Source organism: Pseudomonas sp. B35(2017), assembly GCF_002113645.1.
GTDB classification, from domain to species: Bacteria; Pseudomonadota; Gammaproteobacteria; order Pseudomonadales; family Pseudomonadaceae; genus Aquipseudomonas; species Aquipseudomonas ekonensis.
Window position 1 is genome coordinate 115344 of record NZ_NEIZ01000007.1, and the last position, 56016, is coordinate 171359.

Sequence of the window (56016 nt, forward strand, 5' to 3'; positions counted from 1 at the left end):
AGCGGAACAGGTTGACGAACGCCCCCAGCGCCCGGTTCAGCGCCGGGGCCTGGTAGATGCCGCCCTTGTCGCTGGTGACCAGGATCACCGCCATCGGGATTCCCGCCACCAAGGCGATCAGCGACGACACGCCGACCATCAGGAACGTGTCGATGAAACCTTGCAGCAGACGGTCAAACCACATGGCCCAGCACCTCCACCCGTTGCGCCCATTGCCCGGCGCGCGCCTGCAACCGGGCGGCGTCCAGGGACGAGCCGCTCACCGCCAGCAGCAGTTGCCCCAACGCATGGCCCTGGATCCGCTCCACGCCGCCCTGCAGCAGCTTGACCCGCCCGCCGAGGGCGGCGAACAGCGCGGCCAGGTCCGGCTCGTCGGCGTCGCTGCCGGTGAACTGCAGACGCAGCACCACGGCGGCCTCCGGTGATGGCGGCTGGGCGTGCAGACGGCTTTGCAGCTCCTGGGGCAGGGTGTGCTGCAAGGGCGCGAGCAGGGTCTGGCTGACTTCGTGCTGCGGGTCGCCGAACACTTCCCACACCGGGCCCTGCTCGACGATGTGCCCGCGTTCCAGCACCACGACGCGGTCGCAGATGTCGCGGATCACCGCCATTTCGTGGGTGATCAGGACGATGGTCAGGCCCAGGCGGGCGTTGATCTCGCGCAGCAGGCCGAGGATCGACTGGGTGGTTTCCGGGTCGAGCGCCGAGGTGGCCTCGTCGCACAGCAGGATGTCCGGGTCGTGCACCAGGGCCCGGGCGATGCCCACGCGCTGTTTCTGCCCGCCGGACAACTGCGCCGGATAAGCCGCGTGCTTGCCTTGCAGACCCACCAGATCCAGCAGTTCGCGCACCTTCGCTTCGCGCTGCGCCTTCGGCACGCCGGCGACCTTGAGCGGCAGCTCGACGTTCTGCCACACGGTCTTGGCCGACATCAGGTTGAAGTGCTGGAAGATCATGCCGATCCGCCGGCGCAGGGCGACGAGGCGGTCCTCGTCGAATTCGCCGATGTCCACCTGATCGATCAGCACCCGTCCTGCGGTCGGTTGCTCCAGACGGTTGATGGTGCGGATCAGCGACGACTTGCCGGCGCCGCTGCGGCCGATGATGCCGAACACTTCGCCGCGCCGGATCGACAGGTCGATGCCTTGCAGCGCCGCGACCGGGCCCTGGCGGCCTTCGTAGGTCTTGCCGACGCCGATGAAGCGCACATGGGCGCGGGTCAGTTCGGGGTGCAATTCTGTGCGTTCGGCACTGTGACGGGGCTCTGGAGTCTCCAGTCGCCGTTGGAGGGCGGCCGTCATGTCAGCTTTCCCAGCCGGCCTGGTACAGCTTGCCGTGGGCCTTGTCGAGCGCGGCGCGCACGGCGGGCGAGTGCTGGTAGATGTCGACGAACTTGATCAGGCGCGGATCGTCCTTGCTCTTGGGCCGGATCACGAACTGGATCACGTATTCCTTGTGGTCGAGGCCGTCGAACAGCAGCGCGGAGCCGGCATCGAAGGTCTTGGCCAGGCGGATATAGGCCGGATAGCCCTGCACCAGGTCGGCGTCGTCATAGGCGCGCACCAGTTGCACGGCCTCGACCTGAAGGATCTTGATCTTCTTCGGGTTGGCGACGATGTCGTCCTCGGTGGCCTTGTAGCCGACGCCGGGCTTGAGGGTGATCAGGCCGGCCTTGGCCAGCAGTTGCAGGCCGCGTCCGCTGTTGATCGGGTCGTTGGCGATGGCGACGCTGGCGCCCTCGGGCAGCTCGGCGAAGCTCTTGTACTTCTTCGAGTAGAGGCCGACGTTGTTGATGATCCCCGGCGCGAACGGCACCAGGTCGAAGCCTGAGGCGGCCTTGGCGTTCTCCAGGAACGGGATGTGCTGGAAGTAGTTCGCGTCGATGTCGCCGGCGGCGAGGCTGACGTTCGGCGCGATCCAGTCGGTGAACTCCACCAGCTCGACCTTCAGGCCTTGCTTGGAGGCCTCCTCGACGGCGGCCTCCAGGGGAATGGCGAAGGCGGCGGTGGTGCCGATCTTCAGCGGCGCCTCGGCGGCGAACGCCGCCGAGCTGAACAGGCCGAGGGCCAGGGCCAGTGCCTTGACCGGGTTGGGCAGGAGAGTCTTGGTCATGAGGGTTTTCCAGTCAGTGCATGGGTTATGGGGTGTCTGGTCGGGCCTCTTCGCGGGCAAGCCCGCTCCCACAGGTTCTTGTGTACACCGCACACCCCTGTGGGAGCTGGCTTGCCCGCGAAGCTTTTCAGCGGCGAAACGATGATCCGGTGTGCTGTCGCGGTAACTGCGCCCCGGCATGGAACAGCTTTTCCCGCAGGCTGCCGTCGTCGTAGGCGGTCTTGTACGATCCGCGCCGCTGCAGTTCCGGAATCACCAGGTCGATGAAGTCCACATAGCTTTCCGGGGTGACGATGCGCGTCAGGTTGAAGCCGTCGAGGCCGGTTTCGGCGATCCACGATTCCAGCTCGTCCGCCACCTGCTGCGGCGAACCGACCACGGTGATGTAGCGCCCGCCGAGGGCGTGCTGCTCCAGCAGCTTGCGCCGGGTCCAGTCGTTGTTCTGCAGGTTCTTGGTCGCGGACTGGATGGCGTTGCTCTTCACGTACTGGATCGGTTCGTCGAGGGCGTACTCGGAGAAGTCGATGCCGGTGGACGCCGAGAAATGCGCCACACCGGCCTCGGCGCTGGCGTAGCTCAGGTACTCGGCGTGCTTGGCCCAGGCCGCTTCTTCGGTCTCGCCGACGATCACGTTCAGGCCCATGAACACCTTGATGTCCTCGGGGTTGCGCCCGGCCTTCACGGCGCTGGCGCGCACCTTGTCCACCTGGGCCTTGGTCGACGGCTTGTTCTGGCCGCTGATGAACACGCACTCGGCATGGCGCCCGGCGAACAGCAGGCCGCGATCCGAACTGCCGGCCTGGAACAGCACCGGCGTGCGCTGCGGCGACGGCTCGCACAGGTGATAACCCTCGACGTGGTAGAACTCGCCCTGGTGTTCGACCTTGTGCACTTTGTCCGGGCGGGCGTAGATCCGCTGCTGCGGGTCGTTGACCACGGCGCTGTCTTCCCAACTGCCTTCCCAGAGTTTGTAGAGGACTTCGAGGTACTCGTCGGCCTGGTCGTAGCGGCGGTCGTGTTCGGCCTGTTCGCGCAGGCCCATGGCCTTGGCGGCGCTGTCCAGGTAGCCGGTGACGATGTTCCAGCCCACCCGCCCGCGGCTCAGGTGGTCGAGGGTCGACAGGCGCCGGGCGAACAGGTACGGCGGCTCGTAGGTGAGGTTGGCGGTGAGGCCGAAGCCCAGGTGTTTGGTCACCGCGGCCATGGCCGAGACCAGCAGCAGCGGATCGTTGACCGGCAGTTGGATCGACTCCTTGAGCGTGACGTCCACCGACTGCTGGTAGACGTCGTACACGCCGACGATGTCGGCGATGAACAGGCCGTCGAACAACCCGCGCTCAAGCAACTGCGCAAGCTCGGTCCAGTACTCAAGGGTGCTGTAGCGGGTCGAGGTGTCGCGCGGGTGCGTCCACAGGCCGTGGTTGATGTGGCCGATGCAGTTCATGTTGAACGCGTTGAGCAGAATCTTCTTTTTCCCGGCGGCCATCAGATCGTCCCCCGCAGCGGAGGCTTTTCGTCGTTGAGGTAATAGTTGCCCACCGCGTGGTACTTCCAGCGCACCGGGTCGTGCAGGGTGTGCACGCGGGCGTTGCGCCAGTGGCGGTCGAGGCCGTGTTCGCTGAGGGTGGCCTGGCTGCCGGCCAGCTCGAACAGGGTGCTGCCGGCGGCCAGGGAAATGTCGGTGCTGATCGCCCGGGCCTCGGCGACGGCGATCGACGCGGCGGCGACGGTGTCGGCGTTGCTGTCGGCCTGGGCGGCGTCGAGGAACTCACCCGCGCGCTCCAGCAGCGCCTCGGTGGCGTGCAGGCGAATGCTCAGGTGGCCGAAGCTCTTGAGGGTCAGCGGGTCTTCCGTGGCCTTATCGTTGCCCGAATCGATCCACGGACGGGTCTTGCTGCGCACGAAATGCAGCGCGTCCTCGAAGGCGGCGCGGGCGATGCCGGTGTCGATGGCCGCATGGAGGATCTGAGCCAGCGGGCCGACCGTGGTCGGGCGCTCGAAGGCGGCCTGGAACGGCACCACGTCTTCGGCGGCGACGTACACATCTTCGAACACCACCGAACCGCTGCCGGTGGTGCGCTGGCCGAAGCCGCTCCAGTCGTCGATCACGGTCAGGCCCTGGCTGTCGCGGTGGACGAACGCCAGTTGCTGCACACCGTTTTCGTCCACCACCAGGGTCGGGATGCGCTGGGCATAGATCGCGCCGGTGGCGTAGAACTTGCGGCCGTTGATGCGAAAGCCGTCGCCTTCGCGGGTCAGGCGAGTGACGCGGTCATGGGCGGTCTTGGTGCCCAGTTCCGCCAGGGCGTTGCCGAAGCGGCGGCCGGCCAGCGCCTCGGCGTACAGGCGTCGCTTCTGCGCAGGGCTGCCGTTCACCCGCAGCACTTCGAGGGCGTAGAAATGGTTCTGCGGTATCTGCCCCAGGGAGCCGTCGGCCTGGGCGATCAGGGCGATGACCCTGGCCAGGGTGACGTTGGAGACGCCGGCGCCGCCGTATTCCTTCGGCACGCTGATGCCCCACAGGCCGGAGCGGGAAAACACGTCCAGCTCCGCCAGCGGCAGGCGGCGTTCACGGTCGCGCAGGTGGCTGTCGCGCTTGAAGTCTTCGGCCAGGTCGCTGGCGACGATCAGGGCCTGTTCGTCGCTGGCGATGACCGCGACGGGATGGGAAAGGGTCATGTGCTTCTCCAGAGATCTGGTCAAAAGTGTTCTGGTCGTCAGATCCAGGAATGGCGGGCCGGCAGCTTGCCGTTGAGGCGGTAGGCGCCGACCGCGTGGTACTTCCAGCGCACCGGGTCGTGCAGGGTGTGCACCCGTGCGTTGCGCCAGTGGCGGTCGAGGTTGAACTCGGCGAGGGTCGCGCGGCTGCCGGCCAGCTCGAACAGCTTCTCGCTGGCCAGCAGCGATATTTCGGTGGTCAGCACCTTGGCTTCGGCCACGGCGATCGAGGCGCGGGCGGCGGACTCGGCGGTGACCGGCGCGGCATGCACCTGGTCCAGGACTTGCCCGGCCTTGCGCAGCAGCGCTTCGGCGGCGTGCAGTTCGATCTTCAGCCTGCCGATGTCGGCGATGACGTAAAGGTCATCGCTGGCGCGCTCGACCTTGGCCTCGATCCACGGACGGGCGCGGGTCTTGACGAAGTCGATGGCGTCGTCGAGGGCGCCGCGGGCGATGCCGGCGTCGATCGCGGCCTGGATCAGCTGCGACACCGCACCTTGGGTGTTGGGCTTCTCGTTGATCTTCCAGTTGTCCACCACCAGGCCAGCCTCGACCCGCACGTTGTTCAACAGGATCGTGCCGCTGGCGGTGGTGCGCTGGCCGAAGCCCGACCAGTCGTCGACGATGCGCAGGCCCGGCGTGCCGCGCCGAACGAAAGCCAGCACCTGCCGGCCGTCATCGTTGAGCGCCTTGACCGCGACCCAATGGGCGAAGAGGGCACCGGTGGAATAGAACTTCTGGCCGTTGATGACGAAATCGTCGCCGTCGGCGGTGATCCGCGCCTTCAGCTCCAGGGTGTCCTTGGTGCCGCGCTCGGGGCCTGCGTTGCCGATGCGCCAGCCTTCGAGCACGCTCTGGAACAGCTGGCGCTTCTGCGCCTCGGTGGCGCAGCCGAGCACCAGGTTGAGGATGCCGAACTGGTTTTGCGGGATCTGCCCCAGCGCCGGGTCGGCGGCGGAGATGATCGCGAACACTTCGGCCAGGGTGACGAAGGACACCTGCGGCCCACCGTATTCGCGGGGGATGGCGATGCTGCCCAGGCCGCTGCGGGTGAACTGTTCGATCTGCGCCCACGGCAGCTTGCGCTGGCGGTCGCGCCGGGCGGCGTCCACACGGGCGGCCTCGGCCAGTTCATGGGCGGCCTCGATGGCCTGGGCGTCGTTGCGCAGGATCTGCGCGGGCAACAACAACGGGGCGGTGTCCAGATCGGTCTGAACGTTTGCGTCTGCCAGACTGGACATCAGTGCCACTCCTTGGCTGCACGCAATGCCCTGGCGATCCGCACTGGGGTGATTGGGTTCCGGACCATGCTACCTACCTCACATCTCAAAAAATCGCCGCGAAATGCGGCGAACGAAAGAATGTCCGGTGGTCCGGTTCATATACCCTAAACGTGTATAAATATTTTATGAACTAACTTTTAGAAATATGCATAGAAGGGGCCATGGCCTGTCCGGTTAACAGGCTGCCGCCGATCCTCAGCATGCGCGGCGGCGCCCAGCGCGAGTTGTTGCCGACCCGGTCGAGGATGCAGTAGGTCACTTCCAGGCGCAGATCCTCGCCGGCTTCGAGAATCACCGACGGCGGTATCCACACCTGGACCGGCCGTCCGACGCCCTCGGTCGCGACGGGCGGCAGGTCCATCCGCACATCGCCCCAGCGCACCGTGATCGCGTCGCCCTCGGCCATGTTCAGGTAGGGCTGGATGGTCAGCGGCACACCGCGCTTGACCTGCCCCGGGTTCACCCCCTGACGGCAGATGGTGCCGGGCAGCACGGCTTGCGCCAGGTGCTGGTTCTCGTCGTTGCACAACGGCGGCGGCTGCCCGCCGGGACAGTCCAGCTTCACCTGCGCCGACGCGCTGGCCGACAGCGCCGGGCTGCGCCCCACCTGCATGATGCGGTAGTGGGCATGGGCCGGGCCGTTGACCACGAAGCTTTCCGGCACCCGCAGCCTGACCGGTTCGCCGACACAGGCGTCCGTGAGCACATGGGAGGCGACGTAGCAGTCGTTCCAGAACAGTTCGATCAGGTCGCCGGCATCCATCCCGGGATACGGGGCGACTTCGACCAGCAAATGGGCGGCGGCGGCCAAACCGATGCCGCCGTGGCGGGCCGACGTCAGGTTCGGCGCGGCCATTTCGGGGATGTGCGAAGCGAAGGGCATGGGGTTCTCTCCTTGAGACCTTGCAGCGAAGTCCGTTTCTGAAAGTTCGGGCGGTTTGAATGCTCAGGTCATGAAACAGTGTCGGGTTGATCGATGTTTATGTCGCCTTGATGAAGTAACGGGCAACGGTGGCGACTAGATAAAAGTTCGCCGAAAGAGCTGTCAATAGAGGCAATCGGTGATTTTAAAAATTGCGGACTAATCAGAAAGCTCCTACATCAACAGCGCAATTTGCCTGGCCTGCGGAGTGAATTCGGCCACAGGACAGGGCTATTTTGGCGGTTTCAGCGCATGTCTGGCCATGCACCTGTATGGAGGGTGTTTAGCGGATGCCGGGCACGGAATATCTGTTGCAGAACATATATATGTGCCGCATCGGAACAAGTTGATTGCTGTAGGGAGAAAGGAGAGAGAGCGAAACTTCCGTCCATGGAAGTTTGCGGTTGTTGCGGATCGGTGAGGTCAGCCGTTGTTTCTGAACTTGCTGAGGAACTGTCGTGTGCGTTCTTCCTTCGGATCGGCGAACAGGGCCTTGGCCTCACCTTGCTCGACGATCACGCCCTTGTCGAAGAACACCACACGGTTGGCCACGTCACGGGCGAACGCCATTTCGTGGGTGACGATGACCATTGTGCGTTTCTCCTCGGCGAGGCCGCGGATGGTCGCCAGCACTTCGCCCACCAGTTCCGGGTCCAGGGCCGAGGTCGGCTCGTCGAACAGGATCACTTCCGGCTCCATCGCCAGCGCCCGGGCGATCGCCACGCGCTGTTGCTGGCCACCGGACAGGCGCCGCGGATAGGCGTCTTCCTTGCCCGCCAGGCCGACCTTGGCCAGCAGCTTGCGGCCCAGGGCGATGGCATCGGCGCGGGGCGTCTTCTTGACCACGGTCGGGCCTTCGATGACGTTCTCCAGGGCGGTGCGGTGAGGGAACAGGTTGAAGTTCTGGAACACGAAGCCCACGTGCTGGCGCAGGTTGCGCACCAGGCCTTGCTGCTGGTTCAGCGGACGGCCGGTATCGATCTCGATGTCGCCGACCTTGATCCGGCCGCTGGTGGGTTGCTCAAGGAAGTTCAGGCAGCGCAGGAACGTGGTCTTGCCCGAGCCGCTGGGACCGATGATCGCCACGACCTCGCCTTCCTTCACCTTAAGGTCGATGCCGTTGAGCACGGTCTGACCCTTGAACTGCTTTGTCAGTTTTTCCACGACAATCATGGGGTCAGGACTCCTGGTCGTGCCGATTGACCCGCTCTTCCAACTTGTTCTGCAGGTGCGACAGCACCGTGGCCAGAACCCAGTAGATCAGCGCGGCGGCAAGATACATGGTGAACACTTCGAAGGTGCGGGCAGTGATCAGCTGCGCCTGGCGGAACAGCTCCGGCACCTGGATGGTGGCGGCCAGCGCGGTGTCCTTGACCAGCGAAATGAAGCTGTTGCCCAGCGGCGGCAATGCCGTGCGCATCGCCTGCGGCAGGATGGCCCGGCGCAGGGTCTGCGCGCGGGTCATGCCGATGCTGGCCGCCGCTTCCCACTGGCCGCGCTCGATCGAGCCGATGGCGGCACGCAGGATCTCGCAGGCGTAGGCGGCCATGTTCAGCGAGAAGCCGATCAGGGCCGCCGGCAGCGGATCCAGTTCCACACCCAGTTGCGGCAAGCCGTAATAGATCACGAACAGCTGCACCAGCAACGGCGTGCCGCGAAAGAACGACACGTAGATGCGGGCCAGCCAGCTGACCGACTTGAAGCGCGACAGGCGCATCAGTGCCAGGCCGAAGCCCAGCAGCAGACCGAAGAACATGCCGCCCAGGCTAAGGATGACCGTGTAGTACGCGCCCTTGAGCAGGAAGGGCGCGGAGTCCAGCGCGAGTTGGAAAGCTGCTTCCATTATTTCGTGACGTCAGCGTTGAAGTACTTTTCCGAGAGCTTCTGCAGCGTGCCGTCGGCGCGCAGTTCGTCGAGGGCCTTGTTCACCGCCGTCAGCAGTTCCGGCTCGCCCTTGCGCAGCGCGATGCCCGATTCCTGACGGGAGAACGCCTGGCCTGCGGCCACGGTCTTCGGTGCCTTCTTGGCGTATTCCAGAGCAGCCAGACGGTCGATCAGGATGGCGTCGGTGCGGCCGTTGTTCAGGTCGGCGAACTTGGTCGGATCATCGTCGTAGGTGCGCACGTCGGCGCCCGGCACGTTGGCCCGCACCCATTGCTCGTAGTTGGTGCCCAGGCCCACGCCGACCTTCTTGCCGGACAGGTCGGCGGCGGTATTGATGTTCAGCGCCGCTTCCTTGTCCTTCAGCACCAGCGCCTGGATCCCGGACACGGTGTAGGGCTCGGAGAAGTCGTATTTCTTCTTGCGCTCGTCGGAGATGGTTACCTGGTTGACCACGACGTCCAGACGCTTGGATTCCAGGGCCGCGAGGATGCCGTCCCACTTGGTCGGCTGGATCTTGGCCTTCACGTCCAGCTTTTTCGCCAGGGCTTCGGAGAGTTCGACCTCGAAGCCGGCCAGCTTGCCGTCGGGATCGACGAAGGAGAACGGTGGGTAGGTGCCTTCCAGGCCGACGTTGATGACGCCTTTGTCCTTGATCTGCTTCAGTTGCTCACCGGCGGCTGCGTGGCCGATCAGGCCGGCGCTCAGCGCCAGGCCCAGCGAACCCACCAGCAGGTTGCGACGTAGTGCGGAAAAATTCATGACATGCCCCTGTGTTTTCTTATGGAAGACGCTTAAGGAAAGTTGGCGAATCCGGGAATTGGACGACTGCGCTATCGTGCCCTAAAGCAGCTTATGCGTCTCCCGCGAAATTCGCCTGCGGGGAGACTATATGATTGCTCGCTTAGAATTGAAAATAATGGTTTTTATTTTTGTTATTTCAAATTCGAATATATGCGCAGCCTGCTGCGGCGAGGGATCCGGTTCCCTCGCCGCGGGCCTTACAGGAAGTCCTTGTAGGCGAACAGCGCCGGCGCGCCGCCGGTGTGCAGGAAGATCACCGGGCCGTCGTCGAAGCGCCCGCGGCCGATGCCGTCGAGCAGGCCGGCCATGGCCTTGCCGGTATAGACCGGGTCGAGCAGCACGCCTTCCTGGCTGGCCAAAAGCTTCACCGCCGCCAGGGTGCCGGCGTTCGGTTCGCCGTAGCGCGGGCCGAAGTACTCGTCCCACAGGCGCACCTTGAAACTGTCCGGCAGCGCCACGCCCAGCAGGTCGGCGGTACGTTCGGCCAGGCCCTGCACTTTCGGGCGCTGGTCCTCTTCGCTGCGCGAGACGGTCACGCCGATCACCGGCAGCGCCGGCAATGCTTCGTTCAAGGCCAGGGCCAGGCCGCTGTGGGTGCCGGCGCTGCCGGAGGCCAGCACCACGGCGGCGAAGTCGAGGCCGGTGTCCTTGATCTGTTCGGCCAGTTCCAGGCCGGCCCGCACGTAACCCAACGCGCCGAGGGCGTTGGAGCCGCCGATGGGCACCAGGTACGGCTTCTTGCCGTTGCTGCGCAGGCGCACGGCGAGGGCCGCCAGTTGCTCGTCGGCGTTGTCGAGGTTGTCGACCAGCTCGACCTTGGCGTCGAACAGGTCCAGCAACAGGCGGTTGCCGTTGCCGGTGTAGTCGCCGTCGTCGGTGCCCAGCGGGTTCTCCAGCAGCGCCACGCAGCCCAGGCCCAGCTTGGCGGCGATCGCGGCGGTCTGGCGCACGTGGTTCGATTGCAGGGCGCCGGCGGTGATCAAGGTGTCGGCGCCCTGGGCGAGGGCGTCGGCGGCGAGGTATTCGAGCTTGCGCAGTTTGTTGCCGCCCATGGCCAGCGGGGTCAGGTCGTCGCGCTTGAAGTAGATGTCGCGGCCCAGCCAGGCGGAAAGGCGTTCGAGTTTTTCCAGGGGAGTGGGTTGGCCGAGCAGGTCGAGACGATGGAAGCGGTCCAGTTGTTGTTTGATCATGGGCCTGTACTGGCGGAGGAAGATCACAGGACTATAGGCATGGCGTTTTGGCGGGGCAACCGTCAATCGCTTATAGCAAAACGTGCTTAGGCCAGCACTATCGGTTCTTAATTCGCGCTTGGGGCCATGCCGTAAAGTAGTCGCCGTTGAGGCGGCCCGACAGTCCGGCCGCCGGTGAGGAGTCTTTACCGTGAGCGAGCGTTCCAGCCATTGGCAACTGCAGACCATCGTCAGCCAACTGCGTACCGCGCGGGATCTGTGGCGTACCCAGAACGGCCGGGCCACCGGCGAACAGGGCGGGCGCGAACTGCCCTCCCGCGCAGCGATGGCGGAGATCCTCGAGGCCCTGTGCGGGGCGTTGTTCCCGATGCGGCTGGGGCCTGTGGACCTGCGTGAGGAAAGCGAGGACTTCTATGTCGGCCATACCCTCGACGTCGCCCTGAATGCCTTGCTCGTCCAGGCGCGGCTCGAACTGCGCTACGTCGCCCGCCACAGCGCCCAGGCCGACACCGAGGTCGAGTCCCGCGCGATCCGCATCGTCCAGGACTTCGCCCTGGCCCTGCCGGGCCTGCGCAGCCTGCTCGACACCGACGTGCTGGCGGCCTACCACGGCGATCCGGCGGCGCGCAGCGTCGACGAGGTGCTGCTGTGCTACCCGGGCATCCTGGCGGTGATCCACCATCGCCTGGCCCATCACCTGTACCGCGCGGGCCTGCCGCTGCTGGCGCGGATCAGCTCGGAGATCGCTCACTCGGCCACCGGCATCGACATCCACCCCGGCGCGCAGATCGGCCCGAGCTTCTTCATCGACCACGGCACCGGCGTGGTGATCGGCGAAACCGCGATCATCGGCGAGCGGGTGCGGATCTACCAGGCGGTGACCCTGGGCGCCAAGCGCTTCCCGGCGGACGAGGACGGCCAACTGCAGAAGGGCCATCCGCGCCACCCGATCGTCGAGGACGACGTGGTGATCTACGCCGGGGCGACCATCCTGGGGCGCATCACCATCGGCCAGGGCTCGACCATCGGCGGCAACGTGTGGCTGACCCGCAGCGTACCGGCCGGCAGCAACCTGACCCAGGCCAACCTGCAGCACGACGACGGGACGCAGAAGTGACGGCGCACTCCGCTTGAAGGCCCTGCGGCGCCTTGACCGGCGCCGTCGCGGGCCCGTCGAACGGACTCAGGCCGGCCCGGATAGTGGCATCCGGCCAATTCGCCACTGAACGAATCCCTCCGAACCTGCGTCATAACCCTCCTTGAGCCCGCAGGGGCGAGCGACCGCTCGGCCTTGCGATTAGTCCTTAGCGTGCTATCCATGTTTAACTTGAACGTTCATTCAAGTTAAACCGGCAGTCCGCTGCCCGCTCACAACAGGAGGCTTGCCTTTGCTGAGTCCGATCATTTCAGCCATGTTCCACCCCTTCGAGGTGCACCGTCCATGAGTGCATCGTCCACCCCCGCCAGCGCCCAGGTGCGCATGAACCCGCCGGTGTTCTGGTTCGCCGCGACGGTCATCCTGCTGTTCGGCCTCGTCGTGATTTCCCTGCCGGAGGCGGCCGGCGCCTGGCTGCTGAAGGCCCAGGACTGGGCGGCCAACACGGTCGGCTGGTACTACATGCTGGCGATGACCCTGTATCTGGTCTTCGTGGTGGTCACCGCGCTGTCTGGCTACGGCAAGATCAAGCTCGGTGCCGACCACGACGAACCCGAATTCAGTTACCTGTCCTGGGCCGGCATGCTGTTCGCCGCCGGGATCAGCATCACCCTGTTTTTCTTCTGCGTGTCGGAGCCGTTGACCCACATGCTCCAGCCGCCCCAGGGCGAGGCCGGCACGGCGGACGCCGCGCGCCAGGCGATGCAGATCCTGTTCCTGCACTGGGGCCTGCACGGCTGGGGCGTGTTCGCCTTCGTCGGCATGGCGCTGGCGTACTGCGCGTACCGCCACAACCTGCCGCTGGCGTTGCGCTCGGCGCTCTATCCGCTGATCGGCAAACGCATCAACGGCCCCATCGGCTACGCGGTGGACGGCTTCGGCATCATCGCCACGGTGTTCGGCCTCGGCGCGGACATGGGCTTCGGCGTGCTGCACCTCAACTCCGGCCTGGACTACCTGTTCGGCATCGCCCACACCCAGTGGATCCAGGTCGGTCTGATCGTCCTGATGATGGGCGCGGCGATCACCGTCGCCGTGTCCGGGGTCGACAAGGGCGTGCGGGTGATGTCCGACATCAACATGCTGCTGGCCTGCGCGCTGCTGCTGTTCGTGCTGTTCGCCGGGCCCACCCAGCACCTGCTCAACACCCTGATCCAGAACCTGGGCGATTACCTCGGCGCGCTGCCGACCAAGAGCTTCGACCTCTACGCCTACGACAAGCCCAGCGACTGGCTCGGCGGCTGGACCGTGTTCTACTGGGCCTGGTGGATCGCTTGGTCGCCGTTCGTGGGCCTGTTCATCGCGCGGATCTCCCGGGGCCGCACCATCCGCGAATTCGTCTTCGGCGTGCTGCTGATTCCGTTGGGCTTCACCCTGGCGTGGATGTCGATCTTCGGCAACAGCGCCATCGACCAGGTGCTCAACCACGGCATGGAGGCCCTCGGCCTGTCGGCCATCGACGACCCGTCGATGACCCTCTACCTGCTGCTGGAGACCTACCCGTGGAGCAAGACCGTCATCGCGGTGACGGTGTTCATCAGCTTCGTGTTCTTCGTCACCTCCGCCGACTCCGGCACCGTGGTGCTCTCGACCCTGTCGGCCAAGGGCGGCGGCCCGGACGAGGACGGGCCGAAATGGCTGCGGGTGTTCTGGGGCGCGATGACGGCGCTGATCACCAGCGCGCTGCTGTTCTCCGGCAGCATCGATGCGCTGAAGTCGGCGGTGGTGCTGACCTCACTGCCGTTCTCGTTGATCCTGCTGCTGATGATGTGGGGGCTGCACAAGGCGTTCTACCTGGAGTCGCAGAAGCAGATCGCGCAATTGCATTCGCTGGCGCCGGTGTCCGGTTCGCGGCGCGGCAAGGGTGGCTGGCGGCAGCGCCTGAGCCAGGCGGTGCATTTCCCGTCGCGGGACGAGGTGTACCGGTTCATGGACAGCACCGTGAAGCCGGCCATCGAAGAGGTGACGGCGGTGTTCGTCGAGAAGGGTCTGCATGTGGTCACGCAGCCGGATCCGGCCCACGACAGCGTCAGCCTGGAGATCGGCCACGGCGAACTGCACCCGTTCATCTACCAGGTGCAGATGCGCGGCTATTTCACGCCGTCGTTCGCCCGGGGCGGCATGGGTTCCAAGCAGCTCAACAACCGCCGCTACTACCGCGCCGAAGTGCACTTGAGCGAGGGCAGCCAGGACTACGACCTGGTGGGCTACACCAAGGAGCAGATCATCAACGACATCCTCGACCAGTACGAACGGCACATGCAGTTCCTGCACCTGGTGCGTTGAGCCCGGCGGGCGCCGGGGCGGTCTCAGGCCTCGGCGCTCAGCACCATGAACAGCACCATCGCCGCCACCGGCACGCCGAACACGGCGCTGCCGACCATCAGTTCGGTGCTCAGCGTCTGCTTGCCGTGCACCATGCCGACCGCGCCGTTGATCACCGTCAGCGCCAGCCACAGGGCGGCGAAGCCGTAGGCCAGGGTCTGGCGGGAAAAGCCGATGCGTTCGCCGATGTACAGCATCAGCGCCAGCAGGATCAGGCCGAAGGTGATGATGATGGTGGTGTGCATGAGAGGCTGCCTGTCGGTGTCGTTTCGCCTGGGCGGATCCCATCGCCAGCCAGCCGGCGACGGGGCCGCTGCGGGCCTGTTCAGAGCATAGTCAAACCAGCCCGCCGTTGGCCCGCAGGATCTGTCCGTTGACCCAGTCCGCCGCCGGGCTCGCCAGGAACGACACCACCCGGGCAATGTCCTCCGGCTGCCCCAGGCGTTCCAGCGGCGGCATCTTCGCGTAGGTCTGGATCTGCTCCTCGCTCTTGCCGTGCAGGAACAGCTCGGTGGCCACCGGCCCCGGCGCCACGGCGTTGACCGTGACGTTGCGCCCGCGCATTTCCTTGGCGAACACCTGGGTCAGCGATTCCACCGCCGCCTTGCTGGCGATGTACACCGCGTAGCCCGGCAGGTTGAGGCCGACGGTGCTGCTGGAGAAGTTGATGATCCGTCCGCCGTCGTTCAGCCGAGCCGCCGCCTCGCGCATCGTGTTGAAGGTGCCGCGGGCGTGGATGTTGAAGGTCTGCTCGAACAACTCGTCGCTGTGCTGGGCCAGCGGCAGCACCTTGAGGATGCCGGCGTTGTTCACCAGCACGTCGACCTTGCCCAGGTGCGCTTCGGTCTCGTCGAACAGGCGCCGCACGTCGGCGGCGTCGGCCACGTCGCCCTGGATGGCCATGGCCCGGTGGCCGGCCTGGCGCAGTTCGACGACAAGCCGGGAAGCTTCGTCGGCGCTGTTGGCGTAATTGACGGCGACGGCGAAACCGTCCTCGGCCAATTGCTTGGCGATCACCGCGCCGATGCCGCGGGAGGCGCCGGTCACGAGGGCGACTTTCGAAGTGTGCTGGGTCATGGCTGTGTTCCTGTGTGCGGGGGAAGTGGGAGTCATTTCACCTGTTTGCCTGTGCTGGATAAATGCCGCAAAGTTGCCTTGACTGTTCAACATCCGCCAACAATCGAAGGCCGGGAGCCCGCCGTGGATCAAGTCAAAGCGATGAAGGCGTTCGTGCGGATCTACGAGCGCAGCAGCTTCACCCAGGCCGCCGCCGACCTGAACCTGCCCCGGGCCACCCTGACCCACACCCTCAACCAGTTCGAAGCCTGGCTCGGCACGCGCCTGCTGGAGCGCAGCACGCGCAAGGTGCGTCCGACCCTGGACGGCGAGGCTTATTACCGGCGTTGCGTGCAGTTGCTTGCGGAGCTGGAGGACGCCGAACTGGCGTTCCGCAGCGTGGTGCCGAAGGGGCGGCTGCGGGTCGATATGCAAGGTACGTTGGCCCGGCATTTCGTGATCCCGGCGTTGCCGCAGTTCATGGCGCGCTACCCGGACATCGAACTGTCGATCAGCGAGGCCGACCGCTTCGTCGACCTGATCGCCGAAGGCGTCGATTGCGTGCTGCGCGCCGGCACCCTCGGCGACTCGACGCTGATCGGCAAGCGCGTGGCCAGCCTGCGGCAGATCACCTGCGCCAGCCCCGCCTACCTGCGCAGGTTCGGCGAGCCCCGCAGCCTGGCCGACCTGAAAGACCATCGCGCGGTGAACTACGTCTCGCGCAGCACCACCCGGGTGTTTCCCTTCGAATTCATGGTCGACGGCGAACGCACGGAGGTCGCCATCGACGGGGCGGTCTCGGTGTCCGGCGCCGAGATCTACGCGGCCTCCGCCATCGCCGGCCTGGGCCTGATCCAGTGCCCGCACTACCGCATGCAGAGCCAGATCGACCAGGGCCTGATACGGGAAGTCCTGCCCGACACGCCGCCGCCACCGATGCCGGTGTCGGTGCTGTACCCGCACAACCGGCACCTGTCGCCGCGGGTACGGGTGTTCGTGGACTGGTTGAGCGAGGTCTTTGCACAGGTTTCCCGTTAGGCCGAAGGTCTTGAGGCGTTTTGGCTGGCGCCATCGTCAGCAGGTCGACAAGGATCTGTGAAGACGGGGTGGCGGCGTCTTTTCCCTTCCTGATGTGAAACGATTCAGCCATAGGTCGAATCCGAGGTGGGCAGGGGCCCGCTTGGGCGTATGCTGAGCAGCTTCGGTCTGTCAAAGCACCGCTGCACCGGCGGTCGCTGCGCAACCGAGCGGGAGCCAGCTCCCTCGCCACAGGAAATGTCCGACCGACGATGGCTGAAACTCAATCTAGAGAGGATTCGATGACTTACACCGCTGCCGAAAACCGCTACGACACCCTCCCTTACCGCCGCGTGGGCCGCAGCGGCCTGGTGTTGCCGGCGCTGTCCCTGGGCCTGTGGCACAACTTCGGCGACAGCACGCCGATCGACACCCAGCGCGCCTTGCTGCGCACGGCGTTCGACCTGGGGATCAACCACTTCGACCTGGCCAACAACTACGGCCCGCCCTACGGCAGCGCCGAGATCAACTTCGGCCGCCTGCTGCGCGAGGACTTCAAGGGCTACCGCGACGAGCTGATCATCTCCAGCAAGGCCGGCTGGGACATGTGGCCGGGCCCTTACGGCCAGGGCGGCGGTTCGCGCAAGTACGTGCTGGCCAGCCTCGACCAGAGCCTGCAACGGCTGGGCGTGGACTACGTGGACATCTTCTATTCCCACCGCTTCGACCCGGACACCCCGCTGGAGGAGACCGCCGGCGCCCTCGCCACTGCCGTGCAGCAGGGCAAGGCGCTGTACGTCGGCATCTCTTCGTATTCCGGGGTGAAGACCCGCGAAATCGCCGCGCTGCTCAAGGAGTGGAAAGTGCCGCTGCTGATCCACCAGCCGGCCTACAACCTGCTCAACCGCTGGGTGGAAAAGGACCTGCTCGACACCACCGACGAACTCGGCACCGGGGTGATTGCCTTCACCCCGCTGGCGCAGGGCCTGTTGACCGACAAGTACCTCAATGGCGTGCCGGCGGATGCGCGGGTCAACCGTCCGGGCGGCGGTTCGCTGCAGGCGTCGCACCTGTCCGAGGCCAACATCGCCCATGTGCGGGCGCTGAACGAGATCGCCAAGCGTCGTGGCCAGAGCCTGGCGCAACTGGCGCTGGCCTGGACGCTGCGCGATCCGCGGGTGACCTCGGCGCTGATCGGCGCGAGCCGGCCGGAGCAGATCATCGAGAACGTCGGGGCGCTGAAGAACCTGAGCTTCAGCGCTGAAGAGCTGGCTGAAATCGATCGGTTCGCCCAGGAGGGCGGGATCAATCTGTGGGAGAAGCCGTCGACGGCCGAGTAAGCGTCAGGCGCCGGATCCTGCGGCGCCTGTCACACCGTCATCGCCAGCAGGCTGGCGATGGGGCCGGAACCGGCGACGCAGCCGTCAGCGAAAGAACGGCACATCCCCCAACACCGTCGCCCGCTGCATCACCCGCCGGGCGGGGCGGTAGTCGTCCACTGCGTAATGCTGGGTCACGCGGTTGTCCCAGAACGCGATGTCGTCCTTCTGCCAGCGCCAGCGGATGGTGAATTCCGGCCGGGTGGCGTGGGCGAACAGGAACTTGAGGATCGCCTCGCTTTCGGTCTCCGACAGTTCATTGATCTTCGAGGTGAAGCCTTCGTTGACGAACAGCGAGCGGCGCCCGCTCACCGGGTGGGTGCGGATCACCGGGTGCGACAGCGGCGGGTTCTTGCGCCGTGCCTCTTCCCACTGCGCCAGCGCTTCGGGCGTGTTGCCGTAGCGCTCCAGCGGAAACGAGCGGGTGAAGTCATGGGTGGCGGTCAGCCCTTCGAGCAGGGCCTTCACCGGCGCCGACAGCGCTTCATAGGCCGCGATGCCGCTGGCCCACAGGGTGTCGCCGCCGTACTCCGGCAGGAGCTTGGCGCTGAGCACCGCGCCCATCGCCGGGGTCGGCAGGAAGGTCACGTCGGTGTGCCAGATTGCGTTGTCGCGCACGTCGGTGACGGCGGTGTCGAGGATCAGCACTTCGGGCTGTTCCGGCACGTTGGGGTAGATCGGGTGGATGTGCAGGTCGCCGAAGTACGCGGCGAAGCGCGCCTGCTGCGCAGGCTCGATGGGCTGGTTGCGGAAGAACAGCACCTGGTGCTTGAGCAGCGCCTGGCCGATGGCGTCGCGCTGCTCCTGGCTCAATGGCTGGCTGATGTCGACGCCGCTGATCTGCGCGCCGAGGGCCGGGCTTAAGGGAACGATGTTCAGGTCGCTCATGGTGTTCTCATCAATATTCGGTGGAGGGCTGTTCAAGCGGTGGGAGCGACTGTCTGCGGTGCCCGGGCTGGCGCCATCGCCAGCAGGCCGGCTCCCGCAAGGGAAAAAGTCAGTGGGCCTGGCCGTGCCACGGCACCAGTCTGCGTTGCAGGGCGCGCAGGCCCATTTCCATGGCGAAGGCGATCAGGGCGATGACCAGGATCCCCAGCACCACCACGTCGGTCACCAGGAACTGCGCCGCCGACTGCACCATGAAACCCAGCCCGCTGGTGGCGGCGATCAGTTCGGCGGCGACCAGGGTCGACCAGCCAACGCCAAGGCCGATGCGGATGCCGGTGAGGATGTCCGGCAGGGCGCTGGGCAGGATCACATGGCGGATCAGTTGCCCGCGGGTGGCGCCCAACGACTGGGCGGCCCGCAGCTTGGCCGGGTCGACCGTGCGCACGCCGGTGGCGGTGGCGATCGCGATCGGCGCGAAGATCGCCAGGTAGATCAGCAGCACTTTCGACACCTCGCCGATGCCGCACCAGATCACGATCAGCGGCAGGTAGGCGAGCGGCGGGATCGGCCGGTAGAACTCGATCAGCGGATCGAGCACGCCGCGGGCGATGCGGTTGGCGCCGATGGCGATGCCCACCGGCACGGCGGTCAGGATGGCGAAGCCCAGACCCAGGCCGATGCGGCTCAAGCTGGCGCCCAGGTGCTGCCACAGGGTCGAGTCCATATAGCCGCTGGTGGCCAGCAACCAGCCCTTTTGCAGTACGGCGGCGGGCGGCGGCAGGAACAGCGGTTCGATCAGGCCGGTGGCGGTCACCGCCCACCAGGCCAGCAGCAGGGCGAACAGGGTCAGCACACTGATCCAGCGGGTGCTCAGGCTGCGCCGCGCCGCAATGGACGTCGAGGGTTTGGAAGGTTTCACCGTGGCGGCGGAAACGTCGTAGCTGCTCATGCGCGCTCCTGTAGCCGGACGGCGTTGCGTTGGGAGAACACTTTGCCGAGCACGTGTTCGCGGGTTTCGATGAAGCGCGGGTCGGACTTGATCGACCGCGCCGGTTCGCCGGCGGCGTAGCGCTGGCCGAAGTCCAGGTGCAGGCGTTCGACGATCTGCCCGGGGTTGGGCGCCAGCAGGATCAGGTCGGTGGCGAGGAACACTGCCTCTTCGATGTCGTGGGTGATCAGGAACACCGGTTTGGCGGTGCGTTGCCAGACTTGCAGCAGCAGTTCCTGCATCTGTTCGCGGGTGAAGGCGTCGAGGGCGCCGAAGGGTTCGTCCATCAGCAGCACGCGCGGATCGGCGGCCAGGGCGCGGGCCAGGCCGACACGCTGCTTCTGGCCGCCGGAGAGTTGCCAGACGCGGCGGCTCTCGAAACCGGCCAGGTCCACCAGCGCGAGCATTTCCCGGGCGCGCCGCTCGCGCTTGTCCCGGGGCACGCCGGCCAGTTCGAGCCCGAAGGCCACATTGGCCAGCACGTCCTGCCAGGGCAGCAGGGCGTCGTCCTGGAACACCACGCCGCGTTCGGCGCCCGGCCCCTTGACCGGCACGCCGTCGAGGGTGATGCGCCCGGCGCTGGGGTCGACGAAACCGGCGATCAGGTTCAACAGCGAAGTCTTGCCACTGCCGGACGGGCCGAGGGCCACCAGCAGTTGCCGGGGGCCGAGGGTCAGGGAAATATCCGACAGCACCGGTTCCGGGCTGCCGGGGTACTGTGCGCTGATGCGCTCCAGCGAAAGCAAGGCCATCGCGGTCGACTCCCGATCAGTTGGTGATGTACTGGGCGCTGACGTACGGCGCGTAGTCTGGCAGCACGGCCTCGACCTTGCCTTGCTCCTTGAGGAACACGGCGGTGTCGGTGATGGCCTTGGTGGTCGGCGCGCCGAGGTCGTTGACCTGATCCGCCGCCAGCGGGTAGACGTTGCCTTGCAGCAGCAGCGGAATGTCGCTGGCCTTGGCGCCGGACAGCTTCACCAGCTTGTCGACGTTGCTCGTGTCGGCGAGCCAGGCTTTCGGGTCCTTGCGGTAGTCGGCGTAGGCGTCGAGGGTGACCTTGGCGAACGCGGTGACGATCTCCGGATGCTTCTGCGCGAAGTCCTTGCGCACGATCCACGCATCGAAGGTCGGCGCGCCGAACTTGGCCAGCTCGCCGGAGGTGATCAGCACCTTGCCGTTTTCCTTGGCCACGCCCAGGGCAGGATCCCAGACGTAGGTGGCGTCGATGTCACCGCGTTTCCACGCGGCGATGATCGCCGGTGGCGCGAGGTTGAGCACGGTGACTTTCGACGGGTCGATGTTCCAATGCTTCAGGGCGGCCAGCAGGCTGTAGTGGCCGGTGGAAACGAACGGCACGGCGATTTTCTTGCCGACCAGGTCCTGCGGTGTCTTGATGCCGGTGCCGTCGCGGGCGACCAGCGCTTCGGCGGCGCCGATCTGGGTGGCGATGAGGAACGTCTCCACCGGCACCTTGCGGGTGACCGCGGCGGTCAGCGGGCTGGAGCCGAGGTAGCCGATCTGCACGTCGCCGGAGGCGATGGCGGCGATGATGTCGGCGCCGTTGTCAAACTTGCGCCAGCTGATGTCGGCCTTGGTGGCCTTCTCGTAGGCGCCGTCGGCCTGGGCGACTTTCGCCGGGTCGACGGTGGTCTGGTAGGCGACGGTGAGGTCGGCGGCCTGGGCCAGGAAGCTTGCGGCGGCCAGGGTGGCCACCGCCAGCAGGCGAAGCGGGACATTCAGTTTCATGGGAGAGCTCCTTGTCAGGCCACCGGTCGTCGGCGTGAAAGGAGACTAAATGATCTAAGAATCTAAAAATAAATAACTTTTTAGAATTAACTTATGAGCGGAAAAATCTAAAGGGCCGCCAGGATTCCGCCACCGCGAGCAGGTGCGGCGGCATCACCGCCGTCACCTGTGGGAGCGAGCCTGCTCGCGACAGAATCCGCAGGATCCTCGCAGGCTAGTTGCTGATCGCCAGGATGCTCGCCTGGTAGGCCCCGACGAACACGTCGAAATCGCCGACCTCGTTCTGTTCCAGCTCCGCCTGCTGCTCCAGCGACGAGTGCGCCAGCGCTTCGAACCGGGCCTGCTCCTCGGCGGCAAGGGGCTCGCTGCGGAAGAAATCGGCATGGGCCTGGCTCTGGCGCAGGGAGAACTGCGCGAAGCTTTCCTTGTGCGCGGCCATCGCCGCCAGCACCTGGGCCGACGGCGTCAGCGACGGGTCGCTGACCTTGGCTCGCTGCGCGTCCAGCGCCTTGCCGTGGGCATCGCTGCCCTGGCTGCGGTCCAGCAGGGCCGCCAGCGGCGCGATGTGCTCCAGCAGTTCGCTCGCCCATTGCTTCATGTCCACCGGCTGTCCGTCACGCTGCAGCTGCAGGCCGGGACGGCGGCCTTCCTTGACCACGCTGAGGAAGTTCGACGTGGCGTTGCCGCAGCTGGTGCTGGTCAGCAGCGGGCTGTCGTTGAGCGCGCAGTACAGCAGGAACGCGTCGAGGAAACGCGCCTCGGTGACGTCGATGCCCATCGGCAGGAACGGGTTGATGTCCAGGCAGCGCACTTCGACGTACTGGATCCCGCGGGCCATCAGCGCCTGGATCGGCCGTTCGCCGGTGTAGGTCACGCGTTTGGGGCGGATGTTGGAGTAGTACTCGTTTTCGATCTGCAGGATGTTGGTGTTCAGCTGCACCCACTCGCCGTCCTGGTGCGTGCCGATCTCGACGTACGGCGCATACGGCGTGGCGACGGCCTTGCGCAGGCTGTCGGTGTAGCTGGACAGATCGTTGTAGCACGGCGTCAGGCCGGCCTGGGCATTGCTCTGGTAACCCAGGTCGCTCATGCGCAGGCTGGTGGCGTAGGGCAGGTACAGGGTGTCCGGATCGAGCTGTTCGAGCTGGTGCGGGCGGCCGCGCAGGAAGCCTGCGTCCAGCGCAGGCGAGGCGCCGAACAGGTACATCAGCAGCCAGCTGTAGCGGCGGAAATTGCGGATCAGGGCGATGTAGGACGCGGACTGGAAGTCGCGGTCGCTGCCTTCGAAGCCCTCGGTCTGCTTGAGCAGCGGCCAGAGCCCTTCCGGCAGGGAGAAGTTGTAGTGGATCCCGGCGATGCACTGCATGGTCTTGCCGTAGCGCAGCGCCAGGCCCTGACGGTAGACGTACTTGAGCCGACCGATGTTGGAGGTGCCGTAGTACGCGATCGGGATGTCTTCTTCGGCCGGCAGCGGGCACGGCATCGACGGACTCCACAGGTACTCGTTGCCGAGCTTGCTGTAGGCGAAGCGGTGGATGCGCTCCAGGCTGGCCAGGGTGTCGGCCGGGTCGGGCAGGGCAGGCGTGATGAACTCCAGCAGCGACTCGGAATAGTCGGTGGTGATCTGTTCGTTGGTCAGCGCGGAACCCAGGGCCTCGGGATGCGGCGTCTGCGCCAGGCGGCCCTCGCCGGTCACGCGCAGGCATTCACGTTCGATGCCGTGCAGGCACTGCTTGAGCAGGGAGAGGTTGGCGCGCTCGCCGAGCAGGGCCAGGCGGCGGTTGAGAAGTTCGCTCAATTTGGATTCCTTCACGCGTCAGTCGCCCCAATATGGGGGTGGGCAGGACGGTCTACAAGGGTGAAGTTGAAACTGGCGTTTTCGCCTGGTTTTGGAGCGGCAGGCCGTTTGCCGGTCAGTCAAGAACTGCACATTCCCTGTGGGAGCGAGCCTGCTCGCGAAGGCGGTGTGTCAGCCAGCACTTTCGTTGCTGATGCACCCTCTTCGCGAGCAGGCTCGCTCCCACAGGTTTCGTTGCGCCGAAATTAACCCAAATCGGTGACGGCTAGCTACAGGACAGCGAACGTGCCTTGCGCTTTTGCGACCAGCTTGTCGCCCTGCATCACGTCGGCCTCGACCACCAGCGTGCGCCGGCCCGGGTGGATCACCCGGGCCGTGCACAGCACCTCGCCGTCGGACACGGCGCGGATGTAGTTGATCTTGCACTCGATGGTCGCGCTCTGCTGGTCGAAGCCGTGGGTGCTGGAGCAAGCCAGCCCCATGGCGATGTCGACCAGGCTGAACAGCGCGCCGCCGTGCAGCTTGCCGCCACGGTTGCGCAGCGGCGGCTCCAGCGCCAGGGCGACTTGCGCCACCCCGGTCTCCAGGCTGTGCAGACGGCAGCCCAACAGCTTGAAGAACGCGCTCTCGACGAGCCAGGCGGGAATGTCCATCACTTCTTCTTCAACTGCTTGGCGTTGGCGAACAGGGACGCCATGGCGTTGTTGGCCGGTGCGGCGGTGGCGGTTTCCTTGCGCGGCGCGTTGTTCGAACCCTGGCGCGGCGCCGAGCCCGGACGCGAGCCGCGGGCGCCGTCGATCTTCTCGCCCGGCGTGTCGCTCATGCGCATCGACAGGCCGACGCGTTTGCGCGGGATGTCGACTTCCATGACCTTGACCTTCACCACGTCGCCGGCCTTCACCGCCTCGCGCGGATCCTTGATGAACTTCTCCGACAGGGCCGAGATGTGCACCAGGCCGTCCTGGTGCACGCCGATGTCGACGAACGCACCGAACGCCGTGACGTTGGTCACCACGCCTTCGAGGATCATCCCCGGCTGCAGGTCCTTGAGGTCTTCGACGCCTTCCTGGAACTCGGCGGTCTTGAACTCCGGACGCGGGTCGCGGCCCGGCTTGTCCAGTTCCTGGAGGATGTCGGTGACGGTCGGCAGGCCGAAGGTCTCGTCGGTGAATTTCTTCGGGTCCAGGCGCTTGAGGAACCCGGTGTCGCCGATCAGCGAGCGGATGTCGCGGTCGGTCTCGGCGGCGATGCGCTTGACCAGCGGATAGGCTTCCGGGTGCACGGCCGATGCGTCCAGCGGGTTGTCGCCGTTCATCACGCGCAGGAAGCCGGCGGCCTGTTCGAAGGTTTTCTCGCCCAGGCGCGCGACTTTCTTCAGCGCGGCGCGGGTCTTGAACGCGCCGTGCTCGTCACGGTGGGCGACGATGTTCTGCGCCAGGGTGGCGTTGAGGCCGGAGATCCGCGCCAGCAGGGCCACGGACGCGGTGTTCACGTCCACGCCTACGGCGTTCACGCAGTCCTCGACCACGGCGTCCAGGCTGCGCGCCAGCTTCAGCTGCGACACGTCGTGCTGGTACTGGCCGACGCCGATGGATTTCGGATCGATCTTCACCAGCTCCGCCAGCGGATCCTGCAGGCGGCGGGCGATGGACACCGCGCCGCGGATCGACACGTCCAGGTCCGGGAATTCCTTCGCGGCCAGTTCCGAGGCCGAGTACACCGACGCGCCGGCCTCGGACACCATGACCTTGGTCATCTTCATGGCCGGGTATTTCTTGATCAGCTCGATGGCCAGCTTGTCGGTCTCACGGCTGGCGGTGCCGTTGCCGATGGCGATCAGGTCGACCGAGTGCTTGGCACACAGGGCCGCCAGGATGGCCAGGGTCTGGTCCCACTTGTTGTGCGGCACGTGCGGGTAGACCGTGGCGTGATCCAGCAGCTTGCCGGTGGCATCGACCACCGCGACCTTGCAGCCGGTGCGCAGGCCCGGGTCCAGGCCCAGGGTCGCGCGCGGGCCGGCCGGGGCGGCCAGCAGCAGGTCGTGCAGGTTGTGGGCGAACACGTTGATCGCTTCGGTCTCGGCGCCGTCGCGCAGTTCGCCGAGCAGGTCGGTCTCAAGGTGAGTGTAGAGCTTGACCTTCCAGGTCCAGCGCACCACCTCGCCCAGCCATTTGTCCGCGGGGCGGTTCTGGTTCTGGATGCCGACGTGCTGGCCGATCATGCCTTCGCACGGGTGCAGGGTGCCCGGCAGTTCCTCGCCGACCTTCAGGGCCGAGCTGAGGATGCCTTCGTTGCGGCCGCGGAAGATCGCCAGGGCGCGGTGCGACGGCATGCTCTTGAGCGGCTCGTCGTGTTCGAAGTAGTCGCGGAACTTGGCGCCTTCCTCTTCCTTGCCGGCGATCACGCGGGCGCTGATCGTGGCTTCCTGCTTGAGGAAGGAGCGCAGTTTCTCCAGCAGGCCCGCGTCTTCGGCGAAGCGTTCCATGAGGATGTACTTGGCGCCCTCCAGGGCGGCCTTGGCGTCGGCCACGCCTTTGTCGGCGTCGATGAAGCGGGCGGCTTCGACTTCCGGCGCCAGCGACGGGTCGTTGAACAGGCCGTCGGCCAGTTCGCCGAGGCCGGCTTCCAGGGCGATCTGGCCCTTGGTGCGGCGCTTCTGCTTGTACGGCAGGTACAGGTCTTCGAGGCGGGTCTTGGTGTCGGCGAGCTTGATGTCGCGTTCGAGTGCGGGGGTGAGCTTGCCCTGCTCCTGGATGCTGGCGAGGATGCTGACGCGCCGTTCGTCGAGTTCGCGCAGGTAGCGCAGGCGCTCTTCCAGATGACGCAGCTGAGTGTCATCGAGGCTGCCGGTCACTTCTTTCCGGTATCGGGCGATGAAGGGAACGGTAGAGCCTTCATCGAGTAGCGCGACGGCCGCTTCGACCTGTTGCGGGCGTACGCCGAGTTCCTCGGCGATGCGGCTGTTGATGCTGTCCATAAAACCACCTGACAAATTGTGAAAGCAGGTCCGCAGGCGCGAAGGATGAGGGCCCGGAACCTGGTTGTGCGGCCTGGCGCTTGCCGCTGCCTGGGCCAAGGGAGCAGACCATTGACCCGTGAAACCGAACGATTACTGCGGTGGACATGAAAAATAGGGCTTGGCCACCAACGGTAACGATTCAGACGTTGCCTGGCACAAAAGGCCGCGCATTATAACCGGCGTTCTGTCATTCGGGGGCGTCGGGCCGTGTAGGCACAAGCCCCGGTTTTCTGGCAGTGAAGGAAAAATCTGCTAACAATGCACACGGTGCGTATAACGGCAGCTACGCCATAATGCGCGCCGAGCTAAAAGGAGCATCCAATGAGCAGCACTGCACAAACTGCTGAAGGCGAAAAAATTCTCATCGTTGACGACGATCCGGGGCTGAGCAGCCTGCTGGAGCGCTTTTTCGTCAGCAAGGGCTACCGTGCCCGTGCCGTACCGAACACCGAGCAGATGGACCGTCTGCTGTCCCGCGAAGTGTTCAACCTGGTCGTCCTCGACCTGATGCTGCCAGGCGAAGACGGCTTGACCGCATGCCGCCGCCTGCGGGCCGCGAACAATCAGATTCCGATCATCATGCTCACCGCCAAGGGCGACGAGCTGAGCCGCATCAAGGGCCTGGAACTGGGCGCCGACGATTACCTGGCCAAGCCGTTCAACCCCGACGAGCTGATGGCCCGCGTCAAGGCCGTGCTGCGCCGTCAGGCTCCGGCCGTGCCGGGCGCACCGGGCAGCGAAGACGAAAACGTCACCTTCGGCGATTACGTGCTGTCCCTGGCCACCCGCGAACTCAAGCGCGGTGACGAAGTGCACATGCTGACCACCGGCGAATTCGCGGTGCTCAAGGCACTGGTGATGAACGCCCGCCAGCCGCTGACCCGCGACAAGCTGATGAACCTGGCCCGTGGCCGGGAATGGGATGCGCTGGAGCGCTCCATCGACGTGCAGATTTCCCGTCTGCGCCGGATGATCGAACCCGATCCGTCCAAACCGCGCTACATCCAGACCGTCTGGGGCGTGGGCTATGTGTTCGTGCCGGACGGCAACTCCACCAAGTGACCGGTGATCTGCAGTAGCGGGTCTGGCGGATGTTCGCCGGCAGACTCGCCCTCCGCAATGTGCGAGCATGGCTCGCTCCTGCAAGCGTGTAGCGGCTATTCATGAAGACCCCCGTCTGGTTCCCCCAAAGTTTCTTTTCCCGCACCTTGTGGCTGGTGCTCATCGTCGTGCTGTTCTCCAAGGCCCTGACCCTGGTGTACCTGCTGATGAACGAGGACGTGCTGGTGGACCGCCAATACAGCCACGGCGTCGCCCTGACGCTGCGCGCCTATTGGGCGGCCGACGAAGAGAACCGCGCGAAGATCGCCGATGCCGCGACCCTGATCCGGGTGGTGGGCGCCGGGGTGCCGGAAGGCGAGCAGCATTGGCCGTACAGCGAGATCTACCAGCGGCAGATGCAGGCCGAACTCGGCGCCGACACCGAAGTGCGGCTGCGCATGCATTCGCCGCCGGCCTTGTGGGTGCGGGCGCCGAGCCTGGGCGACGGCTGGCTGAAGGTGCCGCTGTACCCGCACCCGTTGCGCGGGCAGAAGATCTGGAACGTGCTCGGCTGGTTCCTGGCCATCGGGCTGCTGTCCACCGCGTCGGCGTGGATCTTCGTCAGCCAGCTCAACCAGCCGCTCAAGCGCCTGGTCTATGCCGCCCGGCAACTCGGCCAGGGCCGCAGCGTGCGGCTGCCGATCAGCGACACCCCCAGCGAGATGACCGAGGTGTACCGCGCCTTCAACCAGATGGCCGAAGACGTGGAGCAGGCCGGCCGCGAGCGCGAACTGATGCTGGCCGGGGTTTCCCATGACCTGCGCACGCCGCTCACCCGGTTGCGGCTGTCGCTGGAACTGATGGGCGACCGCACCGACCTCACCAACGACATGGTGCGCGACATCGAAGACATGGACGCGATCCTCGACCAGTTCCTGGCCTTCATCCGTGACGGACGGGACGAGACGGTGGAGGAGGTGGACCTGAGCGACCTGGTGCGCGAGGTGGCGGCGCCCTACAACCAGAACGAAGAAAAGGTGCGCCTGCGCCTGGAGCCGATCCAGCCGTTCCCGCTGCGCCGGGTGTCGATGAAGCGCCTGCTCAATAACCTGATCGGCAACGCGCTGAACCATGCCGGCAGCGGCGTGGAGGTGGCGGCCTACGTGTCCGGCGACACCAGCGCTCCGTATGTGGTGCTGAGCGTGATGGACCGCGGGGCGGGGATCGACCCGGCGGAGCTGGAGGCGATCTTCAACCCGTTCACCCGCGGCGACCGCGCACGGGGCGGCAAGGGCACCGGGCTGGGCCTGGCGATCGTCAAGCGGATCGCTTCGATGCACGGCGGCAACGTGGAACTGCGCAACCGCTCCGGCGGCGGGCTGGAGGCGCGGGTGCGGTTGCCGTTGGGGTTGATGCTGCCGCGGGATGCGGTCTAGCGGGCCGGATCTTCCGTGGGACTGAGGGCCTCATCGCGAGCAGGCTCGCTCCCACATTGATCTGGGGCGTTCACAGCCGTCGTGAACGGCGCGGAATCTGTGGGAGCGAGCCTGCCCGCGATGGCGGCCTTGCGGCCGCCCCTTCTGTGAAGGTCAGCCTTTGCCCTTGGTGCGGGTCATGTTCGGCCCGCCGTTCTTCTCGAGGTGTTCGATGATGATCCCGGCCACGTTCTTGCCGGTGGTGGTCTCGATCCCTTCCAGACCGGGCGAGGAGTTCACCTCCATCACCAGCGGCCCGTGATTGGAGCGCAGGATGTCCACGCCGGCCACGGTCAGCCCCATCACCTTGGCGGCCCGCAGGGCGGTCATGCGTTCCTCGGGGGTGATCTTGATCAGGCTGGCGCTGCCGCCGCGGTGCAGGTTGGAGCGGAACTCCCCCGGCTTGGCCTGGCGCTTCATCGCCGCGATCACCTTGTCGCCGACCACGAAGCAGCGGATGTCCGCGCCGCCGGCTTCCTTGATGTATTCCTGCACCATGATGTTCTGCTTCAGGCCCATGAACGCCTCGATCACGGACTCGGCGGCGGTCGCGGTTTCGCACAGCACCACGCCGATGCCCTGGGTGCCTTCCAGCACCTTGATCACCAGGGGGGCGCCGTTGACCATGTCGATCAGGTCGGGAATGTCGTCCGGCGAGTGGGCGAAGCCGGTCACCGGCAGGCCGATGCCGCGGCGCGACAGCAGCTGCAGCGAACGCAGCTTGTCCCGCGAACGGGCGATGGCCACCGATTCGTTGAGCGGAAACACCCCCATCATCTCGAACTGACGCAACACCGCGCAGCCGTAGAACGTCACCGACGCGCCGATCCGCGGGATCACCGCGTCGAAGCCTTCCAGCGGCTTGCCGCGGTAGTGGATCTGCGGCTTGTGGCTGGCGATGTTCATGTAGGCGCGCAAGGTGTCGATCACCACCATTTCATGCCCGCGTTCGGTTCCGGCTTCGACCAGACGGCGGGTGGAATACAGACGCGGGTTCCGCGACAGCACAGCGATCTTCATGCAACACCTGTGGAGGAGGTAGATACCGGGAACACCGGCTTGTCTTGTACATACTTGACGCCCGGACTGACCACCAACTGACCGTCGATCAGGGCTTTGGAACCGAGCAGCAGGCGATAGCGCATGGACTTGCGGCAGGCGAGGGTGAATTCGACCGGCCAGACCCGGTCGCCCAGGGCCAGGGTGGTGCTGATCACGTAGCGCACCTGGGCCTGGCCGTTGGAGCTCTTGATGGTCTTTCGGGTGACCAGCGGTGCTTCGCAGCGCCGGTGGCGCAGTTGCACCACCGTGCCCAGGTGCGCGGTGAAGCGCACCCACTTCTCGCCGTCGCGCTCGAACGGCTCGATGTCGGTGGCGTGGAGGCTGGAGGTGCTGGCGCCGGTGTCGATCTTCGCCCGCAGGCCCGCCACTCCCAGATCCGGGAGCGCCACCCACTCGCGCAGACCGACGACGGTCAAATGGTCAAATGTCTTCAAAAAAATGCTCAGCCGGTGAGACCGTCCGGCCCGGGGGCCGCAATGGCGGTATTCACGCAGAATAAGGGTTAAAAGGCGACAGATATCTGCGGGCCGGATTGTAATCCGGGACGGCGCCGTTCATGGCACGACAGAAACGGTAGTACAGTTCACCAATATTTCAGAATGAGGAAAATCCATGGCACAAAAAAGCGAAGAGGACGACAAGGTCCGTCTCGACAAATGGCTGTGGGCGGCGCGGTTCTACAAAACCCGTGCGTTGGCCAAGGCGGCCATCGAGAGCGGCAAGGTGCATTGTCGGGGGGAGCGTTGCAAGCCTGGCAAAGAGCCACGCATCGGCGATGAATTCGAGATCCGCACCGGCTTCGATGAACGCACGGTGGTGGTTCAGGCCTTGTCGATCGTGCGCCGCGGCGCGCCCGAGGCGCAGACGCTGTATGCCGAGACCGACGCCAGCGTCGCCAAGCGCGAAGCGGCAGCGGCGATGCGCAAGGCCGGCGCGCTGGGGGTGAGCACCGACGGCAAGCCGAGCAAGAAACAGCGGCGGGATCTGTTCAAGTTTCGTGGGAGCAGCAGCGGCGAATAGCGCCGCTGTTTCGTTGGATTCAGGGCAGGCCCGGTCGAACGCTGTTCGACCAGTGCGGGAGCGAGCCTGCCCGCAACCGAGGCAGTATCAGACGCCGCGCACCACACTCATCCGCGACACCACCGGCAACTTGCCCAGCAGGGCGAAGACCGGCGCCGTCACCTTCAGCCAGAAGTTCGCGGCATGGTGCGCGAACGGCGTGTAGTAGCCCCAGCCCAGCGCCCACACGGCCAGCAGCAGACCGCCGATGTAGTCGTCCTGGCCCCAATGCGCGCCGGCCACCAGCCGCGGCAGCATGAACAGCAGCGCCAGGCCCCAGACCGTCAGGCGCTGGCCGGCGGTGCGGCTGAACACGCCCATGAACAGCGCCCAGATCAGCAGCACCGAAGCGTGGTCACCGGGGAAGCTCTGGCTCGAACGGTCCTTCAGCTCCCAGGTCTTTTCCAGGTGCGGGAAGAAATCGCTGATGTGCACCGCCCCCTCCAGCACCATCGACGGGCTGCTGTGCTGCCAGCCCATGTGGTCGGCGAACTTGGAGAACAGGGCGCGGATGACCACCATCAGCAGCAGGATCGAGAAGAAACCGAAGAAGGCGCGGCGCACGTCGGTGGCCTTGAAGACCCAGTCGCCCTTGATCAGCAGTGTCAGGAGGATCAGGCCGACCACGATGTCGAAAGGGCGCAGACTTGCAATTGCCCAGATGTGGAGCCATATGGGGTTGCTGGCCAATGGCGCGTTGAGTGAGCGGAACAGCCACTCGTCGAAAACCGAACACAGCATCTGGCCCGTAGGCCATAACCAGAAAGCCAGCAGTGCCAACGGCACCGCGTTGCACAGAACCAGCCGGCCGAGGTTCCACCTTGATTGGAACAAACCCGGATTGTTCATAAAATGCCTCCCGTGGCAGAACAGGCGCACCAAAAAGGGTGCCAAGAAGCGCAAATTTTCATCTTTTGTAACCATTTTGTCATCTTATTCAGATACCGAGCCCATGACCGATTTCCCGGATACCGACTACACCCAACGCTTCATCTTCGATGACAGCGACACCCGCGGCGAACTGGTGGCGCTGGAGCGCAGTTACGCCGAAGTCCTCGCCAAGCACCCCTATCCGGAGCCGGTGGCGCAGCTGCTGGGCGAGCTCATGGCGGCCGCCTCGCTGCTGGTGGGCACCCTCAAATTCGACGGTCTGCTGATCCTTCAGGCCCGCTCCGAAGGCCCGGTGCCGCTGCTGATGATCGAGTGCTCCAGCGAGCGCGAGATCCGTGGCCTGGCCCGCTACCACGCCGATCAGATCGCGCCGAACGCGTCCCTGGCCGACCTGATGCCCAACGGCGTGCTGGCCCTGACCGTCGACCCGACCGCCGGCCAGCGCTACCAAGGCATCGTCGACCTCGACGGCGAGACCCTGTCCGACTGCTTCACCAACTACTTCGTCATGTCCCAGCAGGTGGGCACCCGCTTCAAGCTGTACGCCGACGGCCGTCGCGCCCGTGGCCTGCTGCTGCAGCAACTGCCGGCCGACCGCCTGAAGGACGAAGAGGAGCGCGCCGCGAGCTGGCAGCACATCACTGCGCTGGCCAGCACCCTGACCGCCGACGAACTGCTGAGCCTGGACAACGAAACCGTGCTCCATCGCCTCTACCATGAAGAGCAGGTGCGCCTGTTCGATGTGCAGAAACTGCGTTTCCGCTGCAGCTGCTCCCGGGAGCGTTCGGGCAATGCGCTGGTCAGTCTGGGTCTTGAGGATGCGCAGCAGTTGGTGGCCGAACACGGCGGCCAGGTCGAGATCGATTGCCAGTTCTGCAACGAGCGCTACCTGTTCGACGCGGCGGACATCGCTCAATTGTTCGCCGGCGCGGGTGTCGAGACACCGTCAGATACCCGGCACTAAAACGGTTCAGCGCAGGTAAATTCACTGCCCGGCGACGGATTAACGCCGTTACGACGGGAGGGCCCTACTCTTTTTGGGCTTTTCTGGCATAATCCGGCGCACTTTTTTCGCGGTAGTAGTGCACGACTTTCTACTACAAAACGTTTGGAGCACACTCGGCCACTGGCCGACGGGGAAACTCATGACGCAAGCCAATAACGCCGTGTACACCGATCTGAGTGTTGATGATCTGGTAAAAGAAGCCCTGAAACGCGGTGAGGGCGAGCTTGCCGATACCGGCGCCCTGGTTGTCCGCACCGGTCACCGCACCGGCCGTTCGCCAGTCGACCGTTTCATCGTTGAAGAGCCTTCCACCCAGGCCGCCATCGCCTGGGGCCCGATCAACCGCAAGTTCCCGGCCGACAAGTTCGACGCGCTGTGGGCCCGGGTCGAAGCCTTCAACAATGCGCAAGAGCACTTCGTTTCCCACGTGCATGTAGGTGCGGCGGCCGAGCACTACCTGGCCGTGAAGATGACCACCCAGACCGCCTGGCAGAACCTGTTCGGCCGTTGCCTGTTCATCAACCCTGCGCAATACAACCCGGCCGGCCGCGACGAGTGGCAAGTGCTCAACGTCGCCAACTTCGAGTGCGTGCCGGAGCGTGACGGCACCAACTCCGACGGTTGCGTGATCATCAACTTCGCCCAGAAGAAAGTGCTGATCGCCGGCATGCGTTACGCCGGTGAAATGAAGAAAGCCATGTTCTCCGTGCAGAACTTCCTGCTGCCGGCCGCCGACGTGCTGCCGATGCACTGCGCCGCCAACATCGGCGAAGAAGGCGACGTGACCCTGTTCTTCGGTCTGTCCGGCACCGGCAAGACCACCCTGTCCGCCGACGAAAGCCGTTACCTGATCGGTGACGACGAACACGGCTGGGGCGAAGGCGTGGTGTTCAACATCGAAGGCGGTTGCTATGCCAAGTGCATCGACCTGTCCGAGAAGAACGAGCCGGTGATCTGGAAAGCCATCAAGCACGGCGCGGTGCTGGAGAACGTCGTCATCGACGACGCCAAGCACGCCGACTACGCCGATGTCAGCCTGACCCAGAACAGCCGCGCAGCCTACCCGCTGGAGCACGTCGCCAAGCGTTCCGAGAAGAACCTGGGCGGCGAGCCGAACGCCGTGATCTTCCTGACCTGCGACCTGACCGGCGTTCTGCCGCCGGTGTCGATCCTGAACAACGAGCAGGCGGCCTACCACTTCCTGTCCGGCTACACCGCTCTGGTGGGCTCGACTGAAATGGGTTCGGGCAGCGGCATCAAGTCGACCTTCTCCACCTGCTTCGGCGCACCGTTCTTCCCGCGTCCGGCAGGCGAGTACGCCGAGCTGCTGATCAAGCGCATCAAGGGCTTCAACTCCAAGGTCTACCTGGTCAACACCGGCTGGACCGGCGGTGGCTACGGCGTCGGCAAACGCTTCAACATCCCGACCACCCGTGCGGTGATCGCAGCGATCCAGAGCGGCGCGCTGATCGGTGCCGAAACCGAGCACCTGGACACCATCAACCTGGACGTGCCGCTGGCCGTGCCGGGCGTCGAAACCAACCTGCTCAACCCGCGCAACACCTGGGCTGACAAGGCTGCCTACGACGAAGCCGCCAAAGCGTTGGCCGGTCTGTTCATCGAGAACTTCAAGAAGTTCGAAGTGAGCGACGCGATCAAGGCTGCCGGGCCGAAGCTGTAAGGTCTGGTTCTGCGCATGAAGAAGCCGCCCCTTGGGGCGGCTTTTTTGTGGGCGTCTTCCTTGCCGGATCTTGCCCGCGGCTCGGCGGGCAACGCTGCCCCGCGGGCGGGAAACGACTGTCCGGTGCTATGCACATCAACGGATGTGCCGGTAAGCCTCCACATCCAGCACGCTGGTCGTCAGCCCGCTGCCCGGCGCGTAGATCCCGCCCTTTACCGCCGAGAACCTGACGCCGTTGCTGCCCAGCGAGACATAGCGCTCGCCTTCGTCCAGCTCGGTGAACCAAGTGTAGGAGCATTTCTCCATGAGCTTGTACTTGGCCGCGTCGCGCACCATCGCGTCGCCGTGGCCCTTGAGGGTGGCATCGCTCAGCTTGAGGGGCTTGCTCAACGGGGTGCCCCAGCGTTGCAGGCACACTTCGGCGAAGTGGCGAACCATCAGGCCTGGTTCGGGCAAGGCCTTGGGGCCGCTGACGCCGTCGGCGGACGCGTTGCCGACCAGGGTGGCGTGGCGGCCGGGCATCGGGTAGACATGGGTGCGGGTGCCGACGGCGGTTTGCGGGATCACGCAACTGAAGCCTTTGGAGCGTTCGTCCCGGGCATAGAACCCGACGTACTCCTTCACGTTGCGGTTGAGCTTTACCCGGTGCTCCTGAAAGTTGCCGATCCCCGGCACCGGATCAATGGCGAAGATGTTCACCGGAATGTGGGCAAGTTGCGCATCGTTGTACATCGCATTGGCCAGCATATGGCAACTGATGCCTCCCCGGCTCCAGCCCACGAGATTGACCTGGGTGGGAATGACGCCGTCCTTGCGGAAGGTCTTGATGATCTGTTCCTGAAGGGCTTGTTGGGTAATGCTGCGTTCGCCGTAGTTGTACTTTCGCCAGAACCAGGATCCTTCGGTCTTCACGTCTTCGATGGGAATGCCGGCCGCCTTGAGGCGGTTGTACTCGGCCTCCGTCAGCCGCTGGCGCTGCCAGGTGCATTTGCCCTTGATGACATTGATCGCATGCTGGACGTTCTCCTCCCAGCCTTTGCCGAACAGCGTGCCGCTGAGCCCGTAGTCCTTGTTCTGCACAAACAGTTCGTCGGCCTGCAGGTTGCCGGTGCCGGGGCCGTCGATCACGATCCACTCGGCGAACTCGCGGCCGGTGTGACGGGAGGCGAGGGAGGACACCAACTCGCCGTCCCAGTAGTTGGCATGGGTCGTGTCGAGCCGGGTCGAGCCTGTGCCGCAGAAGAAAATGGTCAAAGTTGTCATGACGTTGCTCTTGTTTGATGTAAGAGCAAGCAGGCTAGTGGTCACCGTTCTGCGGTTGAAGCGATGGATTATTGCCGGGTTTGTGCCGCCTATTGAGTTAGCCGGTATGCCTTAGTTGCTGTTTTGCGACTTCAAGTAGTTCACAACCGTCTTGCGTCAACAAATAAAGGGCATTGACGATGTTGGGGATGTCTTTGACATCCGCTTGCTTGAAACACATGCAGTAAAGGGTTTCCAGCAGATCGCTGGCGGCGCGGATGCGCTGTTGCGCCGCGTCGAGCAGATCGCCGTGGCGGGCCTCGGTGTCGATGACCAGTGTCGGGCTGTCGTTGTAACTGGTCTTGAGGGGACGATAGCGGTCGGGCATCGGGTTGAACGTGTTCATGGCTCGGAGGTGTCCTGTACGAAGTCACGCTTCAGTTGCGCCGGCCACTATAGGAGTGCGGGTGAAGGTGGGACAAGACAGCCGCAATGGACAGACTTTGTAAGGGTTTTACCGGGGATTGAGGATTTGCCCTACGCGTTTTCGCGGCTTTTCAGGGCTAAACCCTTAGCGGTCAAATTTCCTACCCGATTCTCAGGCGATTCTTGTGAAACCTCTGTATGGTGCGCGCCAGAATCCGTAGGGCGTTTCCGTGCGTCCGATACACGCTTGAAGGGAATTGAGTATGCAATGGCTAAGAATGGCCTCGATCTTGTTGTTGTGGTTAGGCGCTTGCCACCCGGGCATCGCTTCCGACGCGGGCAAGGCGCTGGTGCTGACGAATCTTGAGCGCAGCGGCTGGCCGGACGCCCTGACCAGCCAGGCGAACGTCGATACGGCCTCCCGTGCCGAAGTGCTGATGTTCGCCAAGGCCTTGCTGGCCAGCGAGGCGCTGGACGAGCAGGGGCTGAAGCGGCGCCTGGAGGTGCCGCAGGTGCGCCTGGAGTCGATCCGCCGGGTGCGCGACGGCCTGTGGGAAGGCTTGCTGGGCACCTACCGCAACGCCAGCCTGAACTGCGACGGACAAGCGTTTTGCCCGCGGGTGCGCAATGTCGCCGACCTGCGCCAGTTGGCGGCGGCGTTCACCGGCGACATCAGCCCTGCCCATGCGCTGTGGGCCAGCCGCAGCCAAGGCCTGCATGAGCAGACGGTGAACGAGCAACTGCGGGTGGCCTCGCTGCAGCCCTGACGTGCGGCGGGCTCTACGCCGTGCCGGCGGATGCGGGATCCGCGAGCCCGGCCTGGGGCTGGAAGTCCTCGGGGATCGGTACGCAGCCGTTCAGCAGCGGCGGTGCGATGAGCAAGGCGAGGGTCAAGGTCAGTCTGTGCAGCATGAACGATTCCTTTGCGGATGACGTGCGCACATCCGCCGTCATGGCGCGATGCAGGTAAACGCAGGTCAATGGGCGGCCACCCTAGCCTCCGTCCGGCGCGTCGGCGAGCGGCAAAGTGTGTCTTTTGATGCAGGCGCCGATGCCTTCGGCGGGGCTGTATCATTCCGTATCGATTTGCTTTGCGGGCTCCCTCGACTCGCTGCGGTCGTCCGCTAGGCTGTGGTCACGTCAGCAGTCAAGGAGCGACAGCCCATGCACGACACCCTGAAGCGGGTCTTCGGTTATCCACAGTTCCGTCCCGGCCAGGAGGCCACGGTCAGCGCGGTGCTGGCCGGGCGTCCGGCGGCGGCTATCTTCCCCACAGGCTCGGGCAAGTCGCTGTGCTACCAGTTGCCGGCATTGCTGCTGCCGCACCTCACCCTGGTGATTTCTCCGTTGCTGGCGCTGATGCAGGACCAGTTGGCGTTCCTCGCGCGCCACGGCATTGCGGCCGGCAGCATCGACTCGGCGCAAAGCCGTGACGAGGCCAATGCCGTGATGGCCCGTGCCCGCTCCGGCGAGCTGAAGATCCTGATGGTTTCGGTGGAGCGCCTGAAGAACGAGCGCTTTCGCCATTTCCTCCAGCAGGTGCCGATTTCGCTGCTGGTGGTGGACGAGGCCCATTGCATCTCGGAGTGGGGCCACAACTTCCGGCCCGACTACCTCAAGCTGCCGGACTACCAGCGCCAGTTCGGCATTCCACAGGCCCTGTTGCTGACCGCCACGGCGACGCCGCAGGTGATCGCCGACATGCAGGCCAGGTTCGCCATCGCCGCCGGGGATGTGGTGACCACGGGCTTCTACCGGCCCAACCTCGACCTGCGGGTGGAACCGGTTCAGGGGCAGGACAAGCGCCGCCGGCTGGTGGAATGGATGGGCGAACGTGCGGGCCGGCCGGGTATCGTCTACGTCACCCTGCAAAAGACCGCCGAGCAGATCGCCGAGCATCTGGGCCGTCACGGGATTCCCGCCGAGGCCTATCACGCCGGCTTGCCGGGGGATCGGCGGGAGGCGGTGCAGAAGCGCTTCATGGCCGGGCAGACCCACTGCATCGTCGCCACCATCGCGTTCGGCATGGGCATCGACAAGCGGGACATCCGCCACGTGGTGCATTTCGACCTGCCCAAATCCATCGAGAACTACAGCCAGGAAATCGGCCGCGCCGGGCGTGACGGGCAACGATCGGAGTGCCTGGTGCTTGCCAACCGCGACAGCCTGAACGTGCTGGAGAACTTCGTGTACGGCGACACGCCGGAACAGGACGGCATCCGTTGCGTGCTGGACGAAGTGCTGGCGGCCGGTCACGGTCAGTGGGAGTTCCTGCAGGGCCCGCTGGCGGATCGGAGCAATATCCGTGCGCTGCCGCTCAAGACGCTGTTGGTGCAACTGGAACTGAAGGGGCTGATTGCGCCGCGCTACGCCTATTACGCCGAGTACCGCTTCAAGTACCTGCTGGAGCCGGAGGCGTTGCTGGAGCGTTTCGACGGCGAGCGCCGGGCCTTCGTCGCAGCGCTCATCCAGGCCTCGCCCCGCGCGCGCACCTGGGCCACGGTGGACTTCGACGCCTTGTCCCGACACTACGGCGCCGAGCGGGGCCGGGTGGTGAAGGCGCTGGATCACTTTCAGGAAAAGGGCTGGATCGAGCTGGAAAGCAAGCAGATGACCGAGGTCTACGTCGTGCTGGACAGCGGCTTCGACAGCCAGGCCTTGAGCCGCGAGTTGCATGGGCATTTCTCCCGCCACGAGCGAACCGAAGTGGCGCGGATACACGCCATGCTCGAGCTGTTCGCCTCTGAACGCTGCCTGGGGCGCCGACTGGCCGAACACTTCGGCGACCATGACGCGCCGGTGCAGTGCGGGCACTGTTCGGTATGCAACGGCCAGGTCGCAACGCTCCCCTTGCCGCCGAAGCTGCCGGCGCTTGTGGATAAGTCGTTCGCGGCATTGTGCGGGGCTTTTATCCACAGGCACGGACAGCACACGGGCAACCCACCTTCGGCGCAGCGGCTGACCCGGTTTCTCTGCGGCATCGGCGCGCCGTTGTTCACCAAGCTCAAGGCGCGGACGATCGCCGGCCATGGGGCGCTGGAAGCCTATCCCTATGCCGAGGTGCGCGCCTGGGTGGAGCGGCACCTGTCCGGTGGCTCCGACGCTGCGGTGATCGCAGGTTCCGCATTCACCCATGATCCCTGTGAGAGCCATCCGGCCGGCGAAGGCTTCAGCCCAGGCGCCGCATGGCTGGGTCAAGACGGTGGCGTGGCCGCATCCATCCGCTGAATGTCGATCATCACGGGAACGGGCTTCTAAAACGGCCGTCGGTTGACTAGGGTGAAACCTGTCTTCGGGTCGCCAACAAGAGAGCCGCAATGAGCCAGACATCCTTCGAAATCCGCCAGGCTGCCGTGATCGGCGCCGGCACCATGGGCCGCGGCATCGTCATGTGCCTGGCCAATGCCGGCGTGGCGGTGCAGTGGGTCGACAACAATCCGCAGATGCTGGAGCAGGCGCTGGCCGCAGTGGCCGACACCTATGCCCACAACGTGCGCCAGGGGCGCATCGGGCAGGACGAGGCCGACGCCCGTGTCGCCCGCATCACCTCGGCGGCGGACTACATCGCGATCCGCAATGTCGATCTGGTGATCGAAGCGGTGTACGAAAACCTGGAGCTCAAGCAGAAGATCTTCCGCGAGCTCGACGGCCTGCTCAAGCCCGGGGCGCTGCTGGCCAGCAACACCTCGGCGCTGGACATCGATGCGATCGCCGCCGCGACGCGGCGGCCGGCCCAGGTGCTGGGCCTGCATTTCTTCAGCCCGGCGCACATCATGAAACTGCTGGAGATCGTGCGCGGCGCGCAGACCTCGCCGGCGGTGCTGGAGGCAGCGCTGGCGCTGGGGGCGCGCATGGGCAAGGTCAGTGTGGTCTCGGGCAATTGCCACGGTTTCATCGGCAACCGCATGCTGCACCCGTATGTGCTTGAAGCCCGCAAGATGCTGCTGGAGGGCGCTTATCCACAACAGGTCGACGCCGCCTTGCAGGGCTTCGGCTTCGCCATGGGCCCGTTTCGCATGTATGACGTGGTCGGCATCGACCTGGAGTGGCGGGCCCGGGAGTTGGCCGGCAAGGGACAGGACGCCCCGGAGATCCAGGTGGACAACCGCTTGTGCGAACTCGGGCGGTTCGGCCAGAAATCCGGCAGCGGCTACTACCGCTATGAGCCGGGCAGCCGGCAGGCCGAGCATGATCCGGAGGTGGACGCGCTGGTGCTGGAGGTCAGCGAACGGCTGGGCTTCCATCGTCGCGTGATCGGGCCTGAGGAGGTTCTGGAGCGGTGCTTGCTGGCGCTGGTCAACGAGGGGGCGAAGATCCTTCAGGAAGGCATTGCCCGCTGCGCCCATGACATCGATCTGGTGTACCTGAACGGCTACGGTTTCCCGGCGGACAAGGGCGGGCCGATGGCCTGGGCGGATTCCCAGGGGCTGGCGGACATCCACCAGCGCTTGCTGGCGTTGGAGACACGGCAGGGGGATCAGTGGAAGCCGGCGCGGTTGATCGGTGAGCTGGCGGCGCAGGGCAAGGGATTCGCCGATGACTGAGACCCCGTCGCGAGCTTGCCGGCGATTGGGAACGGCACGGATTTGACCTTAGACTCACCACCCGACTTCAGGAACTGACACCGATGTCCAACCCGATGCCGCAACGCAGCGACTACCCGCACTTCCAGCCGATCACCACCCGCTGGCACGATAACGACGCTTACGGTCACGTCAACAACGTCACCTATTACAGCTTCTTCGATACGGCGGTGAACACGTACCTGATCCAGGTGGGCGGGTTGGATATCCATGACGGGGAGGTCGTGGGGTTCGTGGTCAGCTCGTCGTGCGACTACTTCGCTTCGATCGCGTTTCCGGACCTGATCGAAGTCGGTCTGCGGGTCGGCAAGCTGGGCAACAGTTCGGTGCAGTACGAACTGGCGGTGTTCAAGGCCGGCGAAAGCGAAGCCTGCGCCGCCGGACAGTTCGTCCATGTGTTCGTCGACCGGGCCAGCAACCGGCCTGCGCCGATTCCGCCGCAACTGCGGCAGGCACTGGAAGGCCTGGTGGTGTGACAGGCAAAAAAAACGCAGCCTTCAGGCTGCGTTTCTCGGTTCACCGGGCAACGGGGCGCTGAGGCCTCAGTCGCGGTAGTAGCGGTGATGCTTGCGGTGGCCGTAGGCGTGGCCACGGCCAGGGTGATGGTCGCGGTAGTAGCGACGGTCATCGTGACGGCGGTCGTAACGACGGTCGTCGTCATCGCTCTTGTTGCCCATGTAGTTACCCAGCGCGCCGCCGGCGCCGCCGCCTGCCGCTGCGCCGATCAGGCTGCCGGTGGTGCCGCCCATGCTGCGGCCGACCACGTTGCCGCCGGCTGCGCCCAGCGCACCGCCGATGGCGGCTTCGCCGCGGCTGCGTTTGTCTGCGCCGACCGCACTGCCGCCTGCGCCGCCCAGGGCCGCGCCGATGGTGGAGCCGGTGCTGCCGCCCAAGGACTGGCCGACGACCGAACCAAGCACCCCGCCCAATGCGCCGCCCACGCCTGCTTCAGCGGTGCCTCCGGCAGAGGCGACGCCACTGACCAGGCCAAGGGACAACAAGAGAATCGAGGAGAACTTCATAGCGGAGCCTCAAAGGGATGACGGCGCGATCCTGAGGCTGTGGAATAGGCGTGACAATCGAAATCCGACGAGTAGCACGACTTGTGCACAATTCGCTAAGTTATTGTTTTTTGGTTGGAACTTAACCGATTTTCACCGGTCTTTAGCTACTTCGAAAAGGCCGCTTTCATGCAGAAGCGGCCTTTTTTGTGGGCGTTCGAAAATGCGCCGGGGCGAGGGAGCTTGACCCCGAACGGGAGTCCTTCGGACTCCAGCGGGAGCGAGCGCCCTCATCACCATTACGCAGACTTGGACATGATCAGCCCGGTTTCGCTCGCAGCCTCCAGGCGGATCGCGATGAACTTCGAAGTCGGCGTATGGCTGCCGTCGCCGACGCTTTCCAGCGGCACCAGCGGGTTCACTTCCGGGTAGTAGGCCGCCGCCTGGCCGGCGGGAATGTCGAACGCCAAGAGGGTGAAGCCCTTCACCCGACGCTCGCGGCCGTCTTCCCACAGCGACACGATGTCGGCCTTCTGGCCCGGCTTGAAGCCCAGGCGGATGATGTCGGCTTCGTTGGCGAACAGCACGTCGCGCTGGCCCTTCACGCCGCGGTAGCGGTCGTCGAGGCCATAGATGGTGGTGTTGTACTGATCGTGGGAACGCATCGACTGCAGGATCAGGTCCGGCAGTTGCCCCGTGGCGCGGGTGCGTTCGTGGATCAGATCCTTGGGCAGGGCGTTGGCCTTGAAGTTGGCGCGGCCCGAGGCGGTGTTCCACTTGCGGGCGCCGGCGGTGTTGCCGAGGTAGAAGCCGCCCGGGTGCTTGACCTTCTCGTTGAAGTCCTTGAAGGCCGGAATGGTGTCGGCGATCAGGTCGCGGATGCGCCGATAGTCGGCCACCAGCCAGTTCCAGTCCACGGGCTTGCTGCCCAGTGTCGCGGCGGCGATGCCGGCGATGATCGACGGTTCCGAACGCATCTGGTTCGACAGCGGCTGCAACTGGCCGTTGGAGGCGTGCACCATGCTGAAGGAGTCTTCCACGGTGACCGCTTGCGGGCCTTCGCCCTGCAGGTCGATGTCGGTGCGGCCCAGGCACGGCAGGATCAGCGCGTCCTTGCCGTGGGCCAGGTGGCTGCGGTTGAGCTTGGTGCTGATCTGCACGGTCAGGTCGCAGTTGCGCAGGGCCTGGAAGGTGCGCGGGCTGTCCGGGGTGGCCTGGGCGAAGTTGCCGCCCAGGCCGATGAACACCTTGGCGCGGCCTTCGGCCATGGCGTGGATCGCCTCGACCACGTTGTGGCCGTTGTGGCGTGGCACCTTGAACTGGAAGCGCCGCTCCAGGGCGTCGAGGAACGCCGCCGGCGGACGTTCGTTGATGCCCATGGTGCGGTCGCCCTGCACGTTGCTGTGGCCGCGCACCGGGCACAGGCCGGCGCCGGGCCTGCCGATGTTGCCGCGCAGCAGCATCAGGTTGGCGATTTCCTGGATGGTCGGCACCGAGTGGCGGTGCTGAGTGATGCCCATCGCCCAGCACATGATCACGTTCTTGCCCTTGGCGTACATCCGCGCGGCCCGTTCGATCTCCACCAGGGTCAGGCCCGATTGCGCAACGATCTGTTCCCACGGCGTGTCGTCGACGACGGCCAGGTAATCCAGCACGTTGACGCTGTGTTCATTGAGGAAGCCGTGGTCGAACACGGCGGGGGCACCGGCCTTCTGCGCATCGCGCTCCCATTGCAGCAGGAACTTGGCCATGCCGCGCAGCACCGCCATGTCGCCGCCCAGGGCCGGACGGAAATACGCGGTGTTGGTCGGCTTGTCGCCGTTGGTCAGCATCTCCAGCGGATGCTGCGGGTGCTGGAAGCGTTCCAGGCCACGTTCCTTCAACGGGTTGATGCACACCACCTGGGCGCCGCGCTTGACCGCCTCGCGCAGCGGTTCGAGCATCCGCGGGTGGTTGGTGCCGGGGTTCTGGCCCCAGACGAAAATCGCATCGGCATGCTCGAAGTCGTCGAAGGTCACGGTGCCCTTGCCGACGCCGACACTCTGCGCCAGCGCCACGCCGCTGGCCTCATGGCACATGTTCGAGCAGTCGGGGAAGTTGTTGGTGCCGTAGGCGCGCACGAACAGCTGATAGAGGTACGCCGCTTCGTTGCTGGCCCGGCCCGAGGTGTAGAACTCGGCCTGATCCGGGCTCGACAGGGCTTGCAGGTGCCTGCCGATCAACGCGAAGGCGTCGTCCCAGGCGATGGCCTTGTAGCGGTCGGTCTCGGCGTCGTACACCATCGGCTCGGTCAGGCGGCCCTGGTACTCCAGCCAGTAGTCGCTCTGCTCCAGCAGCGAGGTGACGCTGTGCTTGGCGAAGAACTTCGCGTCCACCCGGCGCTTGGTCGCTTCCCAGTTCACGGCCTTGGCGCCGTTCTCGCAGAACTTCACCATCCCGCTTTCCGGCGAATCGCCCCAGGCGCAGCCGGGGCAGTCGAAGCCGCCGTTCTGGTTGGTCTTGAGCATCATGCGCAGGTTCTTCAGCGCGTTGTCGCTGGTCAGCCAGGCCTGGGCCACGCTGATCAGGGCGCCCCAGCCGCCGGCCGGGCCTTTGTACGGCTTGTAGCGCGGGACGGGTTTCTGGTCGGCTTGATGATGTTGGCTCACAGGTGTTTCTCCCTTTCTGGGCTGTACACCCGCGGCGCGTTCTTCTGCGGCAGGTGGATGAGATTGAGGTTGTGCCGGCGGGCCCACTGCACCGCGAGGCCGGTGGGCGCCGACAGGCTGACGAGGGTCTGGATGCCGGCCCGCAGGACTTTCTGGATCAGTTCTAGGCTGCAGCGGCTGGTGACGATCGCCGCACCGCCGGCTGTGGAAATCTTTTGCCGCACCAGGCCGCCGATCAGCTTGTCGAGGGCGTTGTGCCGGCCGATGTCTTCGCGGCCCAGCAGCAGCTCGCCATTGGCGTTCATGAACACCGCCGCATGCACGGCGCCGCAGTGCTGGCCCAGTGGCTGGAACTCGCTGATGCGCTGGCGCAGGCCGTCGAGCCACTGCGGCGGCGGCAAGGGCGCGCCGGGCAGTTCGGCGAGTTCGGGCAGCGCCTGTTCCACCGCTTCCACGCCGCACAACCCGCAGCCGCTGGTGCCGGCCAGTTGCCGACGCTGTTGCTTGAGGTTCCAGAAAGCGCGGTTGGCGATGGTCACCTGCGCGTACTGCGCCTGGCCTGAGCCGGTCAGTTGCAGGTCATAGATGTCGGCGGCGTCTTCGATGATGCCGCTGCCCAGGCTGAAGCCGACGATGAAGTCTTCCAGATCGGTCGGGCTCACCAGCATGACGGCCTGGCTGATGCCGTTGTAGGCGATCGCCAAGGCGACTTCCTCGGCCAGGGCGGTGGCGGCCGATTCGTTTTGGGGAAGGTCGCTGTAGCTGTAGGTGCGGCTCGCGGCGGGCGCGCCCGTTTCGACAGCAGGCGCCGCGCAGGCAGGGCGCTTGGCGTTCATGGCATCACCGACGGATTGATCAACGTTAAGCCTAGGCGCGTCAAGTTGTCGCGTCTAATCGCTAGTGTCGATCTTCCGATAGATGCCGTCGATCAAGCGGCCGCTGGCGATTTCCGGTACAGCGCGAAACAGGCCTCGGCCAACGCCGAACGGGGCGCCCCGCGCCGCATGATCAGGCCCAGCGGCGCGAGGGTGCGGGCGTTTTCGATCGGTTGCAGGCGCAGGTGATCGGTGAGGTTTTCCAGGCCGCCGTCCAGCGGCATCACGGCGCAGCACAGGCCGCCGTGCACGGCTTGCAGCAATTGATGGACGGCGTCGGTCTGCAGCAAAGGCTGCGGGGTCAGGCCGCGGCTGTGGAAGTTGTGGTCGATGGACTGGCGAAAGTGCATGCCGCTGGTGAGCATGCCCAGCGGCAGTTCGATCAGCGACTCCCAGCTCAACGGCGCCTCGCCGAAGGTGAAGCAGCGCTGATCGTAGAGCAGGCCCATGCGGGTCTCGCTCAGTTCGAGGGACTCGAAGCGCTCGCTGTCCAGGCGGTCCAGGTAGGACACGCCCAGGTCGATGCGGTTGTTGGCCAGGTGTTCGAGGACCTGCTCGGAGCTGAGCGACGACAGCTCGAAGCGCAGGTTCGGGTGCTGCCCGTGCAGCTGGCGCATCAGCGGCACGGCGTCGAAACTCGACAACGGCACGACCCCCAGCCGCAACGTGCCGATCAGGTTGCCGCGGCAGGCCGCCGCTTCGGCCTGCAAGCCGTCGTAGGCCGCCAGCACCGTGCGCGCCCAGGCCAGCACCCGCTCCCCCGGCGCCGTGAAACCTTCGAAGCGCTGGCCGCGGTTGACCAGCGGCAGATCCAGCTCTTCTTCGAGGCTGCGCAGGCGCATCGACAGCGTCGGCTGGGTGACGTGGCAACGGGCCGCTGCCTGGCCGAAGTGGCGGGTCTCGTCGAGGGCGATGAGGAATTTCAGCTGCTTGATGTCCATCTTCGCTCCGGGGCGCGGGTTGTGGGTGGGCGATTCTAACGCCTGTGCGGGGGCAGGGTCATTGGTCGGGCCGGAACCGGCTCCGCGCGGGGTGGTCTAGGCTTTGTCGACTGACCCTTGATTCCATGGAGAGAACACGATGAGCATTTTCAGTTTTGTGAAAGAGGCGGGCGAGAAACTGATCGATCTGCTGACGCCGGGCAACGCCAACGCCGGCGATCAGCTGAAGGATCACATCAGCAAGGTCGGCCTGGGCAACCCGAACGTCCAGGCGACCGTGGACGGGGACAAGGTCACGGTCACAGGCGAAGTGGCGAGCCAGGAGGAGAAGGAAAAGATCCTGTTGGCCCTGGGCAACATCGCCGGGGTCGGCAGTGTGGACGACCAGATCACCGTGACCGGGCCGGTCGCGACGGCAGCACGTTTCGTCACGGTGAAGAAGGGCGATACCCTCAGCGCGATCTCCAAGGCCGAATACGGCGACGCCAACAAGTACAACAAGATCTTCGAGGCCAACAAGCCGATGCTGTCGCATCCGGACAAGATCTATCCGGGCCAGGTGCTGCGCATCCCCGAATGACCTTGTGGCGAGGGAGCGTGCTCCCTCGCTGGTTGGGGCCCTAGAGGCCCTCAATCAGATCCCGGTAATCCCCCACCGCCGCAAATTCTGCCGTGTCCTTCGGCCCTTTGCGGCTGTCCGGCTCCTTCACCGCCAGCAGATGCGCCACGCCGAAACCCCGGGCGCTGCGCAGGATCGGCAAGGTGTCGTCGATGAACAGGCTGCGCGCCGGATCGAAGCGCAGATCCGCCTGCAAGGCGTCCCAGAACTGCGGGGTTTCCTTGGGGAAACCGTAGTCATGTGAACTGATGAGCCGCTCGAAGTACGGCGCCAGTTCGATCCGCTCCAGTTTCAGCGACAGCGAATCACGGTGTGCGTTGGTGATCATCACCACCCGCTTGCCGGCCTGCCTGATCGCCGCCAGAAAGGTGTCGGCGTCCGGACGCAGGGCGATGAGGTGGGCAGTCTCCAGCTTCAGTTCGCGCACCGGCAGCTTCAGTTCGGCGCTCCAGAAATCCAGGCAGTACCACTGCAGCCGCCCCGCGTTGCGTTCGAACAGCGGCTGCAGTTCCATCTGCGCCATGGCCAGGCTCATGCCGTGCAGTTCGGCGTAGCGCCGGGGCAGGTGCTCCAGCCAGAAATGGTTGTCGAAGTGCAGGTCCAGCAGCGTGCCGTCCATGTCCAGCAGAACGGTATCGATGTCGGACCACGGTAATGAAGGCATGGCAACGTCTCGGGGGGTAGAAAGATATCCGACGCAAACAATCGGAAAAGCCGCGTTATAGTAGCGCGTTCACCCAAGGAGCTTCGCATGCGCCAGAAACCCACCGTCCTCGCCCGCGAGATTGTCGCCACCAGCCGGCTGTTCTGCGTCGAAGAACTGAAGCTGCGTTTTGCCAACGGCGCGGAGCGCACCTATGAGCGCTTGGTCGGCAAGGGCGCGGGGTACGGTGCCGTGATGATCGTGGCGATGCTGGATGCCGAGCACGCGGTGCTGGTCGAGGAATACTGCGGCGGCACCGACGAATACGAGCTGTCGCTGCCCAAGGGCCTGATCGAGCCTGGCGAGGATGTTCTGGCGGCGGCCGAGCGTGAGCTCAAGGAAGAGGCCGGCTACGGCGCGCGGCAGCTGGAACACCTGACCGAACTGTCGCTGTCTCCGGGCTACATGAGCCAGAAGATTCAGGTGGTGCTGGCCACCGATCTGTACGAAGAGCGCCTGGAAGGCGACGAACCTGAGCCGATGCGCGTGGACAAGGTCAACCTGCGCGAGCTGTCGGCCTTGGCGCAGACTCCGAACTTTTCCGAAGGCCGCGCGCTGGCGGCCCTGTACCTGACCCGTGATCTGCTGACCCAGCGCGGGTTCTTCAAGCCATGAGTGAGAGCCCGATGAATTTTCCCCATCCGATGATGGCGCCGGTGGTTGAACTGGCCTTGCGCGCAGGCCAGGCGATCCTGCCGTTCTGGCGCGCCGGGGTGGCGGTCACCGCCAAGTCCGACGATTCGCCGGTGACCGCTGCCGATCTGGCGGCGCACCACGTGATCGCAGCCGGCCTGGCGGCGTTGGCGCCGGACATTCCGGTGCTGTCCGAAGAGGACGCCGACATCCCGCAGGCCGTGCGCGCCGGGTGGCAGCGCTGGTGGCTGGTGGATCCGCTGGACGGCACCAAGGAGTTCATCAGCGGCAGCGAGGAGTTCACCGTCAACATCGCCCTGGTCGAGAACGGTCGGGTGGTGTTCGGTGTGGTGTCGATGCCGACCAGCGGGCGCTATTACGTCGGCGGCGCCGGGCTCGGCGCCTGGCGCGGCGACACGGGCGGCTCGCCGCAGGCGATCCGGGTGCGCGATGTGCCGGGGCCGGGCGAGGCGTTCACCGTGGTCGCCAGCCGCCGTCATTCCAGCCCGGAGCAGGAGCGGCTGCTGAACGGCTTGAGCGCCAGCCTCGGCGAGCTGCAACTGGCGAACATCGGCAGTTCGCTGAAGTTCTGCCTGCTGGCCGAAGGGGCGGCGGACTGCTACCCGCGCCTGGCGCCGACCTCGCAGTGGGACACGGCGGCGGCGCAAGGCGTGCTGGAAGGCGCCGGCGGCGAGGTGCTGGACCTGAACGGCGTGGCGTTCAGCTACCCGGCCCGGGAGTCGTTGCTCAACGGGTTCTTCCTGGCGTTGCCGGCGAAGGCGGCGTGGCGCTCGAAACTGCTGGAACTGGCCCGTACCTGACGCCTTCAGCGGTGCAGGACGTATTGGCCGGTGAAGGTCACCGCGTCCTCATCGCTTCCGGCGTTGACGACCCGCGTCTGCAGCGTCAGCCGCGCGCGCCCGTAACGCCGGTACATCGCCAGGAATTTCTTCCATACCGCTGCCTCCGGTTCCGGGCAAACGGCGACGGCATCGCCGGTCACCGGCAGGGGATAGAGGATCTGCCCTTCCTGAATGACGATGTGGCCGTCGGTGATGCCTTCCTCTTTCAGGCGCAGGTGCAGCCAGCCCCAGCCGGCCAGCACCGCGCCGCAGTACAGGCTGCCGCCGAACATGGTGCTCTTGTGGTTGACGTTGGCCTCCAGCGGCAGGTGCAGGCGCAGTTGCCGTTCGTGCCAGTCGAGCACCTTGAGGCCCATGTCCCGGGTCAGCGGGATGTCGTGGTGGAGGACGGATTCCAGGTAAAGGCTGTCGCGGCTCATGTCCGATCCTCTTGCGGCAACGGGTGTGCGTAGGGGCGAATCATTCGGATTCCTCGGACTGGCCGGCGCCGTCGGCGAAGTTCAGGCCGTGCTTGCGCAGTTTGTCGTGGAGGGTCTTGCGCGGAATGCCCAGGGCTTCGGCGAGGCTGCGCACCGAGCTGTGGGAGCGCGCCAGTTCGGCGGCGATCAGCGATTTCTCGAAGTTCTCCACTTGCTCGCTGAGGCCGGCGCCGACCGTTCCGGCGGTCGCACTGCCCTGGCCGCCGCTTTCGGTGTTGTCCAGCGCCAGCTCCAGCCCGAGGGCGAAGCGTTCCGCCGCGTTCTGCAGCTCGCGCACATTGCCCGGCCACGGGTGGCGCAGCAGCAGGGCGCGCTGGGCCGGTTGCAGTTCGTGGGTGGGCAGGCCATGGCGGGCGCTGGCTTCGTCGGCATAGTGCTGAAACAGCACCAGCACGTCTTCGCCCCGTTCGCGCAGCGGCGGGATGCGCAGCGGGGCGACGTTGAGGCGGTAGTAGAGGTCGGCGCGGAAACGCCCTTGATCGGCAGCCTGGCGCAGATCTTCCTTGGTCGCCGCGATGACGCGGATGTCCAGCGGGATCAATTGATTGCCGCCCAGCCGTTCGACCACCCGCTCCTGCAGCATGCGCAGCAGCTTGACCTGCACGTCCAGGCTCATGCTTTCGATCTCGTCGAGAAACAGCGTGCCGCCGTTGGCGAACTCGAACTTGCCGATCCGGCGCTTCTGCGCGCCGGTGAAGGCGCCGGGCTCATGGCCGAACAGTTCGCTTTCCACCACCGATTCGGCCAGGGCGCCGGCGTTGATCGCCACGAACGGCCCGTTGCGCCGGCTCGACAGGTCATGCAGGGCGCGGGCGACGACTTCCTTGCCGGCGCCGGTCTCGCCGAGGATAAGCACGTCGGCCTTGGTCGCGGCCAGGGCGCCGATCTGTTCGCGCAGGCGCAGCATGGGTGCCGAGTGCCCGACCAGCCGCGCGCTCAGTTCGTTGCGGTCGCTGAGCGCCAGGCGCAGGCTGCGGTTGTCCAGCACCAGCCGCCGCAAGGCCAGGGCGCGGCGCACGCTGTCGAGCAGGGCGTCGCTGGCGAAGGGTTTCTCCAGAAAGTCATAGGCGCCGGCGCGCATGGCCTGCACCGCCAGCGGCACGTCGCCGTGGCCGGTGATCAGCAGCACCGGCAGTTCCGGATCCAGGGCGTGCAGTTCGGTCAGCAGTTCCAGGCCGTCCATGCCGGGCATGCGGATGTCGCTGACCACCACGCCCGGCCAGTCTCGCTCCAGTTGCCCGGCCAGGCCGGTGGCCTCTGACAGCGACAGGACTTTCAGGCCGGCCAGGTCCAGGGTCTGGCCGAGGGCCTGGCGCAGGTGCGGATCGTCGTCGATCAGCAGCACCTGGATGCGGTTGTCGATGGTCATGCGCTTCGGTCCTCGGACGGTTGCAGACTGACGCCGGGCGCTCCGGCGCGCAGCCTCAGGGTGATCAGGGCGCCGCCTTGCTTGTGGTTGGCGAACGACAGTTCGCCGCCGAAGGCGCGCATCAGGGTCTCGCAGATCGCCAGCCCCAAGCCAAGGCCCTGGGTGCGGGTCTTGGTGGTGTAGAAGGGCTCGCTGGCGCGGCCGAGGGCCTCCATGCAGAAGCCGGGGCCGTTGTCGCGGATGTACAGGTTGACGCCGTCGCCGGTGGATTCGGCACTCAGCCACAGTTTGCGCGGCGGGCCTTTCTCGGTCAGGGCGTCGAGGGCATTGGCCAGTAGGTTGCCGAGCACCTGGCGCAGGCGGGTTTCCCCGGCCTCCACCCACAAGGTGGCGGCGGGCAGGTCGCGGATCAGCTCGACGTCCATGCTCCGCCGGCGCTTGGCCAACAGCGCCAGGGCGTCGTCCAGCGCCGGTTGCAGGGCGACGCTCTCGGGAGCGTGGCGGTCGCGGCGGGCGAAGGCGCGCAGGTGGGCGATGATCGAGGCCATGCGCCCGGTCAGTTCGCTGATCAGTTTGAGGTTGCCGCGGGCGTCGTCGGTGCGCTGATGGTCGAGCAGCACCTCGGCGTTTTCGGCGTAGCTGCGGATCGCCGCCAGCGGCTGGTTGAGCTCGTGGCTGATGCTCGCCGACATGGTGCCCAGCGCCGACAGCTTGCCCGCCTGCACCAGGTCGTCCTGGGCCCGCACCAGTTCCTGCTGGGCGTGTTCGCGCTCCAGCACTTCCTGCTTCAGCCGGCGGTTGAGCCCTTCGAGGTCGCTGGTGCGCTCGGCGACCCGACCCTCCAGCTCACGCCGGGCCTTGCCTTCGAAAGCGATCCGTTCCAGGTAGTGCCGGCGCCGCTGCATCATCAGCCCGAGCAGCAGCATCACCACCAGCAGCGTGGCGCCGCCGATCGCCACCACGGTGCGCACCGGACGGTCGATCAGGGTGCGCGGGGCGAGGATGCTCACGCTCCAGCCGGTTTCGGTGATTTCCCGGGTCTGGGTCAGCCACGCCGTGGGGCTGAGGTTCAGCGGGCGCGGATCGCGGGTCGGATAGGGCTGGATTGCGGTGATCGCCGTGCGCTCGCTGTCGCTCAAGGGCCGGGTCGAGCGGAAGCGCCATTCCGGGCGCGACGTGAGGATGACCACGCCGTTGTGGTCGGTCACCAGCAGTTGTTCGGGCGTCTTGCCCCACAGGCTTTCGGTGTGGTCCAGGTCGACCTTGATCACCAGCACGCCGATGGTCTTGTCGCCCGCGCGCACGGCGGCGGCGAAGAAGTAGCCGCGCTTGGCCGAGGTGGTGCCCAGGCCGAAGAAGCGCCCGAGGTGCCCGGCCATGGCTTCGCTGAAGTAGGGCCGGAAGGAGAAATTGCGCCCGACGAAGCTGTCGTGCTTGTCCCAGTTCGACGCGGCCAGGGTCTTGCCGGAGGTGTCCATCAGGTACATGACCTCGGCGCCGGTCTGGGCGGCGATGTTTTTGAGCAGGCGGTTGGCGTTGGCCTGGGTGTCGCCGTCGTCGGGGGCCGCGAGCATGGCGCGCAGGGCCGGCAGGTCGCCGAGGATCTGCGGCAGCACTTCGTAGCGGTGCAGGGTGCCCAGCAGGTTGGCGACGTACAGGTCCAGGGTCTGGCGGTTCTGGCCGGCCAGTTCGCTGCGGTAGTAGCGCTCGGCCAGATGCTCCAGCGGCCACAGCAACGGGGCCAGGCACAGGGCCAGCAGGGCGAGGCTGCGCCAGCGGGGCCGGCGGGGTAGGGTCGGGGTCATGAGCATCGTGCGCCTGTGGGGACAGACGCATTATGCCTAGCCTTGCGGCAGCAGTCTGCGCGCCGCTCGGCGGGGCACAGCGCCGCTGAAGATTCGCACGGCGAATCAGGAAAAGACGTCGGCGTCCTTGAAGGCGGTGCCCGCCTGGTCCTTGGCGGACAACTGAGGCGCCTCGTCCAGCTGCCAGTCGATGGCAAGGTCCGGGTCGTCCCAGCGGATGGTGCGTTCCGCCGAAGGCGTGTAGTAGTCGGTGGTCTTGTAGAGGAATTCGGCGAATTCGCTCAGCACCACGAAACCGTGGGCGAAACCTTCCGGGATCCAGAGCTGGCGGTGGTTGTCGGCGGACAGGCGCACCGCGACCCATTGGCCGAAGTGCGGCGAGCTGCGGCGGATGTCCACGGCGATGTCCAGCACCTCGCCCGCCGTGACGCGCACCAGCTTGCCCTGGGTGTTCTGCAGTTGGTAATGCAGGCCGCGCAGCACGCCTTTCTGCGAGCGGGAATGGTTGTCCTGGACGAACTGCACATCGAGGCCGGTCGCCTCCAGGAACGCCTTGCCGTTGAAGCTCTCGTAAAAGAAGCCGCGCTCGTCGCCAAACACCTTGGGTTCGATGATCAGGACACCGGGCAGGTCGGTGGGGATTACATTCATGGGGATTTTCGGTGGCCAATGTGAATGGTCGGTATTCTTGCGCAAAGTGCCGGCCTGCGCGAGTGTCGAAGCGGATGCAACGGTCAATCGACCTTGCCGACATTCCATCGTTCCGCTCGATGGGGTTGGCCGTCGCCGCTCTCGCTCCGTCCTGCAACCGGTTCAGGGGGTTGCAGATCGCCCGAAGCAGTGGCGATATAGGCGCCTGACAAAACAATAGGGGTCGCTCCATGTCGTTCGCCACGTTGATTCATCGTGTCAGCCTACCCACCCCGCAGGTCTCTGCGGAGCAGGCCCTGCACCTTCTGAAGGAGCATTACGGGCTGAGCGGCGCGCTGCACCCCTTGGGCAGTCAGCAGGATCTCAACTTCCGGGTCGACAGCGAGCGCGGCCGCTTCGTGCTCAAGGTCTGCCGCGGCGACTATTCGCTGGTGGAACTGCAGGCCCAGCACGCCGGCCTCAAATACCTGGCCGAACATTGCGCCGTGCCGGTGCCCCGGGTGATTGCGGCCCGCAACGGTGAAGACCTGCTGACGCTGACCGTCGGCGGCGAGTCCGTGCATGTGCGGCTGCTGGACTACATCGAAGGCCAGTCCCTGACGGCGCTCGACCATCTGGGCCACGAAGTGGTGGCCGGGTTCGGCCGGCTCTGCGGCGAGATGGATCTGGCCTTGGCCGGGTTCGACCATCCGGGCCTTGAACGCACGTTGCAGTGGGACGCCCGGCACGCCGAGGCCCTGACCGAACATTTATTGCCGGTGATCGCGGACGACCGCCAGCGCGCGCTGATCGCCGACGCGGCGGCCCAGGCCCAACACCGGTTGCGGCCGTTGCTGGCGCGGTTGCCGGTGCAGGCGATCCACATGGACATCACTGACGACAACGTCGTCTGGCAGCGGGACGCCGGGCGCCACTGGCAGTTGCAGGGCGTCATCGATTTCGGCGACCTGGTGCGCACCTGGCGCATCACCGACCTGTCGGTGACCTGTGCGGCGCTGCTGCACCATGCCGAGGGTGATCCGTTCGTGATCCTGCCGGCGGTGCAGGCCTACCACGCGGTCAATCCGCTGCTGCCCGAAGAACTGCAGGCCCTGTGGCCGCTGATCGTGGCCCGGGCGGCGGTGCTGGTGCTCAGCGGCGAACAGCAGGTCAGCATCGACCCCGGCAACGCCTACAGCCGCAACAACCTGGCCCATGAGTGGGAGATTTTCCGGGTCGCCACTTCGGTGCCGTTCGCCCTGATGGAGGCGGCGATCCTGACGGCGGTCGGGCAGACGTTGCCGGCCCTGGGCAGCGAAGGCTTTGCGCCGCTGCTGCCGGGCCTGGTCGGGCGCGAGTTCGCGCTGATCGACCTCGGCGTGCTGAGCCCGCATTTCGAGGCCGGCAATTGGGAGCAGGCCGGCATCGACCAGCGCCTGCTGGATGAAGCCGCCGCTGTGCACGGCTTGGCGGCCAGCCGCTACGGGCAATACCGCTTGTCGCGCACCCGGCCGGACTCTGCCGATGAGCCGGACACCTTCCCGCTGCACGTCGAACTGCGGGTGCCGGAAGGCTCGGCGCTGGAGGCACCGTTTGCCGGTGTGCTCCACCTGACGGCGGACGGTTCGCTGCGCCTGGACGGTGTGCAGTCGAGCGTGCGCCTGTGGGGGGTGACGACCTCGCTGCACAGCGGCGCGGCGCTGGTCAAAGGCCAGGTGCTGGGAACGGCGGGCGGCGCCTTGACCGTGCAGTTGCTGCGGGACGCGCAACTGGAGGCGCCGCTGTTCTGCACGCCTTCGCGGGCGCCGGCCTGGCAGGCCTTGTGCCCGTCGCCGGCTTCGCTGCTGGGGCTGGCCTGCGACGCCGAGCCGGAGCTGGACGGGAAAACCCTGCTCCAACGCCGCGACGCCAGTTTCGCCCGCACCCAGAAGCATTATTACGTCGACCCGCCGCGCATCGAGCGCGGCTGGCGCAACCACCTGATCGACATGCAGGGTCGTTCCTATCTCGACATGCTCAACAACGTCGCCGTGCTCGGCCACGGCCATCCGCGCATGGCGGAGGCCGCCCGCCGGCAATGGTCGTTGCTCAACACCAACTCGCGGTTCAACTATGCGGCGGTCGCCGAGTTTTCCGAGCGGCTGCTGAAACTGGCGCCGGAGGGCATGGACCGGGTGTTCCTGGTGAACAGCGGCAGCGAGGCCAACGACCTGGCGATCCGTCTGGCGTGGGCCTACAGCGGCGGTCGCGACCTGATCAGCGTGCTGGAGGCCTATCACGGCTGGACGGTGGGTGCGGATTCGGTCTCGACCTCCGTCGCCGACAACCCGCGCGCCCTCGAAAGCCGCCCGGACTGGGTGCATCCGGTGACGGCGCCGAACACCTACCGCGGCGAGTTCCGCGGGCCGGATTCGGCGCCGGACTACGTGCGCAGCGTCGAGCATCAATTGGCCCGCCTCGACGAACAGAAACGGCAACTGGCCGGCTTCATCTGCGAACCGGTCTACGGCAACGCCGGGGGCATCTCGCTGCCGCCGGGGTATCTGAAGACCGTCTACGGACTGGTGCGCGCCCGGGGCGGCGTGTGCATCGCCGACGAAGTGCAGGTCGGTTACGGGCGCATGGGCCATTTCTTCTGGGGCTTCGAAGAGCAGGGCGTGGTGCCGGACATCATCACCATGGCCAAGGGCATGGGCAACGGCCAG

51 protein-coding genes and 1 pseudogene (2 of these 52 running past the window's edge) are annotated in these 56016 nt (G+C 65.7%); 17 read left to right on the top strand and 35 right to left on the bottom strand.

All coding sequences use genetic code 11. The features are described from left to right. The 11 genes from CAG41_RS14860 to CAG41_RS14910 all read right to left on the bottom strand — a co-directional run. Nucleotides 1-184 carry the beginning of a methionine ABC transporter permease gene (locus CAG41_RS14860; RefSeq protein ID WP_085639460.1) on the bottom strand. Its footprint begins 461 nt before the window's first position, so the window shows 184 of its 645 coding nt (coding positions 1-184); its start codon is at nt 182-184; the stop codon falls past the left edge of the window. Then, nucleotides 174-1298 (bottom strand): methionine ABC transporter ATP-binding protein, encoded by a 1125-nt coding sequence (locus CAG41_RS14865; RefSeq protein WP_085582014.1) that lies wholly within the window; start codon nt 1296-1298, stop codon nt 174-176. Before CAG41_RS14865 ends, CAG41_RS14860 begins: the two co-directional genes overlap by 11 nt. Before the next feature lies 1 nt (nt 1299). Continuing rightward, the gene (locus tag CAG41_RS14870; RefSeq protein WP_085656668.1) at nt 1300-2109 is read right to left on the bottom strand and encodes a MetQ/NlpA family ABC transporter substrate-binding protein; all 810 of its coding nucleotides are present in this window, start codon (nt 2107-2109) and stop codon (nt 1300-1302) included. A gap of 127 nt (nt 2110-2236) precedes the next feature. Then, nucleotides 2237-3595 (bottom strand): LLM class flavin-dependent oxidoreductase, encoded by a 1359-nt coding sequence (locus CAG41_RS14875; protein ID WP_085707152.1) that lies wholly within the window; start codon nt 3593-3595, stop codon nt 2237-2239. After that, nucleotides 3595-4788, bottom strand: coding sequence for an SfnB family sulfur acquisition oxidoreductase (locus CAG41_RS14880; RefSeq protein WP_085631885.1), 1194 nt, complete (start codon nt 4786-4788; stop codon nt 3595-3597). The genes CAG41_RS14875 and CAG41_RS14880 overlap by 1 nt, the downstream gene beginning before the upstream one ends. 38 nt (nt 4789-4826) lie before the next feature. Then, nucleotides 4827-6068 (bottom strand): SfnB family sulfur acquisition oxidoreductase, encoded by a 1242-nt coding sequence (locus CAG41_RS14885; protein WP_085582006.1) that lies wholly within the window; start codon nt 6066-6068, stop codon nt 4827-4829. A gap of 172 nt (nt 6069-6240) precedes the next feature. Beyond that, entirely contained in the window at nt 6241-6993 is a 753-nt protein-coding gene (locus CAG41_RS14890; protein WP_085582004.1) for a hypothetical protein, read from the bottom strand. 462 nt (nt 6994-7455) lie between these two features. Beyond that, nucleotides 7456-8205, bottom strand: coding sequence for an L-cystine ABC transporter ATP-binding protein TcyN (gene tcyN, locus CAG41_RS14895; RefSeq protein WP_085582002.1), 750 nt, complete (start codon nt 8203-8205; stop codon nt 7456-7458). Between the two features lie 4 nt (nt 8206-8209). Next, nucleotides 8210-8875, bottom strand: a complete 666-nt coding sequence (gene tcyL / locus CAG41_RS14900; protein ID WP_085582000.1) for a cystine ABC transporter permease — start codon at nt 8873-8875, stop codon at nt 8210-8212. Continuing rightward, nucleotides 8875-9675, bottom strand: coding sequence for a cystine ABC transporter substrate-binding protein (tcyJ, locus tag CAG41_RS14905; protein WP_085707153.1), 801 nt, complete (start codon nt 9673-9675; stop codon nt 8875-8877). Before tcyJ ends, tcyL begins: the two co-directional genes overlap by 1 nt. Before the next feature lie 239 nt (nt 9676-9914). After that, a complete protein-coding gene (locus tag CAG41_RS14910; RefSeq protein ID WP_085581996.1) occupies nt 9915-10907 on the bottom strand; it encodes a D-cysteine desulfhydrase in 993 nt (330 codons plus the stop codon). A gap of 190 nt (nt 10908-11097) precedes the next feature. On the opposite strand from CAG41_RS14910, the gene epsC reads away from it, so the two are divergent. Beyond that, nucleotides 11098-12024, top strand: a complete 927-nt coding sequence (gene epsC, locus CAG41_RS14915; RefSeq protein WP_085581994.1) for a serine O-acetyltransferase EpsC — start codon at nt 11098-11100, stop codon at nt 12022-12024. A gap of 324 nt (nt 12025-12348) precedes the next feature. Further along, complete coding sequence (gene betT, locus CAG41_RS14920) at nt 12349-14349, top strand: choline transporter BetT (RefSeq protein ID WP_085631889.1); 2001 nt, start codon at nt 12349-12351, stop codon at nt 14347-14349. 23 nt (nt 14350-14372) lie between these two features. On the opposite strand, the gene CAG41_RS14925 is transcribed toward betT, so the two are convergent. Then, a complete protein-coding gene (locus CAG41_RS14925; RefSeq protein ID WP_085581990.1) occupies nt 14373-14633 on the bottom strand; it encodes a hypothetical protein in 261 nt (86 codons plus the stop codon). A 91-nt stretch (nt 14634-14724) separates the two neighbouring features. After that, the gene (locus CAG41_RS14930) at nt 14725-15465 is read right to left on the bottom strand and encodes an SDR family oxidoreductase (protein WP_085581988.1); all 741 of its coding nucleotides are present in this window, start codon (nt 15463-15465) and stop codon (nt 14725-14727) included. Between the two features lie 123 nt (nt 15466-15588). On the opposite strand from CAG41_RS14930, the gene CAG41_RS14935 reads away from it, so the two are divergent. Together CAG41_RS14935 and mgrA are read left to right on the top strand one after the other, a co-directional pair. After that, entirely contained in the window at nt 15589-16482 is an 894-nt protein-coding gene (locus CAG41_RS14935; protein ID WP_085707154.1) for a LysR family transcriptional regulator, read from the top strand. Nucleotides 16483-16763: 281 nt separating this feature from the next. Next, nucleotides 16764-17801: an L-glyceraldehyde 3-phosphate reductase gene (mgrA, locus tag CAG41_RS14940; RefSeq protein WP_085631893.1), complete on the top strand. Its 1038-nt coding sequence runs from the start codon at nt 16764-16766 to the stop codon at nt 17799-17801. 84 nt (nt 17802-17885) lie between these two features. On the opposite strand, the gene tauD is transcribed toward mgrA, so the two are convergent. The 7 genes from tauD to CAG41_RS14975 all read right to left on the bottom strand — a co-directional run bounded on the left by tauD (nt 17886) and on the right by CAG41_RS14975 (nt 26237). Continuing rightward, nucleotides 17886-18728, bottom strand: a complete 843-nt coding sequence (tauD, locus tag CAG41_RS14945; protein ID WP_085581982.1) for a taurine dioxygenase — start codon at nt 18726-18728, stop codon at nt 17886-17888. Nucleotides 18729-18837: 109 nt separating this feature from the next. Further along, nucleotides 18838-19677, bottom strand: a complete 840-nt coding sequence (gene tauC / locus CAG41_RS14950; RefSeq protein WP_085707155.1) for a taurine ABC transporter permease TauC — start codon at nt 19675-19677, stop codon at nt 18838-18840. Next, entirely contained in the window at nt 19674-20468 is a 795-nt protein-coding gene (tauB, locus tag CAG41_RS14955; protein WP_085581978.1) for a taurine ABC transporter ATP-binding subunit, read from the bottom strand. Before tauB ends, tauC begins: the two co-directional genes overlap by 4 nt. Nucleotides 20469-20484: 16 nt before the next feature. Beyond that, nucleotides 20485-21462, bottom strand: coding sequence for a taurine ABC transporter substrate-binding protein (tauA, locus tag CAG41_RS14960; protein ID WP_085707156.1), 978 nt, complete (start codon nt 21460-21462; stop codon nt 20485-20487). A 214-nt stretch (nt 21463-21676) separates the two neighbouring features. After that, nucleotides 21677-23260 (bottom strand): glutamate--cysteine ligase, encoded by a 1584-nt coding sequence (gshA, locus tag CAG41_RS14965; RefSeq protein ID WP_085631899.1) that lies wholly within the window; start codon nt 23258-23260, stop codon nt 21677-21679. 269 nt (nt 23261-23529) lie between these two features. Continuing rightward, a complete protein-coding gene (locus tag CAG41_RS14970; protein ID WP_085707157.1) occupies nt 23530-23913 on the bottom strand; it encodes a PaaI family thioesterase in 384 nt (127 codons plus the stop codon). Continuing rightward, on the bottom strand, nt 23913-26237 hold the full coding sequence (locus tag CAG41_RS14975; protein ID WP_085631901.1) for a Tex family protein: 2325 nt from the start codon (nt 26235-26237) through the stop codon (nt 23913-23915). The genes CAG41_RS14970 and CAG41_RS14975 overlap by 1 nt, the downstream gene beginning before the upstream one ends. A gap of 363 nt (nt 26238-26600) precedes the next feature. On the opposite strand from CAG41_RS14975, the gene ompR reads away from it, so the two are divergent. Together ompR and CAG41_RS14985 are read left to right on the top strand one after the other, a co-directional pair. Beyond that, nucleotides 26601-27341: a two-component system response regulator OmpR gene (gene ompR / locus CAG41_RS14980; protein WP_085581968.1), complete on the top strand. Its 741-nt coding sequence runs from the start codon at nt 26601-26603 to the stop codon at nt 27339-27341. A 101-nt stretch (nt 27342-27442) separates the two neighbouring features. After that, on the top strand, nt 27443-28756 hold the full coding sequence (locus tag CAG41_RS14985) for an ATP-binding protein (protein WP_085581966.1): 1314 nt from the start codon (nt 27443-27445) through the stop codon (nt 28754-28756). 153 nt (nt 28757-28909) lie between these two features. Here CAG41_RS14985 and rimK read toward each other — a convergent pair whose 3' ends face one another. Both rimK and CAG41_RS14995 read right to left on the bottom strand, forming a co-directional pair. Further along, nucleotides 28910-29815, bottom strand: coding sequence for a 30S ribosomal protein S6--L-glutamate ligase (gene rimK, locus CAG41_RS14990; RefSeq protein WP_065257794.1), 906 nt, complete (start codon nt 29813-29815; stop codon nt 28910-28912). After that, nucleotides 29812-30258, bottom strand: a complete 447-nt coding sequence (locus CAG41_RS14995; RefSeq protein ID WP_170930020.1) for an ATP-dependent zinc protease — start codon at nt 30256-30258, stop codon at nt 29812-29814. The genes rimK and CAG41_RS14995 overlap by 4 nt, the downstream gene beginning before the upstream one ends. 211 nt (nt 30259-30469) lie before the next feature. On the opposite strand from CAG41_RS14995, the gene CAG41_RS15000 reads away from it, so the two are divergent. Continuing rightward, nucleotides 30470-30877, top strand: coding sequence for an RNA-binding S4 domain-containing protein (locus CAG41_RS15000; RefSeq protein ID WP_085581962.1), 408 nt, complete (start codon nt 30470-30472; stop codon nt 30875-30877). Between the two features lie 87 nt (nt 30878-30964). On the opposite strand, the gene CAG41_RS15005 is transcribed toward CAG41_RS15000, so the two are convergent. Continuing rightward, nucleotides 30965-31765: a phosphatase PAP2 family protein gene (locus CAG41_RS15005; RefSeq protein ID WP_085581960.1), complete on the bottom strand. Its 801-nt coding sequence runs from the start codon at nt 31763-31765 to the stop codon at nt 30965-30967. A 103-nt stretch (nt 31766-31868) separates the two neighbouring features. Here CAG41_RS15005 and hslO point away from each other — a divergent pair, with 103 nt between their 5' ends. Together hslO and CAG41_RS15015 are read left to right on the top strand one after the other, a co-directional pair. Then, nucleotides 31869-32771, top strand: coding sequence for an Hsp33 family molecular chaperone HslO (hslO, locus tag CAG41_RS15010; protein ID WP_085581958.1), 903 nt, complete (start codon nt 31869-31871; stop codon nt 32769-32771). 181 nt (nt 32772-32952) lie between these two features. After that, complete coding sequence (locus CAG41_RS15015) at nt 32953-34494, top strand: phosphoenolpyruvate carboxykinase (RefSeq protein WP_085581956.1); 1542 nt, start codon at nt 32953-32955, stop codon at nt 34492-34494. A gap of 135 nt (nt 34495-34629) precedes the next feature. Here the strand turns inward: CAG41_RS15015 and CAG41_RS15020 are convergent, their stop codons facing one another. Continuing rightward, nucleotides 34630-35757, bottom strand: a complete 1128-nt coding sequence (locus tag CAG41_RS15020; protein ID WP_085707158.1) for a hypothetical protein — start codon at nt 35755-35757, stop codon at nt 34630-34632. Between the two features lie 97 nt (nt 35758-35854). After that, nucleotides 35855-36142, bottom strand: a complete 288-nt coding sequence (locus CAG41_RS15025) for a hypothetical protein (RefSeq protein WP_170930018.1) — start codon at nt 36140-36142, stop codon at nt 35855-35857. Nucleotides 36143-36425: 283 nt separating this feature from the next. On the opposite strand from CAG41_RS15025, the gene CAG41_RS15030 reads away from it, so the two are divergent. Then, nucleotides 36426-36929: a polysaccharide deacetylase gene (locus CAG41_RS15030; protein ID WP_085631909.1), complete on the top strand. Its 504-nt coding sequence runs from the start codon at nt 36426-36428 to the stop codon at nt 36927-36929. 13 nt (nt 36930-36942) lie between these two features. On the opposite strand, the gene CAG41_RS28830 is transcribed toward CAG41_RS15030, so the two are convergent. Next, entirely contained in the window at nt 36943-37074 is a 132-nt protein-coding gene (locus CAG41_RS28830) for a hypothetical protein (protein ID WP_256575526.1), read from the bottom strand. A 252-nt stretch (nt 37075-37326) separates the two neighbouring features. Between CAG41_RS28830 and CAG41_RS15035 the strand changes: the two are divergent. The 3 genes and pseudogenes from CAG41_RS15035 to CAG41_RS15045 all read left to right on the top strand — a co-directional run. Beyond that, nucleotides 37327-39249 (top strand): annotated as a pseudogene (locus tag CAG41_RS15035) (ATP-dependent DNA helicase RecQ); the annotation flags it as partial. Between the two features lie 230 nt (nt 39250-39479). Beyond that, nucleotides 39480-40706, top strand: a complete 1227-nt coding sequence (locus tag CAG41_RS15040; RefSeq protein ID WP_085639434.1) for a 3-hydroxyacyl-CoA dehydrogenase — start codon at nt 39480-39482, stop codon at nt 40704-40706. A gap of 83 nt (nt 40707-40789) precedes the next feature. After that, nucleotides 40790-41221 (top strand): thioesterase family protein, encoded by a 432-nt coding sequence (locus CAG41_RS15045; RefSeq protein ID WP_085581946.1) that lies wholly within the window; start codon nt 40790-40792, stop codon nt 41219-41221. Between the two features lie 66 nt (nt 41222-41287). On the opposite strand, the gene CAG41_RS15050 is transcribed toward CAG41_RS15045, so the two are convergent. The 4 genes from CAG41_RS15050 to CAG41_RS15065 form a co-directional block, all read right to left on the bottom strand. Continuing rightward, nucleotides 41288-41767, bottom strand: a complete 480-nt coding sequence (locus tag CAG41_RS15050) for a YMGG-like glycine zipper-containing protein (RefSeq protein WP_085581944.1) — start codon at nt 41765-41767, stop codon at nt 41288-41290. A gap of 278 nt (nt 41768-42045) precedes the next feature. Beyond that, nucleotides 42046-44394: an FdhF/YdeP family oxidoreductase gene (locus CAG41_RS15055; protein WP_085581941.1), complete on the bottom strand. Its 2349-nt coding sequence runs from the start codon at nt 44392-44394 to the stop codon at nt 42046-42048. Beyond that, nucleotides 44391-45230, bottom strand: coding sequence for a formate dehydrogenase accessory sulfurtransferase FdhD (gene fdhD, locus CAG41_RS15060; protein WP_085581939.1), 840 nt, complete (start codon nt 45228-45230; stop codon nt 44391-44393). Before fdhD ends, CAG41_RS15055 begins: the two co-directional genes overlap by 4 nt. 92 nt (nt 45231-45322) lie before the next feature. After that, entirely contained in the window at nt 45323-46210 is an 888-nt protein-coding gene (locus CAG41_RS15065) for a LysR family transcriptional regulator (protein ID WP_085581937.1), read from the bottom strand. 139 nt (nt 46211-46349) lie between these two features. Between CAG41_RS15065 and lysM the strand changes: the two genes are divergently transcribed. After that, complete coding sequence (lysM, locus tag CAG41_RS15070) at nt 46350-46790, top strand: peptidoglycan-binding protein LysM (RefSeq protein WP_085581934.1); 441 nt, start codon at nt 46350-46352, stop codon at nt 46788-46790. Between the two features lie 40 nt (nt 46791-46830). Here lysM and yrfG read toward each other — a convergent pair whose 3' ends face one another. Beyond that, nucleotides 46831-47493: a GMP/IMP nucleotidase gene (gene yrfG / locus CAG41_RS15075; protein WP_085694911.1), complete on the bottom strand. Its 663-nt coding sequence runs from the start codon at nt 47491-47493 to the stop codon at nt 46831-46833. A gap of 87 nt (nt 47494-47580) precedes the next feature. On the opposite strand from yrfG, the gene nudE reads away from it, so the two are divergent. Together nudE and cysQ are read left to right on the top strand one after the other, a co-directional pair. Continuing rightward, on the top strand, nt 47581-48147 hold the full coding sequence (nudE, locus tag CAG41_RS15080; RefSeq protein WP_085581930.1) for an ADP compounds hydrolase NudE: 567 nt from the start codon (nt 47581-47583) through the stop codon (nt 48145-48147). An 11-nt stretch (nt 48148-48158) separates the two neighbouring features. Continuing rightward, the gene (cysQ, locus tag CAG41_RS15085) at nt 48159-48986 is read left to right on the top strand and encodes a 3'(2'),5'-bisphosphate nucleotidase CysQ (protein ID WP_085631918.1); all 828 of its coding nucleotides are present in this window, start codon (nt 48159-48161) and stop codon (nt 48984-48986) included. Between the two features lie 5 nt (nt 48987-48991). On the opposite strand, the gene CAG41_RS15090 is transcribed toward cysQ, so the two are convergent. The 4 genes from CAG41_RS15090 to rfbC form a co-directional block, all read right to left on the bottom strand. Beyond that, complete coding sequence (locus CAG41_RS15090; RefSeq protein ID WP_085581926.1) at nt 48992-49447, bottom strand: YiiD C-terminal domain-containing protein; 456 nt, start codon at nt 49445-49447, stop codon at nt 48992-48994. Nucleotides 49448-49487: 40 nt separating this feature from the next. Beyond that, nucleotides 49488-50876 carry a sigma-54 dependent transcriptional regulator gene (locus CAG41_RS15095; protein WP_085581924.1) on the bottom strand — a complete coding sequence of 463 codons (1389 nt, stop codon included), beginning with the start codon at nt 50874-50876 and terminating at the stop codon, nt 49488-49490. Continuing rightward, nucleotides 50873-52681: an ATP-binding protein gene (locus CAG41_RS15100; protein WP_085581922.1), complete on the bottom strand. Its 1809-nt coding sequence runs from the start codon at nt 52679-52681 to the stop codon at nt 50873-50875. The genes CAG41_RS15095 and CAG41_RS15100 overlap by 4 nt, the downstream gene beginning before the upstream one ends. Nucleotides 52682-52786: 105 nt before the next feature. After that, nucleotides 52787-53332 (bottom strand): dTDP-4-dehydrorhamnose 3,5-epimerase, encoded by a 546-nt coding sequence (gene rfbC / locus CAG41_RS15105; RefSeq protein WP_085581920.1) that lies wholly within the window; start codon nt 53330-53332, stop codon nt 52787-52789. Nucleotides 53333-53562: 230 nt separating this feature from the next. Here rfbC and CAG41_RS15110 point away from each other — a divergent pair, with 230 nt between their 5' ends. Continuing rightward, a protein-coding gene (locus CAG41_RS15110; RefSeq protein WP_085707160.1) for an aminotransferase crosses the window boundary here: on the top strand, nt 53563-56016 show its 5' portion. 459 nt of this gene lie beyond the right edge of the window; the window shows 2454 of its 2913 coding nt (coding positions 1-2454); its start codon is at nt 53563-53565; its stop codon lies beyond the right edge, outside the window.

Bases quoted from the DNA above. Each gene is read 5' to 3' on its own strand.
- CAG41_RS14865 (WP_085582014.1), bottom strand. From the start codon at position 1,298: ATGACGGCCGCCCTCCAACGGCGACTGGAGACTCCAGAGCCCCGTCAC.
- CAG41_RS14870 (WP_085656668.1), bottom strand. From the start codon at position 2,109: ATGACCAAGACTCTCCTGCCCAACCCGGTCAAGGCACTGGCCCTGGCC.
- CAG41_RS14875 (WP_085707152.1), bottom strand. From the start codon at position 3,595: ATGGCCGCCGGGAAAAAGAAGATTCTGCTCAACGCGTTCAACATGAAC.
- CAG41_RS14880 (WP_085631885.1), bottom strand. From the start codon at position 4,788: ATGACCCTTTCCCATCCCGTCGCGGTCATCGCCAGCGACGAACAGGCC.
- CAG41_RS14885 (WP_085582006.1), bottom strand. From the start codon at position 6,068: ATGTCCAGTCTGGCAGACGCAAACGTTCAGACCGATCTGGACACCGCC.
- CAG41_RS14890 (WP_085582004.1), bottom strand. From the start codon at position 6,993: ATGCCCTTCGCTTCGCACATCCCCGAAATGGCCGCGCCGAACCTGACG.
- tcyN (WP_085582002.1), bottom strand. From the start codon at position 8,205: ATGATTGTCGTGGAAAAACTGACAAAGCAGTTCAAGGGTCAGACCGTG.
- tcyL (WP_085582000.1), bottom strand. From the start codon at position 8,875: ATGGAAGCAGCTTTCCAACTCGCGCTGGACTCCGCGCCCTTCCTGCTC.
- tcyJ (WP_085707153.1), bottom strand. From the start codon at position 9,675: ATGAATTTTTCCGCACTACGTCGCAACCTGCTGGTGGGTTCGCTGGGC.
- CAG41_RS14910 (WP_085581996.1), bottom strand. From the start codon at position 10,907: ATGATCAAACAACAACTGGACCGCTTCCATCGTCTCGACCTGCTCGGC.
- betT (WP_085631889.1), top strand. From the start codon at position 12,349: ATGAGTGCATCGTCCACCCCCGCCAGCGCCCAGGTGCGCATGAACCCG.
- CAG41_RS14925 (WP_085581990.1), bottom strand. From the start codon at position 14,633: ATGCACACCACCATCATCATCACCTTCGGCCTGATCCTGCTGGCGCTG.
- CAG41_RS14930 (WP_085581988.1), bottom strand. From the start codon at position 15,465: ATGACCCAGCACACTTCGAAAGTCGCCCTCGTGACCGGCGCCTCCCGC.
- mgrA (WP_085631893.1), top strand. From the start codon at position 16,764: ATGACTTACACCGCTGCCGAAAACCGCTACGACACCCTCCCTTACCGC.
- tauD (WP_085581982.1), bottom strand. From the start codon at position 18,728: ATGAGCGACCTGAACATCGTTCCCTTAAGCCCGGCCCTCGGCGCGCAG.
- tauC (WP_085707155.1), bottom strand. From the start codon at position 19,677: ATGAGCAGCTACGACGTTTCCGCCGCCACGGTGAAACCTTCCAAACCC.
- tauB (WP_085581978.1), bottom strand. From the start codon at position 20,468: ATGGCCTTGCTTTCGCTGGAGCGCATCAGCGCACAGTACCCCGGCAGC.
- tauA (WP_085707156.1), bottom strand. From the start codon at position 21,462: ATGAAACTGAATGTCCCGCTTCGCCTGCTGGCGGTGGCCACCCTGGCC.
- CAG41_RS14970 (WP_085707157.1), bottom strand. From the start codon at position 23,913: ATGGACATTCCCGCCTGGCTCGTCGAGAGCGCGTTCTTCAAGCTGTTG.
- CAG41_RS14975 (WP_085631901.1), bottom strand. From the start codon at position 26,237: ATGGACAGCATCAACAGCCGCATCGCCGAGGAACTCGGCGTACGCCCG.
- ompR (WP_085581968.1), top strand. From the start codon at position 26,601: ATGAGCAGCACTGCACAAACTGCTGAAGGCGAAAAAATTCTCATCGTT.
- CAG41_RS14985 (WP_085581966.1), top strand. From the start codon at position 27,443: ATGAAGACCCCCGTCTGGTTCCCCCAAAGTTTCTTTTCCCGCACCTTG.
- rimK (WP_065257794.1), bottom strand. From the start codon at position 29,815: ATGAAGATCGCTGTGCTGTCGCGGAACCCGCGTCTGTATTCCACCCGC.
- CAG41_RS15000 (WP_085581962.1), top strand. From the start codon at position 30,470: ATGGCACAAAAAAGCGAAGAGGACGACAAGGTCCGTCTCGACAAATGG.
- CAG41_RS15005 (WP_085581960.1), bottom strand. From the start codon at position 31,765: ATGAACAATCCGGGTTTGTTCCAATCAAGGTGGAACCTCGGCCGGCTG.
- hslO (WP_085581958.1), top strand. From the start codon at position 31,869: ATGACCGATTTCCCGGATACCGACTACACCCAACGCTTCATCTTCGAT.
- CAG41_RS15015 (WP_085581956.1), top strand. From the start codon at position 32,953: ATGACGCAAGCCAATAACGCCGTGTACACCGATCTGAGTGTTGATGAT.
- CAG41_RS15020 (WP_085707158.1), bottom strand. From the start codon at position 35,757: ATGACAACTTTGACCATTTTCTTCTGCGGCACAGGCTCGACCCGGCTC.
- CAG41_RS15025 (WP_170930018.1), bottom strand. From the start codon at position 36,142: ATGAACACGTTCAACCCGATGCCCGACCGCTATCGTCCCCTCAAGACC.
- CAG41_RS15030 (WP_085631909.1), top strand. From the start codon at position 36,426: ATGCAATGGCTAAGAATGGCCTCGATCTTGTTGTTGTGGTTAGGCGCT.
- CAG41_RS28830 (WP_256575526.1), bottom strand. From the start codon at position 37,074: ATGCTGCACAGACTGACCTTGACCCTCGCCTTGCTCATCGCACCGCCG.
- CAG41_RS15040 (WP_085639434.1), top strand. From the start codon at position 39,480: ATGAGCCAGACATCCTTCGAAATCCGCCAGGCTGCCGTGATCGGCGCC.
- CAG41_RS15045 (WP_085581946.1), top strand. From the start codon at position 40,790: ATGTCCAACCCGATGCCGCAACGCAGCGACTACCCGCACTTCCAGCCG.
- CAG41_RS15050 (WP_085581944.1), bottom strand. From the start codon at position 41,767: ATGAAGTTCTCCTCGATTCTCTTGTTGTCCCTTGGCCTGGTCAGTGGC.
- fdhD (WP_085581939.1), bottom strand. From the start codon at position 45,230: ATGAACGCCAAGCGCCCTGCCTGCGCGGCGCCTGCTGTCGAAACGGGC.
- CAG41_RS15065 (WP_085581937.1), bottom strand. From the start codon at position 46,210: ATGGACATCAAGCAGCTGAAATTCCTCATCGCCCTCGACGAGACCCGC.
- lysM (WP_085581934.1), top strand. From the start codon at position 46,350: ATGAGCATTTTCAGTTTTGTGAAAGAGGCGGGCGAGAAACTGATCGAT.
- yrfG (WP_085694911.1), bottom strand. From the start codon at position 47,493: ATGCCTTCATTACCGTGGTCCGACATCGATACCGTTCTGCTGGACATG.
- nudE (WP_085581930.1), top strand. From the start codon at position 47,581: ATGCGCCAGAAACCCACCGTCCTCGCCCGCGAGATTGTCGCCACCAGC.
- cysQ (WP_085631918.1), top strand. From the start codon at position 48,159: ATGAATTTTCCCCATCCGATGATGGCGCCGGTGGTTGAACTGGCCTTG.
- CAG41_RS15090 (WP_085581926.1), bottom strand. From the start codon at position 49,447: ATGAGCCGCGACAGCCTTTACCTGGAATCCGTCCTCCACCACGACATC.
- CAG41_RS15095 (WP_085581924.1), bottom strand. From the start codon at position 50,876: ATGACCATCGACAACCGCATCCAGGTGCTGCTGATCGACGACGATCCG.
- CAG41_RS15100 (WP_085581922.1), bottom strand. From the start codon at position 52,681: ATGACCCCGACCCTACCCCGCCGGCCCCGCTGGCGCAGCCTCGCCCTG.
- rfbC (WP_085581920.1), bottom strand. From the start codon at position 53,332: ATGAATGTAATCCCCACCGACCTGCCCGGTGTCCTGATCATCGAACCC.